48 protein-coding genes and 1 tRNA gene (2 of these 49 running past the window's edge) are annotated in these 55,420 nt (G+C 69.7%); 23 read left to right on the top strand and 26 right to left on the bottom strand.

Annotated features, from left to right (window positions below; translation table 11 throughout):
* From argH to AC1PLR_RS08010, 5 genes are all read left to right on the top strand, one after another.
* Positions 1-918, top strand: partial view of an argininosuccinate lyase gene (gene argH / locus AC1PLR_RS07990; RefSeq protein WP_481103208.1) — the 3' portion only. It extends 381 nt beyond the left edge of the window; 918 of the gene's 1,299 nt are visible here — the last part of the coding sequence; its start codon lies beyond the left edge, outside the window; its stop codon occupies positions 916-918.
* Positions 915-1,274 (top strand): cupin domain-containing protein, encoded by a 360-nt coding sequence (locus tag AC1PLR_RS07995; RefSeq protein ID WP_481103209.1) that lies wholly within the window; start codon positions 915-917, stop codon positions 1,272-1,274. The genes argH and AC1PLR_RS07995 overlap by 4 nt, the downstream gene beginning before the upstream one ends.
* Positions 1,271-1,531 (top strand): YciI family protein, encoded by a 261-nt coding sequence (locus AC1PLR_RS08000; RefSeq protein ID WP_010343570.1) that lies wholly within the window; start codon positions 1,271-1,273, stop codon positions 1,529-1,531. The genes AC1PLR_RS07995 and AC1PLR_RS08000 overlap by 4 nt, the downstream gene beginning before the upstream one ends.
* A 10-nt stretch (positions 1,532-1,541) precedes the next feature.
* On the top strand, positions 1,542-2,732 hold the full coding sequence (proB, locus tag AC1PLR_RS08005; RefSeq protein ID WP_481103210.1) for a glutamate 5-kinase: 1,191 nt from the start codon (positions 1,542-1,544) through the stop codon (positions 2,730-2,732).
* Between the two features lie 152 nt (positions 2,733-2,884).
* A complete protein-coding gene (locus AC1PLR_RS08010; RefSeq protein ID WP_481103211.1) occupies positions 2,885-4,132 on the top strand; it encodes a glutamate-5-semialdehyde dehydrogenase in 1,248 nt (415 codons plus the stop codon).
* Between the two features lie 237 nt (positions 4,133-4,369).
* Here the strand turns inward: AC1PLR_RS08010 and AC1PLR_RS08015 are convergent, their stop codons facing one another.
* Positions 4,370-6,778 (bottom strand): glycosyl hydrolase family 95 catalytic domain-containing protein, encoded by a 2,409-nt coding sequence (locus AC1PLR_RS08015; RefSeq protein WP_481103212.1) that lies wholly within the window; start codon positions 6,776-6,778, stop codon positions 4,370-4,372.
* 305 nt (positions 6,779-7,083) lie between these two features.
* Between AC1PLR_RS08015 and AC1PLR_RS08020 the strand changes: the two genes are divergently transcribed.
* Positions 7,084-9,000 (top strand): CocE/NonD family hydrolase, encoded by a 1,917-nt coding sequence (locus AC1PLR_RS08020; protein WP_481103213.1) that lies wholly within the window; start codon positions 7,084-7,086, stop codon positions 8,998-9,000.
* A gap of 75 nt (positions 9,001-9,075) precedes the next feature.
* Here AC1PLR_RS08020 and AC1PLR_RS08025 read toward each other — a convergent pair whose 3' ends face one another.
* From AC1PLR_RS08025 to AC1PLR_RS08045, 5 genes are all read right to left on the bottom strand, one after another.
* On the bottom strand, positions 9,076-9,609 hold the full coding sequence (locus tag AC1PLR_RS08025) for a hypothetical protein (protein WP_481103214.1): 534 nt from the start codon (positions 9,607-9,609) through the stop codon (positions 9,076-9,078).
* 298 nt (positions 9,610-9,907) lie between these two features.
* A tRNA-Pro gene (locus AC1PLR_RS08030) sits at positions 9,908-9,984 on the bottom strand.
* 60 nt (positions 9,985-10,044) lie between these two features.
* Entirely contained in the window at positions 10,045-10,164 is a 120-nt protein-coding gene (gene cydX / locus AC1PLR_RS08035) for a cytochrome bd-I oxidase subunit CydX (RefSeq protein WP_481103215.1), read from the bottom strand.
* 23 nt (positions 10,165-10,187) lie between these two features.
* Positions 10,188-11,339 carry a cytochrome d ubiquinol oxidase subunit II gene (gene cydB / locus AC1PLR_RS08040; protein ID WP_267096658.1) on the bottom strand — a complete coding sequence of 384 codons (1,152 nt, stop codon included), beginning with the start codon at positions 11,337-11,339 and terminating at the stop codon, positions 10,188-10,190.
* A 19-nt stretch (positions 11,340-11,358) separates the two neighbouring features.
* On the bottom strand, positions 11,359-12,948 hold the full coding sequence (locus AC1PLR_RS08045) for a cytochrome ubiquinol oxidase subunit I (protein WP_209246905.1): 1,590 nt from the start codon (positions 12,946-12,948) through the stop codon (positions 11,359-11,361).
* Between the two features lie 273 nt (positions 12,949-13,221).
* Between AC1PLR_RS08045 and cydD the strand changes: the two genes are divergently transcribed.
* Together cydD and cydC are read left to right on the top strand one after the other, a co-directional pair.
* Positions 13,222-14,952, top strand: coding sequence for a thiol reductant ABC exporter subunit CydD (gene cydD / locus AC1PLR_RS08050; protein ID WP_481103558.1), 1,731 nt, complete (start codon positions 13,222-13,224; stop codon positions 14,950-14,952).
* Positions 14,949-16,625 (top strand): thiol reductant ABC exporter subunit CydC, encoded by a 1,677-nt coding sequence (cydC, locus tag AC1PLR_RS08055; RefSeq protein WP_481103216.1) that lies wholly within the window; start codon positions 14,949-14,951, stop codon positions 16,623-16,625. Before cydD ends, cydC begins: the two co-directional genes overlap by 4 nt.
* A gap of 265 nt (positions 16,626-16,890) precedes the next feature.
* On the opposite strand, the gene metX is transcribed toward cydC, so the two are convergent.
* From metX to ccmA, 10 genes are all read right to left on the bottom strand, one after another.
* Positions 16,891-18,003: a homoserine O-acetyltransferase MetX gene (gene metX, locus AC1PLR_RS08060; protein ID WP_481103217.1), complete on the bottom strand. Its 1,113-nt coding sequence runs from the start codon at positions 18,001-18,003 to the stop codon at positions 16,891-16,893.
* Positions 18,004-18,269: 266 nt separating this feature from the next.
* Complete coding sequence (locus tag AC1PLR_RS08065; protein ID WP_481103218.1) at positions 18,270-19,307, bottom strand: tetratricopeptide repeat protein; 1,038 nt, start codon at positions 19,305-19,307, stop codon at positions 18,270-18,272.
* Between the two features lie 4 nt (positions 19,308-19,311).
* A complete protein-coding gene (locus AC1PLR_RS08070) occupies positions 19,312-19,770 on the bottom strand; it encodes a cytochrome c-type biogenesis protein (RefSeq protein WP_017907310.1) in 459 nt (152 codons plus the stop codon).
* On the bottom strand, positions 19,767-20,372 hold the full coding sequence (locus AC1PLR_RS08075; protein WP_420010107.1) for a DsbE family thiol:disulfide interchange protein: 606 nt from the start codon (positions 20,370-20,372) through the stop codon (positions 19,767-19,769). The genes AC1PLR_RS08070 and AC1PLR_RS08075 overlap by 4 nt, the downstream gene beginning before the upstream one ends.
* Entirely contained in the window at positions 20,372-22,306 is a 1,935-nt protein-coding gene (locus AC1PLR_RS08080) for a heme lyase CcmF/NrfE family subunit (protein WP_481098438.1), read from the bottom strand. Before AC1PLR_RS08080 ends, AC1PLR_RS08075 begins: the two co-directional genes overlap by 1 nt.
* 207 nt (positions 22,307-22,513) lie before the next feature.
* The gene (gene ccmE / locus AC1PLR_RS08085) at positions 22,514-22,963 is read right to left on the bottom strand and encodes a cytochrome c maturation protein CcmE (RefSeq protein ID WP_481103219.1); all 450 of its coding nucleotides are present in this window, start codon (positions 22,961-22,963) and stop codon (positions 22,514-22,516) included.
* A complete protein-coding gene (locus AC1PLR_RS08090; protein ID WP_010343776.1) occupies positions 22,960-23,136 on the bottom strand; it encodes a heme exporter protein CcmD in 177 nt (58 codons plus the stop codon). Before AC1PLR_RS08090 ends, ccmE begins: the two co-directional genes overlap by 4 nt.
* On the bottom strand, positions 23,133-23,882 hold the full coding sequence (gene ccmC, locus AC1PLR_RS08095; RefSeq protein ID WP_010343777.1) for a heme ABC transporter permease CcmC: 750 nt from the start codon (positions 23,880-23,882) through the stop codon (positions 23,133-23,135). The genes AC1PLR_RS08090 and ccmC overlap by 4 nt, the downstream gene beginning before the upstream one ends.
* A 128-nt stretch (positions 23,883-24,010) precedes the next feature.
* Positions 24,011-24,706, bottom strand: a complete 696-nt coding sequence (gene ccmB, locus AC1PLR_RS08100; RefSeq protein ID WP_017907306.1) for a heme exporter protein CcmB — start codon at positions 24,704-24,706, stop codon at positions 24,011-24,013.
* Positions 24,703-25,629, bottom strand: coding sequence for a heme ABC exporter ATP-binding protein CcmA (gene ccmA, locus AC1PLR_RS08105; protein WP_481103220.1), 927 nt, complete (start codon positions 25,627-25,629; stop codon positions 24,703-24,705). Before ccmA ends, ccmB begins: the two co-directional genes overlap by 4 nt.
* Between ccmA and AC1PLR_RS08110 the strand changes: the two genes are divergently transcribed.
* The 4 genes from AC1PLR_RS08110 to AC1PLR_RS08125 all read left to right on the top strand — a co-directional run bounded on the left by AC1PLR_RS08110 (position 25,555) and on the right by AC1PLR_RS08125 (position 28,687).
* Positions 25,555-26,703 (top strand): pyridoxal phosphate-dependent aminotransferase, encoded by a 1,149-nt coding sequence (locus AC1PLR_RS08110; protein ID WP_481103221.1) that lies wholly within the window; start codon positions 25,555-25,557, stop codon positions 26,701-26,703. The genes ccmA and AC1PLR_RS08110 overlap by 75 nt on opposite strands.
* 73 nt (positions 26,704-26,776) lie before the next feature.
* Positions 26,777-27,085 (top strand): hypothetical protein, encoded by a 309-nt coding sequence (locus AC1PLR_RS08115; RefSeq protein ID WP_010343783.1) that lies wholly within the window; start codon positions 26,777-26,779, stop codon positions 27,083-27,085.
* Complete coding sequence (locus tag AC1PLR_RS08120; RefSeq protein ID WP_481103222.1) at positions 27,082-27,909, top strand: amidohydrolase; 828 nt, start codon at positions 27,082-27,084, stop codon at positions 27,907-27,909. Before AC1PLR_RS08115 ends, AC1PLR_RS08120 begins: the two co-directional genes overlap by 4 nt.
* A 340-nt stretch (positions 27,910-28,249) precedes the next feature.
* Positions 28,250-28,687: a hypothetical protein gene (locus AC1PLR_RS08125; protein ID WP_010343786.1), complete on the top strand. Its 438-nt coding sequence runs from the start codon at positions 28,250-28,252 to the stop codon at positions 28,685-28,687.
* Positions 28,688-28,890: 203 nt separating this feature from the next.
* Here AC1PLR_RS08125 and AC1PLR_RS08130 read toward each other — a convergent pair whose 3' ends face one another.
* Positions 28,891-29,598: a hypothetical protein gene (locus AC1PLR_RS08130; protein ID WP_481069290.1), complete on the bottom strand. Its 708-nt coding sequence runs from the start codon at positions 29,596-29,598 to the stop codon at positions 28,891-28,893.
* A gap of 246 nt (positions 29,599-29,844) precedes the next feature.
* Here AC1PLR_RS08130 and AC1PLR_RS08135 point away from each other — a divergent pair, with 246 nt between their 5' ends.
* Entirely contained in the window at positions 29,845-30,291 is a 447-nt protein-coding gene (locus AC1PLR_RS08135; RefSeq protein WP_481103223.1) for a pesticin immunity protein, read from the top strand.
* Between the two features lie 173 nt (positions 30,292-30,464).
* Here AC1PLR_RS08135 and AC1PLR_RS08140 read toward each other — a convergent pair whose 3' ends face one another.
* Genes AC1PLR_RS08140 through AC1PLR_RS08150 form a run of 3 tightly spaced genes read right to left on the bottom strand, consistent with a single transcriptional unit; the run spans position 30,465 to position 33,938 of the window.
* Positions 30,465-32,003 carry a pseudouridine synthase gene (locus AC1PLR_RS08140; protein WP_481103224.1) on the bottom strand — a complete coding sequence of 513 codons (1,539 nt, stop codon included), beginning with the start codon at positions 32,001-32,003 and terminating at the stop codon, positions 30,465-30,467.
* On the bottom strand, positions 31,996-32,973 hold the full coding sequence (gene scpB, locus AC1PLR_RS08145; protein WP_481103225.1) for an SMC-Scp complex subunit ScpB: 978 nt from the start codon (positions 32,971-32,973) through the stop codon (positions 31,996-31,998). The genes AC1PLR_RS08140 and scpB overlap by 8 nt, the downstream gene beginning before the upstream one ends.
* 23 nt (positions 32,974-32,996) lie before the next feature.
* Positions 32,997-33,938, bottom strand: a complete 942-nt coding sequence (locus AC1PLR_RS08150; protein ID WP_010342676.1) for a segregation and condensation protein A — start codon at positions 33,936-33,938, stop codon at positions 32,997-32,999.
* 373 nt (positions 33,939-34,311) lie between these two features.
* On the opposite strand from AC1PLR_RS08150, the gene AC1PLR_RS08155 reads away from it, so the two are divergent.
* From AC1PLR_RS08155 to AC1PLR_RS08195, 9 genes are all read left to right on the top strand, one after another.
* Positions 34,312-34,611 carry a YciI family protein gene (locus AC1PLR_RS08155; protein ID WP_152182035.1) on the top strand — a complete coding sequence of 100 codons (300 nt, stop codon included), beginning with the start codon at positions 34,312-34,314 and terminating at the stop codon, positions 34,609-34,611.
* A complete protein-coding gene (locus tag AC1PLR_RS08160; protein WP_481103226.1) occupies positions 34,608-34,892 on the top strand; it encodes a BolA family protein in 285 nt (94 codons plus the stop codon). Before AC1PLR_RS08155 ends, AC1PLR_RS08160 begins: the two co-directional genes overlap by 4 nt.
* A 234-nt stretch (positions 34,893-35,126) precedes the next feature.
* The gene (locus AC1PLR_RS08165; RefSeq protein ID WP_481103227.1) at positions 35,127-36,140 is read left to right on the top strand and encodes a LacI family DNA-binding transcriptional regulator; all 1,014 of its coding nucleotides are present in this window, start codon (positions 35,127-35,129) and stop codon (positions 36,138-36,140) included.
* 105 nt (positions 36,141-36,245) lie between these two features.
* Complete coding sequence (locus AC1PLR_RS08170; protein WP_481103228.1) at positions 36,246-39,218, top strand: TonB-dependent receptor; 2,973 nt, start codon at positions 36,246-36,248, stop codon at positions 39,216-39,218.
* A 130-nt stretch (positions 39,219-39,348) separates the two neighbouring features.
* Positions 39,349-40,941 (top strand): glucoamylase family protein, encoded by a 1,593-nt coding sequence (locus AC1PLR_RS08175; RefSeq protein WP_481103229.1) that lies wholly within the window; start codon positions 39,349-39,351, stop codon positions 40,939-40,941.
* An 11-nt stretch (positions 40,942-40,952) separates the two neighbouring features.
* Positions 40,953-42,248 carry a sugar ABC transporter substrate-binding protein gene (locus AC1PLR_RS08180; protein ID WP_420010223.1) on the top strand — a complete coding sequence of 432 codons (1,296 nt, stop codon included), beginning with the start codon at positions 40,953-40,955 and terminating at the stop codon, positions 42,246-42,248.
* A complete protein-coding gene (locus AC1PLR_RS08185; RefSeq protein ID WP_010342668.1) occupies positions 42,245-43,126 on the top strand; it encodes a carbohydrate ABC transporter permease in 882 nt (293 codons plus the stop codon). The genes AC1PLR_RS08180 and AC1PLR_RS08185 overlap by 4 nt, the downstream gene beginning before the upstream one ends.
* A complete protein-coding gene (locus tag AC1PLR_RS08190) occupies positions 43,123-43,959 on the top strand; it encodes a carbohydrate ABC transporter permease (protein WP_010342667.1) in 837 nt (278 codons plus the stop codon). The genes AC1PLR_RS08185 and AC1PLR_RS08190 overlap by 4 nt, the downstream gene beginning before the upstream one ends.
* Before the next feature lie 300 nt (positions 43,960-44,259).
* Positions 44,260-47,376 (top strand): discoidin domain-containing protein, encoded by a 3,117-nt coding sequence (locus tag AC1PLR_RS08195; RefSeq protein WP_481103559.1) that lies wholly within the window; start codon positions 44,260-44,262, stop codon positions 47,374-47,376.
* Between the two features lie 157 nt (positions 47,377-47,533).
* Here AC1PLR_RS08195 and AC1PLR_RS08200 read toward each other — a convergent pair whose 3' ends face one another.
* The 5 genes from AC1PLR_RS08200 to zwf all read right to left on the bottom strand — a co-directional run bounded on the left by AC1PLR_RS08200 (position 47,534) and on the right by zwf (position 53,469).
* The gene (locus tag AC1PLR_RS08200) at positions 47,534-48,187 is read right to left on the bottom strand and encodes a bifunctional 4-hydroxy-2-oxoglutarate aldolase/2-dehydro-3-deoxy-phosphogluconate aldolase (RefSeq protein WP_481103230.1); all 654 of its coding nucleotides are present in this window, start codon (positions 48,185-48,187) and stop codon (positions 47,534-47,536) included.
* A gap of 71 nt (positions 48,188-48,258) precedes the next feature.
* A complete protein-coding gene (gene edd, locus AC1PLR_RS08205; RefSeq protein ID WP_481103231.1) occupies positions 48,259-50,175 on the bottom strand; it encodes a phosphogluconate dehydratase in 1,917 nt (638 codons plus the stop codon).
* A gap of 137 nt (positions 50,176-50,312) precedes the next feature.
* Complete coding sequence (pgl, locus tag AC1PLR_RS08210) at positions 50,313-51,032, bottom strand: 6-phosphogluconolactonase (protein WP_010342663.1); 720 nt, start codon at positions 51,030-51,032, stop codon at positions 50,313-50,315.
* Complete coding sequence (glk, locus tag AC1PLR_RS08215; RefSeq protein ID WP_371182593.1) at positions 51,029-52,036, bottom strand: glucokinase; 1,008 nt, start codon at positions 52,034-52,036, stop codon at positions 51,029-51,031. The genes pgl and glk overlap by 4 nt, the downstream gene beginning before the upstream one ends.
* Complete coding sequence (zwf, locus tag AC1PLR_RS08220; protein WP_026144039.1) at positions 52,033-53,469, bottom strand: glucose-6-phosphate dehydrogenase; 1,437 nt, start codon at positions 53,467-53,469, stop codon at positions 52,033-52,035. Before zwf ends, glk begins: the two co-directional genes overlap by 4 nt.
* A 441-nt stretch (positions 53,470-53,910) precedes the next feature.
* On the opposite strand from zwf, the gene AC1PLR_RS08225 reads away from it, so the two are divergent.
* Positions 53,911-55,023, top strand: coding sequence for an ABC transporter ATP-binding protein (locus tag AC1PLR_RS08225; RefSeq protein WP_481103232.1), 1,113 nt, complete (start codon positions 53,911-53,913; stop codon positions 55,021-55,023).
* A gap of 29 nt (positions 55,024-55,052) precedes the next feature.
* On the opposite strand, the gene ygfZ is transcribed toward AC1PLR_RS08225, so the two are convergent.
* Positions 55,053-55,420, bottom strand: partial view of a CAF17-like 4Fe-4S cluster assembly/insertion protein YgfZ gene (gene ygfZ / locus AC1PLR_RS08230; protein WP_481103233.1) — the final stretch only. The gene runs 505 nt beyond the window's last position; the window shows 368 of its 873 coding nt (coding positions 506-873); its start codon lies beyond the right edge, outside the window — the gene reads right to left on this strand; the stop codon is at positions 55,053-55,055.

The following is a 55,420-nucleotide window of genomic DNA, read 5'->3' on the forward strand; positions in this document are numbered from 1 at the left end:
GCGCGGCTGGCGCAGCTCAGCGCGGAGATCGCCAAGGTGGCGCTGGACCGTGCGCAGGCCGAACGCGACCTGCCGGTGCCCGGCTACACCCACATCCAGCGTGCCGTGGTGTCCTCGGCCGGCATGTGGTGGGCCGGCTGGGCCGAGGCCTTCCTCGACGATGCCGTGCGCGCCCGCGACACCCTGCGCCTGGTCGACTGCAATCCGCTGGGCACCGCCGCCGGCTACGGCGTCAACCTGCCGCTGGACCGCGCCCACACCACCGCCGCGCTGGGCTTCGCGCGGCTGCAGGTCAGCCCGATCTACGCGCAGCTCTCGCGCGGCAAGTTCGAGATGGCCGCGCTGGAAGCGCTGGGCAGCGCCACCCTGGACCTGCGCCGCCTGGCCTGGGATCTGTCGCTGTTCACCAGCGGCGAATTCGGCTTCGTCGCGTTGCCGGCGCAGTACACCACCGGCAGCTCGATCATGCCCAACAAGCGCAACCCCGACGTGATCGAGCTGATGCGCGCCACCCACGCCAGCGTGGCCGCGGCGCGCACCGAGATCGAGCAGTTGCTGTCGTTGCCGTCGGGCTATCACCGCGACCTGCAGAGCAGCAAGGGGGCGATCTTCCACGGCTTCGGCCGCGGCCTGGCCGCGCTGGAGCTGCTGCCGGCGCTGCTGGCCAACCTGGAGTGGCGCGAGGACAGGCTGCGCGCGGCGATCGATTCGGGCATGTACGCCACCGACGTGGCGGTGGAAGCCGCAGTGGCCGGTGTGCCGTTCCGCGAGGCCTACCAGGCCGCCGCCGCGTCCGCCGACAGCGCAGGGCAAGGGCGCACGCCGGAAGGCAGCCTGGCCGCGCGGGTCTCGCCGGGCGCCGCCGCCGATCTGCGCCTGGACGAACTGCAGGCGCGCTGGCAGGCGCTGGCCGGATGAGCACGGTCAACATCGCCTCGGCGCGGCATTACGTCTGGGGCGGGAACTGCGATGGCTGGCATCTGCTGGACATGGCGGACCTGAGTGTGATCGAAGAGCGCATGCCGCCCGGCACCGCCGAGGCGCGCCACCGGCACCTGCGTGCGCGCCAGTTCTTCCGGGTGCTGGAAGGCGAGGCGGCGCTGGAGATGGAGGGTGTGGTGCATGTGCTGCATGCCGGCGACGGCCTGCACGTGCCGCCGGGCGCCGCGCACCAACTGCGCAATGCCTCCGACGCCGATGTCCGCTTCCTGGTGATATCGGCCCCGCACAGCCACGGCGACCGCGAACCCGCTGCATTGGAGACCCCGCAATGACGACCGTCTACCTGGTGCTGGCCATGCGCCGGCCCGATTTCGATGCTGCGGCCGTGCAGCCGCATCTTGCCTTCCTCGATGCGCTGCGTGCGCAGGGCCGGCTGCAGCTGACCGGCGGATTCGCCGACGGCAGCGGCGGCGCCTACGTGCTTTGCAATGTCGCGAGCCTGGCCGAGGCCCAGGCCATCGTCGCCACCGATCCGTTGGTGACGATGCAGGCGTCCGAGCTGACCGTGCACGAATGGAACGTGCGCTGAGGCCGTCCGGATGACCTCGCATGTCACCATCCCAGCGTCGCCGTTCCCCGAGCAACCGCTGCCGCCGTGGCGGCGCGCGGTGCTCAAGGTCGGCAGCAGCCTGCTGGCCGCCGACGGCGGTGGCCTCACGCCGCGCTTCGCGCTGGGCCTGGCGCAGTTCGTCTCGGCCAACCTGGCGGCCGGGCGCGAACTGGTGATCGTGTCCTCCGGCGCGGTCGCCGCCGGCCGTGCCATCGTGCCCAAGGCCGCCGAAGCCGGTGCGGCGCTGGCCGCGCGGCAGGCGCTGGCCGCGCTCGGCCAGGCGCAGCTGATCGCGCTGTGGCAGCGCTTCTTCGAGCGGCCGGTGGCGCAGGTGCTGCTGACCCACGACGACCTGCGCAACCGCCGCCGCTACCTCAACGCGCGTGCCACGCTGGGCGAACTGTTGCGGCTGGGTGCATTGCCGGTGGTCAACGAGAACGACACCGTCTCGGTGGACGAACTCAAGCTCGGCGACAACGACAATCTGGCCGCGATCGTCGCCGCCCTGGTCGACGCCGATGCGCTGTTCATCGCCACCGACATCGACGGCCTGTACACCGCCGACCCGCGCCGCGACCCGCAGGCACAACCGCTGCACGAGGTGCAGGAACTGAGCGCGGCGGTGCTGGCCATGGCCGGCGGCAGCGGCAGCGGCGTGGGTACCGGCGGCATGCGCACCAAGCTGGAGGCCGCGGCCAAGGCCGGCGCCGCCGGCATCGAGACCTATCTGTTCAACGGCCGCAATGCCGAGGTGGTGCGCGGCCTGGCCCAGGACAGCCTGCGCGGCACCCGCATCCATGCCGCGCGCACCCGCATCGCCGCGCGCAAGTACTGGCTGCGCCACGTGCCGGTGGAACCGGGAGCGATCCTGGTCGATGCCGGCGCTGCCGCCGCGCTGCTCGACAAGGGCGCCTCGCTGCTGCCGGGCGGCGTCGCCGGCGCCGTGGGCGAGTTCCGCCGCGGCGACATGGTGGAGGTGCGTCTGCGCGACGCGGCCGGCGAGCGCGGCCTGGCGCGCGGGGTCAGCCAGTACGCGGCGGTGGACATCCGCCGCATCGCCGGCCGCCACTCGCGCGACATCGAGGCGATCCTGGGCTACAACTACGGCGAGAACGTGATCCACCGCGACGATCTGGTGGTGGTGCGGGAATCGGGAGTCGGGAATGGGGAATCGGCGTAAGCGCGCCAGCCCCGCGCCGGCCGCGAAGGCGGCGCAAGGCAGGCACCTGCATCGCGCCTCGCGCTCGCCGCTTCTGATTTCCTCGCGCCGCACGTAGCCTTTTCGAATCCCGAATCCCGAATCCCGAATCCCGAATCCACCGGAGCCGCCCAATGACCTCCATCCGCACCCAGGCCCTGCACTGCCGCGATGCCGCGCAAGCGCTGGCGCAGTTGTCGTCGTCGGCCAAACAGGCGCTGCTGGAGGCGATGGCGGCGGCGCTGGAAGCGGATGCCGAAGCGATCCTCGCTGCCAATGCGCGCGATCTGGAGGCGGCGCGGGCCAAGGATGTCGGCAGCGCGATGCTCGATCGGCTGGCGCTGGACCGCAAGCGCCTGGACGGCATCGCCGCGGCGCTGCGCGAGGTGGCGGGCCTGCCCGACCCGGTGGGGCAGGTCACCCGCGACGACGTGCGCCCCAACGGCATCCGCGTGCAGAAGATCCGCGTACCGCTGGGCGTGGTGGCGATGATCTATGAGGCACGTCCGAACGTCACCGCCGACGCCGCGGCGCTGTGCATCAAGGCCGGCAACGGCGTGATCCTGCGTGGCGGTTCCGAAGCGATCCACTCCAACACCGCCATCGCCGCGTCACTGCGCCGGGCGCTGCGCGAAGCCGGCATCGGCGAGGCCGCGTTGACCCTGGTCGAGGATCTGCGCCGCGAGACCATGCTGGAACTGCTGCAGCTCCACGACATCGTCGACCTGGCGATCCCGCGCGGCGGCGAAGGCCTGATCCGTTTCGTCGCCGAACATGCGCGGGTGCCGGTGATCAAGCACTACAAGGGCGTGTGCCATCTGTTCGTGGACGCCTCGGCGGACCTGGACCTGGCGGTGAAGCTGCTCCTCGACGGCAAGACCACGCGGCCGGCCGCCTGCAATTCGCTGGAAACGCTGCTGGTGCACGCCGACGTCGCCGCGCGCTTCCTGCCGCTGGCCGCGCAGGCGTTGCGCGAACGCGGCGTCGCCCTACGCGGCGATGCCGCCACCCGCGCCCTGCTGCCGGACATCGACCCCGCCAGCGACGACGACTACGCCGCCGAGTACCTCGACCTGATCCTGGCGGTCGCGGTAGTGCCCAGCCTGGACGCGGCAATCGCGCACATCCGCCGCTATGGCTCGGATCACACCGAAGTCATCGCCACCGCCGATGCGGCCAACGCGGAGGCGTTCGTGCAGGCGCTGCGCGCGGCGGTGGTGATGGTCAACGCCTCCTCGCGCTTCTCCGACGGCGGCGAACTGGGCCTGGGCGCGGAGATCGGCATCTCCACCACGCGCCTGCACGCCTACGGCCCGATGGGCCTGGAAGCGTTGACCGTGGAGCGCTTCGTGGTGCGCGGCGAGGGTCAGGTGCGGCACTGATCCCGCCAATCCGGCGATGTTCCTCTGGGAGTCAGCTGGCAGGCAGCCGCGACGCAGGAAGTGTCGTATTTCCTGGCCGGGTAATGCATCGGGACTGAAGTCCCTCCCACAGTGCACCCGGCACTCGGCGAGCTCGCCCCTGGTCCATGTAGGAGCGGCTTCAGCCGCGACGCGCCTTGCCGGTAACGCCCGTCGCGGCTGAAGCCGCTCCTACGAGGTCTGTCGTCGTCTCGACGCTCACAGCACCCGCACACGTTCGCCGGGTGCCAGCTCCAGCGTGCGCCGCGTGCCGTTGAAGACGAGTTCGGTACGCGTGCCGCCGACGCTGCGCAGCACGATGCGCGTGGCCTTGCCGTCGCGCCATGCCAGGTCCACCACGAAGCCGCCGCGCGCGCCGATGCCGCTGACCTTGCCGCGTGCGGCCCAGGCCTTGGGCAGGGCCGGCAACAGCGCGATGTGGCCGGGCCGCGAATACAGCAGCATTTCCAGCATCGCGGTGGGCGTGCCGAAGTTGGCGTCGATCTGGAACACGCCGCCCAGCGTGGGGTCGCCGTGCTGGCTGAGGTCGTAGATGTCGAAGAAGTTCGGCGCGGTGCCGTTGCTGTGCACGATCGACGGTTTGAGGTTGGTTGCGATCAGCGCATAGGCGCGCTCGGCCTCGCCCAGCCGCGCCCAGCACAGCGCGCGCCAGGCGCAGGCCCAGCCGAAGCTGTGCATGCCGCGCGCCTCCAGCAGCGTGCGCGCGGCGGCGACCTGCGCGGGCGGGGCCAGGTCGGGATGCAGGCGATGGCCCGGATACAGGCCCATCAGCGGCGACAGGTGGCGGTGGTGCGCCTCGCCCAGGTCGTCGGGCGACATCCATTCCTGCAATTGCCCGCTGCGCGGGCTGATCTGTGGCAGATACAGGCGCTGCCGCAGTCCGGCGATGGTCGCGGCATGCGCCGCATCGACATCGAGCAGCGCGCAGGCCTGGCAATACTGCCCGAACAGAGTCCACACCAGCTCCTGCGCATAGGCGATGCCGCGGGCGTTCTCGGGACCGTGTTCGGGCGACCAGTCGTGGTCGTCGACCAGGCGCGTCTGCCGGGATCCGTCGGCATCCAGAACCTCCAGTTCGATCAGCCGGGCCTCCCAGAACTCGCAGGCGCCCTTGAGCAACGGATGGATCCGTTGCAGGTAGGCGCGGTCCTGGCTGTATTCGTAGTGCTGGAACAGGCTGTCGCACAGCCAGGCATTGCCGGCCGGATGCCAGTACCAGCCGTTGCCGCCGAACGGATTGGTCGAGAACGCCACGGCCCAACCGGCGACCTTGCCGGAGGTGTTGCGGAAGCGGTTGCGCGGGTCGTTGAAGTGCGCCTGGGTGATCTGCGTCCACGCCGGCAGTTGCGCCAGACAGTAGCGGGCGAGGGCGTCGAAGCACGGCCCCAGCCCGGCCGCGTTGGTCAGCCAATAGTTCATCTGCACATTGACGTCGCTGTGGTAATCGCTCATCCACGGCGGATCGTTGTTCTCCAGCCAGAGCCCCTGCAGATTGATCGGCAGCGCGTCGCGCGAGGCGGCGATGGTCAGGTAGCGGCCGAACTGCAGGTACAGCGCTTCCAGTTCCGGGTCGGGGGTGTCCGTCGCGGCGCGCGCCTGCAGCCGCTCGGCGATGGCGAGCCGGCGTTGCGCCGGGCTGGAGCGGCCCAACGCCACCTGCATGGTGTCGAACAGCGTGCGGTGGTCGGCCACGTGCGTGTACAGCAGCGTCTCGGGCGGTAGTTGCGCCGCCGCCGCGCAGCGCTGCCTGGCCAGCGCCTGCGGATCCAGTGCCGGATCGCGGTAGTTCCTGGCCAGGTCGGGCACGTAGTTGCTGCCGCCGCAGATCACGATGCGCAGCGCGCGGCAGTCACGGAAGTGCAGCGTATCGCCCTGCAGTTCCACACTGCCGTCGGAGGCGATCAGCCGCACGTGCGCCCCGTGGCGCAGGCCGTTGGCCAGTGCGCCGGAAAAGCCAAGTCCGCCGTCCGCATCGCCGTGCACGGGCGCACCGTGTGCGCTGACCAGGCGCAGCCGGCCGCTGTGCAGACCGCCACCGCGCTGCTCCAGGTGGATCACGATGGCATCATCGGGGTGGCTGGCGAAGATGGTGCGGGTGAACTGCGCGGCGCCCAGCGCGTAGCGCACGTGCACGCAGCCGTTGCTCAGGTCCAGCTCGCGCGTGTAGTCGCGTAGTTGCGCCGGCGCATGGCCGTCCAGTTCCAGATACAGCCTGGCGAGCATCACGAAGCTGCCGAAGCTGTCCTTCTCGTAGCCGAACTGGCCCTGCGCGTCGAGCGTGTCGTTGCGTCCTCCGGTCCACAGGCTGGCGTCGGAGAGGTACAGGACGTCGCGATCGGGCGCGCCGCCGACCAGGGCGCCGAGCCGGCCGTTGCCGATCGGCAGGCCTTGCCGCAACACGTCGGTCTCGCTCGCCACGTTGGCGTACCGCATCCGCAGCGCCTGGGCCGGCGGCACCAGCGGCGAGCTGGCCGGACGCAGCGGCGCGGCCAGTGCGCGGCCGAACGCCGGCAGGCCGAGCAACGGCAGCATGGCGGCCAGGGCGCCGCCTTGCTTCAGGAATGCGCGGCGGCCGGCATCGCCAGGCGGGTGATCGGAGCTGGTCATCGGGCGGGTCTCGACGGCGCCCCGCGCGTGGCCGCGGCGATGGGCAGAAGCACCGTTGTACCTGCCGTGCGTGTTGCAGGGAAGGCGTTGCGTGCAGTGTCCGGCGCGTTTCCGCAGATGGCGTTCGGCGTGTCCGCAAACCTGCGCAACCTTGGCGGCCGCCTGGCCGTTGCGCGCTCCGATTCCTCCGCGTCCTGTCCTGGATGCAGCCGCACGGCGACGGCGTGCGGACACCGCCGATCGCCGACACTTCCGCCCGGGCCGCGGTTGCGCCTACAGTCGGGGTCTGACTGCCCGGAGGTTTCATGCGCCCCATCGCCACCCGTTTGCTCGCCACCGTCGTCGCCACCGTGCTGGCCACGGCCGCCCACGCGCAGACCGCGCCGATGACCCCGGACATTACCGGCAAGCCGTTCGTCGCGCCGACCGCGGCCAACGACTACGTCAAGCGCGAGGTGATGATCCCGATGCGCGACGGGGTCAAGCTGCACACCGTGATCGTGCTGCCAAAGGGCGCGCACGGCGCGCCGATGCTGCTGACCCGCACGCCGTACGACGCCAGCGGCCGCGCCAGCCGGCTGGCCTCGCCGCACATGCGCGATCTGCTGCCGCAGGGCGACGAGGTATTCGTCGACGGTGGCTATATCCGCGTGTTTCAGGATATCCGCGGCAAATACGGTTCCGAGGGCGACTACGTGGTGACCCGGCCGCTGCGCGGGCCGCTCAACCCGACCAAGGTCGACCACGCCACCGACGCCTGGGACACCATCGACTGGCTGGTCAAGCACGTGCCCGAATCCAACGGCAAGGTCGGCATGATCGGCTCGTCCTACGAGGGTTTCACCGTAGTGATGGCGCTGGCCGATCCGCATCCGGCGCTGAAGGTGGCCGCGCCGGAAAGCCCGATGATCGACGGCTGGATGGGCGACGACTGGCTCAACTACGGCGCCTTCCGCCAGGTCAACCTGGACTACTTCACCGGGCAGATGACCCGGCGCGGCAAGGGCGAGGGCATCCCGCGCCAGGGCTACGACGACTACAGCAACTTCCTGCGCGCCGGCTCGGCCGGCGACTACGCCAAGGCCGCCGGGCTGGAGCAGCTGCCGTGGTGGCGCAAGCTCACCGAGCACCCGGCCTACGATGCGTTCTGGCAGGAGCAGGCGCTGGACAAGGTGATGGCGCGCACCCCGCTGAAGGTGCCGACGATGTGGCTGCAGGGGCTGTGGGACCAGGAAGACATGTGGGGCGCGATCCACAGCTACGAGGCGATGGAGCCGCGCGATACCGGCAACGACAAGAATTACCTGGTGATGGGGCCGTGGCGGCACAGCCAGGTCAACTACGAGGGCGCCTCGCTGGGCGCGCTGCAGTTCGACGGCGACACCGCGCTGCAGTTCCGTCGCGACGTGCTCAAGCCGTTCTTCGACCAGTACCTGGTCGATGGCGCGCCCAAGGCCGACACGCCGCCGGTGCTGATCTACGACACCGGCGCCAACCACTGGGACCGCCTGCAGCGCTGGCCGCTGAGCTGCGCGCAGGGCTGCCCGGCGCAGAGCAAGCCGCTGTACCTGGAGGCCGGCGGCCGCGTCTCGTTCGAGGCGCCCAAGGCCGGGCAGGGCGAGTACACCGAGTACGTGTCCGACCCGGCCAAGCCGGTGCCGTTCGTGCCGCGCCCGGTGGTGTTCGGCGACCGCGACATGTGGACCACCTGGCTGGTGCACGACCAGCGCTTCGTCGACGGCCGCCCGGACGTGCTGACCTTCGTCAGCGAACCGCTGCAGGCGCCGCTGCGCATCGCCGGCGCGCCGGAAGTGCACCTGCAGGCCTCCACCAGCGGCAGCGACAGCGACTGGGTGGTGAAGCTGATCGACGTGTACCCGGACCAGATGGCCTCCGAGCCGAAGCTGGGCGGCTACGAGTTGCCGGTGTCGCTGGCGATCTTCCGCGGCCGCTACCGCGAGAGCTTCGAGCATCCGGCACCGCTGACCCCGAACCAGCCGCTGGCCTACCGCTTCGGCCTGCCGACGGCCAACCACACCTTCGAACGCGGCCACCGGATCATGGTGCAGGTGCAGTCCACGCTGTTCCCGCTGTACGATCGCAACCCGCAGACCTACGTGCCGAACATCTACTTCGCCAAGCCGGGCGATTACCGGAAGGCGACGCAGCGCATCTGGCACACGCCGCAGCAGGCGAGTTACATCAGCCTGCCGGTGGAGTGAGCCAGTTCCCGATCCCGCGCGTCGTGCGCGGGATCGTGGTGGCATCACGCGGTGCGCGAAGTGGCGCCGGGGCGTTTACAGGTTGCGCAAGCCTTGCGTGATTTGCTCGATGCCGTCCTGCGGGTGGAAGTCCTTCCAGAGTCCGCTCGTGCCGGCGGGATTGGAGCGGATCAGCACTTCGCCGAGGGCAAGCGCAAAGGCCGTTCCCTGGCCGACCTCGTCGAAGGTCAGCGCGCGCGTGGTACCGGAGACCCGGATCTTCAGGTCATTGGCGAGTTTCTGGGCCGGCTCCCACAGTTCGTTATCGCCGAGCGTGCCCTGTTGCGTCGCGGTGCCGCTGGCGCAGTTCGCCAGCACCACCCAGGGGCATTGCGAGCCACGCACCAGCGTGCTCAGGCTGCCAAGCACGCCGCTCTTGAGCAGTTCGCTGCGGTGGCCGACCACAATCAGACTCATGTAGCCGTCCAGTGCGCTGCTGGTGAGCTTGCGGCCGTCGATCACGTTCGAATAGGCCGCGAATTTGGCATGGAGGCGTTTTGCCTCGCGCTCTCCATCGTTGGAGGAATCGGGAATCCAGGTAATCAGGGTGTGGATGGTTTTGCCGGGCATGGAAGTGTCCTTCTCACTCGTCGGGAGGGCGGGCGCGGATGCGCTCGGGCCGCTGACGCAATGCCGAGACAGGGGGCAGGATGCGAGCAGCGGTTCCCACGATGGACACTGATGTGCATCACCGGGATCGGTGCGGTGCCGATGTTCGCCGTCGTGCAGACCGATCCGCGTTGCCGCCGCAACGGGCCAGGCACACCGTAGCAATGCGGGGGCGACGCCACACCGTCGCGAGACCGGATTGCAGGCACAAAAAAACCCGGAAAACGATGGTTTTCCAGGCTTCTTGTGACCTTGAAACTGGTCGGGGAGACAGGATTCGAACCTGCGACCTCTACGTCCCGAACGTAGCGCTCTACCAGACTGAGCTACACCCCGAAGGAGCCGCACATGATACGGAGGTCTTCCGCATTCGGCAAGCGCCTTTGCAAAAAAATTTCAGTCCCCCGCGGCGGCGGCATCCGCCGCGTTGCGCTCGCGCGCCTCGAACCACATGCCGTTGAGGATGGCGGCGGTGGAGGCCAGGCCCACACCAAGAATCCAGGCGAAGTACCACATGATCGTTTCTCCTTGCGGGCGCGTCAGTACGCGTTGGGGTTGTCGTCCAGGGAGGCGGCGGTGACCTTGCCCTTGAGCACGCGGTACACCCAGGTGGTGTAGCCGAGGATGATCGGCAGGAACACCACGGTGGCCAGCAGCATGATCCACAGGGTCAGGTGGCTGCTGGAGGCGTCCCACACGGTCAGGCTGGAGCCGGGCTGGCTGGAGGAGGGCAGCAGGAACGGGAAGATCGCAAAGCCCACGGTCAGGATGATGCCGGCGATGGCCGCACCGGAGGCGATGAACGCCAGGCCGCCGCGGCGCTTGCGCAGCAGCACCGCGCTGAGCAGCAGGCCGAGCAGGCCGGCGGCCGGGGCCAGGGCGGTCAGCGGCATGGTCTGGTAGTTGTGCATCCAGCCGCCGACCTCGCCGAGCACGGCGGTCTTCAGCAGCGGGTTGGTGGCGCCGTCGGTGACCACCTGCGAGGTGACCGCGTAGCCGGGCAGGCCGGTGGCCACCCACACCCCGGCGCCGGCGAACAGCGCGCAGGCCACCAGGGCGGCGATGCTGCCGTAGCGCGCCGCGCGCTCGGCCACCGGGCCGTTGGTCTTCAGCACCAGCATCGCCGCGCCGTGCGCCACCAGCATGCTCACACTGAGCAGGCCGGCGAGCAGGGCGAACGGCATCAGCAGGCCGAAGAAGCTGCCGGTGTAGAACACCCGCAGGGTGTCGTCGAAGTGGAACGGCACGCCCAGCAGCACGTTGCCCACCGCCACGCCCATGATCAGCGCCGGGATGAAGCCGCCGAGGAACAGCGCCCAGTCCCAGCCGTTGCGCCAGCGCTGGCCGGGCAGCTTGCCGCGGAACTTGAACCCGACCGGGCGCAGGATCAGCGCGAACAGGATCACGAACATGGCCAGGTAGAAGCCGGAGAAGCTGACTGCGTACAGCGGCGGGAAAGCAGCGAAGATCGCGCCGCCGCCCAGGATCAACCAGACCTGGTTGCCCTCCCAGACGGGGCCGATGGTGTTCACCACCAGCCGGCGTTCGGCGTCGGTTTTGGCCACGAACGGCAGCAGCGCGCCGACGCCCAGGTCGAATCCGTCCATCACCGCGAAGCCGATCAGCAGGATGCCCAGCAGCAGCCACCAGATCACGCGCAGCGTGGTGTAGTCCAATGCAATGAAGTCCATGGTGTGTCTCCTGCCGGAATCAGAGGTGGCCGGCGGCCGCAGGTGCGGCGATCGGGGTGACGGGACGCGGGGCGGGTTGCAGCAGGGCCGGCAGGTCGTCCGGCCCCTTGCGGATCGCCTTGAGCATCAGCTTGATCTCGATGATCAGCAGCGTGGTGTAGATCGCCACGAAGCCGGCGAGGGTGATCAGGATGTCGTGCAGGGCCAGGCCGGAGGCGGCATAGAAGGTCGGCAGCACGCCTTCCACCGCCCACGGCTGGCGGCCGTACTCGGCGACGAACCAGCCGCACTCGATCGCGATCCACGGCGCCGGCAGGGTCCACAGCGCCAGCTTCAGGAACCAGCGCTTGTCCTCGAAGTTGTGCTTGCACGAGAACCACAGCGCCGCGGCGAAGAACGCGATCAGGTAGAAGCCCAGGCCGGCCATCACCCGGAACGTCCAGAACAGCGGCAGTACGCGCGGAACGGTGTCCAGCGCGGCCTTGGCGATCTCCTCCGGGGTAGCGTTGAGGATGTCCTCGCGGTAGCGCTTGAGCAGCAGGCCGTGGCCCAGGTCCTGCCAGTGGCGATCGAACACCGCGCGCGCCTCGGCGTCGTTGCGGTTGGCCTTGAGCCGCTGCAGCGCGCCGTAGGCGATCTGCCCGCCGCGCACGCGATGCTCGGCGCGCTTGACCAGCTCCAGGATGCCCGGCACCGGCGTGTGCAGCGAGCGCGTGGCGATCAGGCCCATCAGGTACGGCACCTTGATCGCGTAGTCGTTCTTGCCGGTGGCCTGGTTGGGGATGCCGAAGGCGGTGAAGTCGGCCGGCGCCTGCTCGGTTTCCCACATCGCCTCGATCGCGGCCAGCTTCATCTTCTGGTGTTCGTTGGCGGCGTAGCCGCTCTCGTCGCCCAGCACCACCACCGACAGCGAGGACGCCAGGCCGAACGCGGCGGCCACCGCGAACGAGCGCCGCGCGATGTCGCGGTGCTTGCCGCGCAGCAGGTACAGCGCGCTGATCGACATCACGAACACGGCGCCGGTCACGTAGCCGGCGCTGACCGTGTGCACGAACTTGGCCTGCGCCACCGGGTTGAACACCACCGCCATGAAGTCGACCACTTCCATGCGCATGGTGTCTGGGTTGAACACCGCGCCCGTCGGGTTCTGCATCCAGCCGTTGGCGATCAGGATCCACACCGCCGACAGGTTGGTGCCCAGCGCCATCAGCCAGGTCACCATCAGGTGCTTGACCGGCGTGAGCTTGCTCCAGCCGAAGAAGAACAGGCCGATGAAGGTCGCTTCCAGGAAGAACGCCATCAGCCCTTCGATCGCCAGCGGCGCGCCGAAGATGTCGCCGACGTAGTGGCTGTAGTAGGACCAGTTCATGCCGAACTGGAACTCCATCACGATGCCGGTGGCCACGCCCATCGCGAAGTTGATGCCGAACAGCACGCCCCAGAACAGGGTCATGCGCCGCCACACGTCCTTGCGGGTCATGACGTACACGCTCTCCATGATCGCGATCATGAAGGACAGGCCCAGGGTGAGCGGGACGAACAGGAAGTGGTACATCGCGGTCATGGCGAACTGCAGCCGCGACAGCTCTACGACAGTGGTGTCGATCATGGCTGTGCTACCTCGTGGAAAATGTGCATCTGGGTGGCCGAGTGGCGGGAGATTGGAGGCGATCTTCCGCCGCTCGAGCGCGTTCGACCTTGATTCAGATCAATGTGCGAAACCGGCGTGCCCGGCATCGTGGCGGCCACGGTGGTTCCGGCCCGGAAGCGCCTTCCCCGCTAAACTGGCGGCTTCGTTCGCCGCGCCGAGTCCGTTTTGACCGATTCCGCCGAGCCGTCCGCCGCACCGCCCGCCGACACGCCGCAGCAGCGGCAGCAGCGCATGCGTTGGCTGGAGGCCCTGGCCGCCGCGGCGCGCGGCCGCCAGCGCCTGGCCGCGGCCGCCATCAGCGTGTCCGGCGCGCTGCTGATCGTGCAGGCTGGCGCCATCGCCTGGCTGGTGCAGGCGCTGCTGGTCGAGCGGCGCGAGCTGGCGCAGGCGTTGCCGGTCTTCGGCCTGCTGGCGCTGATGCTGGTCCTGCGCGCCGGGCTCGGCGCCGCCGCGCAGCGTGCCGCCGGCGATGTCGCGGATGCGGCCAAACTCGCGCTGCGTCGGCGCGTGTACCGGCAACTGCTGCAGCGCGGCCCGCTGTGGCTGCGCGGGCAGCGCAACGGCGAACTGGGCGAACTGCTGCTGGCGCATGGCGATGCGCTGGACGGTTACTACGCCGGCTACCGGCCCGCGCGCTGGGAAGTGAGCGTGGTGCCGCTGCTGATCGTGCTGGCGGTGGTGTGGAGCGACTGGGTGGTCGGGCTGATCCTGTTGTTCACCGCGCCGCTGGTGCCGATCTTCATGATGCTGGTGGGCTGGGGCGCCGAGGCCGCCGGCCGCCGCCAACTGCGTGAACTGGCGCGGATGGGCGGACACTTCGCCGACCGCCTCAAGGGCCTGGGCCTGTTGCGCCTGTACGGGCGCGGCGAGGACGAACTGCGCGGCATTGCCGCCGCCGCCGAGGGCGTGCGCGAGCGCACCCTGAAAGTGCTGCGCATCGCGTTCCTGTCGTCCACCGTGCTGGAGTTCTTCGCCTCGGTCAGCGTCGCCATCGTCGCGCTATACCTTGGCCTGAGCTACCTCGGCATGATCGCCCTGCACGCCAGCGTGCCGACCCTGGGCACCGGCGTGTTCTGCCTGCTGCTGGCGCCGGAGTTCTACGCGCCGCTGCGGCGCCTGGCCGCGCATTACCACGACCGCGCCAATGCGCTGGCCGCGGCGGCGGAGGTGGAGCGCCTGCTGGAAGGCCTGCCGCAGGCCTCGGATGCGCCGGCAGCACGCGCTGAGGGTGCCGCCGTGCCGAACGATGCCGCTACCGCTATCGATGCCAATGCCGCGCCGGTCGCCGCACCGGCCACAAGCGCGTCGCGTACGGTACCGCTGCTGCAGGCGCGCGCGCTGCACCTGCGGCCACTGGGTGCGCGTTGCGATGCCGTGCAGGGCCTGGAGTTCGACCTGCATGCCGGACAGCGCCTGGCCCTGGTCGGCCCCAGCGGCAGCGGCAAGAGCACGCTGCTGGAAGCGCTGGCCGGATGGCTGCCGCCGCGTGCGGGCGCCTTGCAGGTGCGCGCAGGGCTGCGCATCGGCTACGCGGGACAGCGCCCGTATCTGTTCCACGGCAGCATCGCCGACAACCTGCGCCTGGCCGATCCGCAGGCCAGCGATGCGCAGGTGCGCGCGGCGGCCGAGGCGGCGCAGGTGCTGCGTTTCGCAGCACGTCTGCCGCAGGGCCTGGACACGCCGATCGGCGAGCGCGGTTTCGGCCTGTCGGGCGGCGAAGCGCGCCGTATCGGCCTGGCCCGGCTGTTGCTGCGCGATCCGGAACTGCTGTTGCTCGACGAACCGACCGCGTTCCTGGATGCGGATACCGAAGCGGACCTGCTGCGCACGCTGGCGGAGTTCGCCCGCGGCCGCAGCGTGATCGTCGCCACCCACAGCGAAGCGGCGATGCGCTGGGCCGATGCGGTGCTGCGGCTGCCGGCGCGCGACGCATCCACCGCGACGCAGGAGACGCTGCCATGAGCGGCGGCACCCGCGACACCTTGCGCGGCGTGTTCGGCCGCCATCTCGGCCGCCTGCTGCTGACCGCGCTGCTGGTGCTGTGCACGATGCTGGCCGGAGTCGGGCTGCTCGGCCTGTCCGGCGGCTTCCTCACCGCCGCGGCGCTGGCCGGCGCGGTCGGCATGGGCAGCGGGTTCAATTTCTTCTCGCCCTCGGCGGGCATCCGCGCACTGACCTTCGCCCGCATCGCCTCGCGCTATGGCGAAAAGCTGGTCGGGCACGACGCCACCCTGCGCATCGCACGCGACCTGCGCGTGTGGTTCTTCCGCCGCGCGCTGCCGCTGGCGCCGGCGCGGCTCGGCGCCAGCCGCACCGGCGAGTTGCTGGCGCGGCTGATGTCGGACATCGGCGAGGTCGACGGCCTGGTGGTGCGCGCGCTGGCGCCGCTGGCGGCGCTGCTCGGCGTCGGCGCGATCGGCATCGCCGCGGCGGCGGCGATCCACTGGCCGGCGGCGCTGGTGCTGGCCGCGCTGGCGCTGGCGATCGGCGTCGGCGTGCAGTGGGTGGTGGCGCGCGGCGGCGAAGCCCGCGAACGCGCACGCGCGCAGCAGCGCGAAGCCCTGCGCACGCTGGCCTACGAAGGCCTGGAAGGCGCCGCCGACCTGGCCGCGCTCGAGGCGCAGGCCGCCTGGATCGCGCGCGTGGACGCCAGCGCGCAGGCGCTGCGCAGCGAAGATCGGCGCCAGCGGCAGCGGTTGATCGGCGGTAACGCGCTGCACGCGCTGTGCGCGGCGCTGGGCCTGCTGGCGATGCTGTGGGTGGCGCTGGGGGCAGCGCGTGCCGATGCGATCAGCGCCGAACAGGCGGCGGGCCTGGTGTTCCTGACCGTGGCCCTGCTCGAGGTCTGGGCCGGCGCCGGCCTGGCCTGGCAGGCACTGCAGTCCGGTCGCGTCGCCGCGCGGCGCCTGCAGGCGATCGCCGGGCAGGCACCGCCGGTGCTCGACCCGGCGCAGCCGCAGGCGCTGCCGGCCACGGGCGAAGTGCAGTTCGACCACGTCGTCTTCGCCTGGCCGGGCGAGACCCGGCGCGTGCTCGACGGTGTGACCCTGCGCATCGCGCCGGGCGAGCGCATCGCCCTCTCCGGCGATAGCGGCAGCGGCAAGACCACACTGTCGGCCTTGCTGCTGCGGTTGTGGGATCCGCAACAGGGCAGCGTCCGCTACGCCGGCGTGGACCTGCGCGAGGTCGCCGAGGCGCAGTGGCACCGACGCATTGCCTGGCTGCCGCAGGGCGCGCCGGTGTTCGCCGGCAGCGTGCGCGACAACCTGCGTCTGGGCGATCCCGCAGCCGACGATGCGCGCCTGCAGCGCGTGCTCGCCGACGTGCGGCTCGACACCTGGCTGCACGAGGTCGGTGGCCTCGACGCCTGGCTCGGCGAAAACGGCGCCACCATGTCCGCCGGCCAGGCGCGGCGCTTGGCCCTGGCCCGCGCCCTGCTGCGCGAGGCACCGCTGCTGGTGCTGGACGAACCCACCGAAGGCCTGGACGTGGACACCGCGCAGGCGCTGCTGCGCGACCTGGCGCAGGCCCTTGGCCCGCGCAGCCTGCTGCTGATCAGCCACGATGCGCTGCCCGAGGGCGTGGTGCATGTGCGTTATCGCTTGCAGGACGGGCAACTGCAGGTCGAAACCTAGCGCTACTGCGCAGCACTTTGTAGGAGCGGCTTCAGCCGCGACCCGGCCTGACCGGGAACGCCGGTCGCGGCTGAAGCCGCTCCTACAGCGCCATCTGGCGCCTTTCAGGCCGAGGTCTGAGATGGAATCAGGGATGCAGGCCCCTGGCTTTTCGCACCATTGCGCGTGCAGGAGCGGAGCGTGTTCCCTTGCGTGGGATCAGCCACGACGAGCGAAATGCGTCATCACCCGCGCGCCATGGCGGACGTGCAACTGCGCGCAGCTGCTACAGCGCGTCCAGAAACGCCCGCACCGCCGGTCCGAACCGCGCGAAATCCACCAGGAACGCATCGTGCCCCTGCGGCGAATCCAGCCCCAGGAACTGCGCCTGTGCGCCGCCGGCGCGCAGGCCGTCGGCGATCTGTTGCTGCTGCTGCACCGGGAACAGGATGTCGGTGTTGGCGCCGATCGCCAGGGCGCGCTCGACGCGGATCGTGGCGATGCCGGCGAGCACGTCGCCGCCGGCAGGTTCGGCCAAGTCGAACCAGTCCATCGAGCGGCTCAGATACAGATAGCAATTCGGATCGAAGCGGCGCACGAAGCGGCGGGCATGGCCTTCGAGATAGCTTTCGACCTGGAATTCCAGGCCGAACGGATCGTCGTCGGTCTGGTCCGAATCCAGGCGCACGCGGCCGAAGCGGCCGTCCCATTCCAGCGCCGAGCGGTAGGTGATCACGCCGAGCTTGCGCGCCATGCGCATGCCCGACTCGGGATAGGTGGCCTCGTCGTAGTCGCCGCCGTTCCAGTTCGGGTCCAGCCGGATCGCCTCGCGTTGCAGCGAACGGATCGCGATCGAGAACGGCAGCGCCTGCGCGCTGCCGGAGATGTTGATGTGGCTGCGCGCCAGACCGGGATGCCGGTGCAGCAGCGCCAGTGCGGTCATGCCGCCCATCGAGTTGCCGATCACGCAGGCCAGTTGCGCGATGTCCTGCGCCCGCACCACCTGCGCGGCGGCATCGGCGCCGTCCTCGATCGACAGCTCGGGGAAGCGCAGGCGGTACGGCTGGCCGTCGTCCGGATGCGGCGAGGCCGGGCCGGTCGAGCCCTTGCAACTGCCCAGCGAGTTCACGCAGATCACGAACCAGCGCTGCGTGTCGATCGGCTTGCCCGGGCCGAGCATGCCTTCCCACCAGCCGGGCGTGGGATCGTCGGCATTGGCCGCGGCATGCGCATCGGGCGACAGCCCGGTGACGATCAGGATCGCGTTGTCGCGTGCGGCCGACAGCGTGCCCCAGGTTTCGTAGGCGACCCGCGCGCCGTGCAACTGGCCGCCACGCTTCATCGGGAACGGCGAGGGCAGGGCGAGGAAGCGGCTGCCGGGTGGGATGAATTCGGTCATGTCTCGATTCTAGCCGCGCGATTGCGCATCCGGCGTATGCGTGGTGCGAGATGCAGCATGCCGATGGCGATGGCCATCGCTGGCTGCGCAGACGCCGGCTCGGCTTGTACGAACCGTTTTTGCCGCGTAGGAGCGGCTTCAGCCGCGACGCACGTTACCTGCAATGCCGTCGCGGCTGAAGCCGCTCCTACGCGATGCTCCCGCCATTGCGGGAGGCGCCTCTGGCGGCGGTCGACATCCCCCGCGTCTGCACGAGGTCGCAGTGGTCAGGGCTTGCCGATCACCAGCTCCACCGGCGCGGTCGCCGGCAGGGTCACCGTCACCGGTTCCGATTCCAGATCGCCCTCCTGGCGCATCGCGTTGCCGCTGGTCGACAGCCGCGCGACCACCTGCACCTGCTGCAGTTGCGAGAGCTTCTGCGTCGGCATCGGGCTGTCCGCGTCGCTCAGCGTCAGCCGCAACGGCAGCGCTTGCAGCGGATGCTTCTGCACCGCCACCGGCATCGGCGGGCCGCCTGGCACGCGCGCGATCACGAACACGCTGGCGTCGCCGCGCAGGCGCACGCGGGCGGCGAACGCCGGGTCCAGCGACACGGCCACGGTCAGGCCGGTGCTCGCCGGCGCCTTCGCATCCTGCGCCGTGGCGGCGGTGCCGCCAGCGGGCAGCGCCGGCAGGCCGGCCGCGCTGCGCGCCGCATCGATCTGCGGCCGCAGCGCCGCGGCGGTGGCCGCGTCCACGCGCGGCAACAGCGCTTCCCAGGTGGCCGCGGCGGCGGCGTCCTGGCCGCGCTGGCGCTGGGCGATGCCCAGGAACCAGGCGCCGCGTTCGCTGCCCGGCGCCAATTGCAGGGCGTGCTGCAGCCAGGCCAGCGCCTGGTCGTCGAACTGCCGTTGCGGGTTGGCCATCGCACGCGCCTCGGCCGCCTCGATCAGCAACGGTGCCTGCTCCGGCGCCAGGCGCACCGCTCGTGCGAATGCGGCCGCAGCCTCGGCGTGGTGGCCCAGCGACATCTGGCTGCGGCCGAGCAAGGCCCAGCCGTCGGCCCGGTTGGGATCCTTCGCCAGTGCCGCCTGCAATTGCTTCACGCCGTCCTCGAGCGTGCGTGGTGCCTCGCGGTTCTGCGCCTGCAGGGCGCGCGGCGTGCCGACCAGCGCATACAGCGCCGACGTCGCCACGCCCAGTGCCAGGATCGCCACCGCCAGCACCGCGCCCTTGCGGCCGCGGCTGCGCAGCGGCCACAGCACCACCGCGAACACCAGCGCCGCCAGCGCCACCGCCGCGGCCGACATGCCCCAACTCAGCATCGCCTCACCATTCCTGTTCGTCCTGCAGCGGCAGTGCGGTCGCTGCCGGCGCGCGTCGCCGCACCATCCGGATCAGCACCACGGCGCCGCCGGCCAGCAGCAGCAAAGGGCCGAACCACAGCAGCCAGGTGCGCGCTTCCAGCTGCGGCCGGTACAGCACGAACTCGCCGTAGCGATCGACCAGGAACTGCTTGATCTGCGCATCCGACTTGCCCTGGTGCATCAGCTCCAGCACTTCGCGGCGCAGGTCCATGGCGATCTGCGCGTGCGAGTCGGCCAGCGACTGGTTCTGGCATTGCACGCAGCGCAGTTCCGCGGTCAGCGCATGGAAGCGCGCCTCCTCGGCGGCGGAGCGGTAGGCCAGCGGGGTCGGATCGGACACCGGTTCGGCGCCAGCCAGCGTGGACCACGCCAGCAGCGCCAGCAGGCCCAGCCGCAGCGCAGGCCGGCGGTGCTGGCTCATGGCGTGGCCTTGCCCTGGGTGCGCGTCGGCGGGGCGTCGCGCTCGGCCTTCTCCAACGCCGGCAGCAGTTCGTCGCGGATGATCGCATCGGTCAGCGGGCCGGCATGCTTCCAGCGCACCACGCCGCGCGCATCGACCAGGAAGGTCTCCGGCGCCGCGGCCACGCCCCAGTCGATCGCGGTGCGCCCCTCGGGATCGAACAGCACCGCCAGGAACGGATTGCCCAACTGCTCCAGCCAGCGCAGCGCATCCTCGCGGCTGTCCTTCCAGTCGTAGCCGATCACCCGCACGCGCTTGCTCAGCGCGAAGCGGGTCAGCACCGGATGTTCCTCGCGGCAGGCCGGGCACCAGCTGCCCCACACGTTGAGCACGTACGGCGCGCCGAGCAGCTCGCTGCTGCGCACGCGGATCGAGGCATCGTGCAGCAACGGCAGTGCGAACGCCGGCGCCGGCTTGCCGATCAGCGCCGACGGCAGCGCGTCGCGATCGGCGCTGCCGGAGCGTTGCACCGCATACACCATCAACGCCAGCAGGCCGAGGAAGAACAGCGCGCCCAGCAGGATGGCGGGCAGCGGCAGGCGACGTGGAGCGGGAGCGGACATCAGGGGGTCTCCGGAGAACGACGGAAGCGCCGGTCGGCGGCGGTGACGAAACCGCCCAGCGCCATCAGCGCCGCGCCAAGCCAGATCCAGCGCACGAAAGGTTTGACGTGCACGCGCATCGCCCAGGCGTTGCCGCCCAGCGGCTCGCCGAGGGCGACGTACACGTCGCCGAACAGGCCGGGATGGATGCCGGCTTCGGTCATGTTCTGGCCGCCGCTGGCGTACAGGCGCTTTTCCGGGTGCAGCAGCGCCAGCGGGCGATCGTCGCGCAACACCTGCACGTGCGCGCGCTCGGCCACGTAGTTGGGGCCCTTGCGCTGGTCCAGGCCCTGCAGTTCGAAGCGGTAGCGACCCAGGTCCAGGTGCTGCCCCGGCGCCAGCGCCACTTCGCGCTGTTGCTCCAGCGCCTCGACCAGCAGCGCGCCGGCCAGGAACACCGCGATGCCGGCGTGGGCCAGGGTCATGCCCAGCATCTCGGCGGTGAAGCGGCTGCCCTTGAGCTGGCGCCGGCTCCACACGAAGCGCGCGGTGCCCAGCAGCACCCAGGTCGCGGCGGCGACGCCGGCGGCGGTCTTCCACGCACCCTGCGGCGCCAGGAAGAAGCCGATCGCCCCGGCCAGCAGCGCCAGGCCCGCCCACGGCGCCAGCAGCGCCAGCGGCCGCGACGCCTGTTCGCGCTGCCAGCGGGTCAGCGGGCCGAACGGCAGCAGCGCCACCAGCGGCGCCATCAGCACGATGAACAAGGTGCCGAAGTAGGGCGGCCCCACCGACAGCTTGCCCAGGTCCAGCGCATCGGCCAGCAGCGGATACAGCGTGCCCAGCAGCACCATCGCGCAGGCACAGGTCAGCAGCAGGTTGTTGGCCAGCAGCAGGGTCTCGCGCGAGGCCGGGGCGAAGCGTTGCCGCGCCTCGTCGGCCGCCGCCGCCACGCGGCCGCCGCGCAGTGCGTACAGCAGCAGCGCGCCGCCGCACAGCAGGCTCAGGAACACCAGGATGAACAGGCCGCGGGCGGGGTCGGCGGCGAAGGAGTGCACGCTGGTCAGCACGCCCGAGCGCACCAGGAAGGTGCCGAGCAGCGACAGCGAGAACGCGGCGATCGCCAGCAGCAGGGTCCAGGCGCCGAAGCTGCCGCGTTTCTCGGTGACCGCCTGCGAATGCAGCAGCGCCGCGCCGGCCAGCCAGGGCATGAAGCTGGCGTTCTCCACCGGGTCCCAGAACCACCAGCCGCCCCAGCCCAGTTCGTAGTACGCCCACCAACTGCCTAGGGCGATGCCGATGGTCAAAAAGCCCCAGGCCACATTGGTCCACGGCCGCGTCCAGCGCAGCCAGCGCGCATCCACCTGGCCGTCCAGCAGCGCGGCGATGGCGAAGGCGAACGGCACCGCGAAGCCGACATAGCCGGCGTACAGCAGCGGCGGATGGATCACCAGGCCGGGATCCTGCAGCAGCGGATTGAGATCGCGTCCTTCCAGCGGCGCCGGCAGCAGCCGCGCGAACGGGTTGGAGGTGAACAGCAGGAACGCCAGGAAGCCGATGCTGACCAGCGCCAGGGTACCGATCACCCGCGCGACAACGTGCGCCGGCAGGCGCCGCGAGTACAGCGCCACCGCGCCGGTCCACAGCGCCAGGATCAGCGTCCACAGCAGCAGCGAGCCCTCGTGCGCGCCCCACACCGCGGAGTAGCGGTACACCAGCGGCAGCAGCGAGTTGGAGTTCTCGGCGACGTAGGCCACCGAGAAATCCTGGGTCACGAAGGCGTGGGTAAGGATCGCGAAGGCGCCGGCGACCAGCGCCAGTTGCGCGAACGCGGCCGGCCGCGCCACGCCCATCCAGCGCGCATCGCCGCGCTGCGCGCCGGCCAGCGGCAGCGCCGCCTGCAATACGGCGGTGAGCAGGGCAAGGATCAGCAGGAGCTGGCCGATCTCAGGCAGCATGGCGCTCGAGCCGGAACGCGGGAGCGGGCAGGGGGGCACACGACGCCAGATGCTTGCCATCCGCAGACGCGGGATGCGGGATGCACGCCTTGCAATGCGGAGTCCCTATATTCCGTCGACGCTGCTCGGTGCTACCAACGAACGGGCCAGCGCTTTTGCTTGGACCATTCCCCATTCCCCAATCCCGATTCCCGCCCCTCCAGCCCCTCACTGCATCGCCCCCACATCGTGCTTGCGATGCGCGCTGCCCATCTTGTCCGCCAGTTCCTTCGGCATGTAGGTCTCGTCGTGCTTGGCCAGCACGTCCTCGGCGACGAACACGCCGTCGTGCATGCTGCCGGTGGCCACCACCGCCTGGCCCTCGCGGAACAGGTCGGGCAGGATCCGGTCGTAGCGCACGGTCAGTTGCGCATCGCCGTCGGTGACGCGGAAGTGCGACTGCAGCGAACCGGGCGCGCGCTGGAACGAGCCCTTCTCGACCATGCCGCCGAGGCGGAAGCGCGCGTGCGCGCCGGTCTTGCCGGTCAGCACCTCGGCCGGGGTGTACAGGTAGGCGGCATTGCGCTGCAGCGCCATCGCCACCAGGGTGGTGGTCAGGCCGGCGGCCAGCACCAGCAGCATCAGCCACAGCAGGCGGCGCTTGCGCTGCGGGTTCATCGGCTCAGCTCCAGCGGCGGCGCCGGTTCGGCCTTGGCCTGGCGCTTGCGTTGCGCGCGCAGCCGCGCCGCGCGCAGGGCGTTGCGCACCTGCAGCCGCGCCAGCACGAAATCGGCCAGCAGTACCCCGGCGAACACCGCATAGGCGCCGACCACATACGGCAGGTAGTTCATCCGCGCGCCTCCGCCAGCTGCGTCACCCAGTCCTTGCCGGCCTCGCGGCGCAGGTTGTCGGCGCGCGCGCGCGCCAGCAGCGAGCCGGCGAACCAGAACTTGGTCGCGGCCACCATCAGCCACAGCGGCGGCAGCATGCTCGGGTCCATGCTGGACTGGCCGAACAGGCGGATGGTCTGGCCCTGGTGCAGCGAGTTCCACCACACCACCGAATAGCGGATCACCGGCAGCAGCACCACGCCGACGATGGCCAGCAGCCCGGCCGCGCGTGCGGCGGTGCGTCGGTCCTCGATGGCCAGGTACAGGCCCATCACGCCGATGTACAGGAACAGCAGGATCAGTTCGGTGGTCAGGCGCGGGTCCCAGTCCCACCAGGCGCCCCACATCGGCTTGCCCCAGATGCTGCCGGTCAGCAGGGTGATCAGGGTGAAGGCGGCGCCGATCGGCGCGCAGGCCATCGCCAGGATCTCGCACAGCTTGATCCGCCACACCTGGGCGATGGCGGCATACACGGCCATCAGGCCGAACACGAACAGGCTCATCCAGGCGCTGGGCACATGGATGTAGAGGATGCGGAAGGCGTCGCTCTGCAGGCGGTCGGCCGGCACCACGAACAGCGCCTGCCAGATGCCCACGCCGGCCAGCAGCAGCGCCGCCAGGTAGCACCACGGGGTCCAGCGCGCCGCGAAGCGATCGAAGGTCGGCGGCGAACCGAGTTGGTGGAACCAGCGGACGAGAGAGGCCATGCGGACGATTCTAGCTGGCGGAAGGCGGGCTTCGATGCGACAACTTGCGATGCGACAACGACGGAACGGCGAGGGAGCACTGCGCTTGCATGGTACGTCCGCCGCCGCGCCCGCGCTGCGCCAATGGCTCAGCTCAGCGAGATGCGGATCGCCGCGGCCGCCGCCAACGGCGCCAGCACCAGCCCCGCCACCAGGCCCGCGGCCAGCAACAGCAGGCCGCCGGCCGGATCCAGGCCCTGCGCCGCCGCCGCCACGCTGCCGGCGCCGAACACCAGCACCGGCACGTACAGCGGCAAGGCCAGCAGCGCGACCAGGATGCCGGCGCGCTTCATGCCCACCGTCAGCGCCGCGACCACCGCGCCGAGCAGGCTCAGCAGCGGGGTCCCCAGCGCCAACGATGCCAGCAGCACCGGCATGCGGTCATGTGGCAGGTGCAGCAATTCGCCGAGCAGCGGCGCGGCCACGATCAGTGGCAAGGCGGTGGTCACCCAGTGCAGCAGCACGCGCACCAGCACCAGCCAGGCCAGCGGCACCGGTGCCAGCAGCCATTGCTCCAGCGAACCGTCCTCGGCATCGCTGCGGAACAGGCTGTCCAGCGCCAGCAGGCCGGCCAGCAGCACCGCCAGCCACAGCGCGGCACCGGCCACCTCGCCGAGCAGGCGCGGCTGGTTGCCCAGCGCCAGCGCGAACAGGGCCACGATCAGCAGGGCGAACAGCGCCGGCTGCAGCGCGTCGCCGCGGCGCCGCCACAGCAGGCGCAGGTCGCGCAGCAGCAGCGCCCGGGTGGCCTGCCACAGCGAGGGAACGGGCGTGGCCAGGCTCATGCGGCGACTCCGCTCAGGGTCAGCATGCGCGTGCGCACGGGCGGGGCAGCGTAGGCGCCATGGGTGGTGACCAGGGCCGCGCCGCCGCTGCGCAGGTGCGCGGCGATCATGCGGTTGACCAGGGTGATGCCGTCCAGGTCGAGGTTGGCGTAGGGCTCGTCGAGCAGCCACAGCGGCGCCGGCGACAGCCACATCCGCGCCAGTGCCAGGCGCTTCTTCTGCCCGGCCGACAACTGCCGCACCAGGGTGTCCTCGTAGCCGGCCAGGCCGACGATGGCCAGGGCGCTGCCGGGCATCTGCTTGGCGCGGCGCCCCTGCAACCCGCATAGATAGTGCAGGTTCTCCAGGGTGCTGAGGTCGGCCTTCAGCGCGCCGAGGTGGCCCAGGTAGGCCATGAAGCGGGCGCGGTCGCCGCGCCGCACCGGGTGGCCGTCGATCTCGATGCGCCCGGCCTCGGCGCGCAGCAGGCCGACCAGCACCCGCAGCAGGGTGGTCTTGCCGGCGCCGTTGTCGCCCTGCACCAGCAGCGCCTCGCCGGCATCCAGGTGGAAGTCCAGTGGACCGAACACCGCGGCGTCGTCGCGGGCGAACGTGAGCCCGTGCGCGGCCAGCAGCGGCGGCGGGGTGTACAGCGGATCGGTCATCGGCGAAGGCCGCGGCGATGGCGCGGCGGCGGGCGGCAAGGGAAGGCGCGCATTGTATCGGCATGCGGGCGTCCGGCGGATGCCGGCGGCGGCCATGTGCGGCGATGTGCGCGCACCGCGGCAAGGGCGGCGGGCCGTTGCCGCATCGCCGGCAAGCGGCTTTGCGTACACTCGGCGTTTTCCCGCTGCCCGCAGATCCCCCGCATGCATCCGCAGACCAAGCTGCCCAAGGTGGGCACCACCATCTTCACCGTGATGTCGCAACTGGCCGCCGAGCATGGCGCGGTCAACCTGGGCCAGGGCTTTCCGGACTTCCCGGTGCCGCCGCGGCTGATCGAGGCGCTGGACCAGGCCATGCGCGACGGCCACAACCAGTACCCGCCGATGACCGGCGTGCCGGCGCTGCGCCAGGCGATCGCCGAGAAGGCGCTGCGCTGCTACGGCGCCCAGGTCGACGCCGACACCGAGGTCACCGTCACCAGCGGCGCCACCGAGGCCCTGTTCAACGCCATCCACGCGGTGGTACGCCCGGGCGAGGAAGTGATCGTGCTGGATCCGGCCTACGACAGCTACGAGCCGGCGATCGACCTGGCCGGCGCACGCGCGGTGCACGTGCCGCTGGACCCGCACACGTTCGCGGTGGACTGGGAGCGCGTACGTGCGGCGATCACCCCGCGCACCCGGCTGCTGATGCTCAACAGCCCGCACAACCCGTCCGGGGCGATGTTCGGTGCCGACGACCTGCAGGCGGTGACCGAGCTGCTGCGCGGCAGCGACATCTTCCTGATCTCCGACGAGGTCTACGAGCACATCGTGTTCGACGGCCGCCGCCACGAGTCGGTGCTGCGCTGGCCGGAACTGCGCGAGCGCGCCTTCGTCGTCTCCAGCTTCGGCAAGACCTACCACTGCACCGGCTGGAAGATCGGCTACGCGATCGCGCCCCCGGCGCTCAGCGCCGAGTTCCGCAAGGTCCACCAGTACAACACCTTCGCCAGCTTCGGCCCGGCCCAGCACGCCTTCGCCGCGATGATCCGCGAGGAGCCGGAGCACGACGAGCAACTCGGCGCGTTCTACCAGGCCAAGCGCGACCGCTTCCGCGAACAATTGCTGGGCACCCGGCTGAAGCCGCTGCCGGTGCCGGGCGGCTACTTCCAGCTCGTGGACTATTCGGCGGTCAGCGACCTGCCCGACACCGAGTTCGTGAAGTGGCTGACCATCGAGAAGGGCGTGGCGGCGATCCCGCTGTCGCCGTTCTACCAGGACCCGCCGCCCGCCCAGCGCCTTGCCCGGCTGTGCTTCGCCAAGAACGAGGCGACGCTGGATGCGGCGATCGAGCGCTTACGCGCGCTGTAGCGCGCGTAAGCGCCGGGATTGGGGATTCGGGAATGGGGAATCGTAGAAGCGGGTTCCTGGGGCGGGGTCGGGCATGTCGGTGGCAGGCATCTATTTCGGGGTGACGTTTGGGCTGGCGGCGGTCTGCGCGGTGGTCGACGGGGCGCTGTTCTACGGGCATGTGCTGACCGGTCTGGCTGATCGTGGCCAGCGGGTGGGGATGGATTTCAGCGTGGTGCCGTTCCGGCGGCAGGCCTATGTGGACCGCTACCTCGCGCTGTTGACGCCGCAGGAGCGGGGCACGCTGGCCAACCGCCTGGTACGCCATCTGCCATGGGTAACGCCTACACTGGGCCTGCTGTGCCTGGTCGGCACGATCTGCATCGGAGTACGTTGGGGATGACACAGGTGGCACAGGATCTGAGGATCTCGTTGGTCCAGGGCGATACCCGCTGGCACGATCCGGCCGGCAACCGCGCGCATTACGCCGAATTGCTGGCGCCGCTGGCCGGCGTCACCGATCTGGTGGTCCTGCCGGAGACCTTCACCAGCGGCTTCTCCAACGATGCGCTGGCGCAGGCCGAGGACATGGACGGGCCGACCGTGGCGTGGATCCGCGAGCAGGCGGCGCGGCTGGGTGCGGCGGTGACCGGCAGCGTGCAGTTGCGCGTGCCCGACGCCGCTGGCGAGGCCAAGGTGTTCAACCGCCTGCTGTGGGTCACGCCGGACGGCGCGTTGCAGCATTACGACAAGCGGCATCTGTTCCGTTACGGCAACGAGCACCTGCGCTATGCCGCCGGGCGCGCGCGCCTGTGTGTGGAATGGAAGGGCTGGCGGATCAATCCGCAGGTCTGCTACGACCTGCGCTTTCCGGTGTTCTGCCGCAACCGCTACGACGTCGAACGCCCGGGTCAGCTGGATTTCGACCTGCAGCTGTTCGTCGCCAACTGGCCGTCGGCGCGCGCCTACGCCTGGCGCACGCTGCTGCGCGCTCGCGCGATCGAGAACCTGTGCTTCGTGGCCGCGGTCAACCGCGTCGGCGTGGACGGCAACGAGCTTCACTACGCCGGCGACAGCGCGGTGATCGATTTCCTCGGCCAGCCGCAACTGGAAATCCGCGAGCGCGAGCAGGTCGCCACCACCACCATCTCCGCCGCGGCGCTGGCGGCGCATCGCGCGCGCTTCCCGGCCATGCTCGATGCGGACGCCTTCAGCCTGGACGACTAGCCTCCGGCTCCAGTGACGACGAAAACCTCATCTTGCTATTTCCGAGGACGCCTGTCGTAGGAGCGGCTTCAGCCGCGACCGGCCTTCTGGCTACGCCTGTCGCGGCTGAAGCCGCGCCTACAAAAGCGACGGCGCTCAGGCAGAGGTATGGCAAACGGATTTCAGAGACGTTTGGCCCCGGCCTCGCCTCCTGCCTGTGTTCCGGCCAGGCCGGGGCCGGCCGTGCCGCCGCGAGTGGAAATGCCTGCTGAACGCACCCGCGGCGCCCTGACAGCCTTGTCGCGACCACGACACTCCCGTTGCTACGCTCGCGCCTCGTCCTCCCACCGGTAATGCCCACATGATCAAGTCGCTTTCTCTGCTCGCACTGCTGGGCGCGGCCGCCCTGGCGCCGCAGGCCCAGGCCGCGGGCAACATCGATTGCAAGCTGTCCTTCAACCTGTCCGGCTGGTCGGTGTTCTACAAGACCGCCAAGGGCACCGGCACCATCACCTGCAACGACGGCGCGGTGATCCCGGTCAAGATCAGCAGCAAGGGCGGTGGCCTGACGGTCGGCAAGTCGAAGATCGTCGGCGGCCGCGGCACCTTCAGCGGCGCTTACAGCCTCAACGACCTGTTCGGCACCTATGCCGCCGCCGAAGCCCATGCGGGCGTGGTGAAGTCCAGCACCGCGCAGGTTGTTACCAAGGGCGACATCTCGCTGGCCCTGGCCGGCACCGGCGAGGGCGTCGACCTCGGCGTCAACGTCGGCAACTTCGTGATCGAGCGCCGTCGGTAAGCCGCCACGTCCTGCGTGCGCTGCGGCGCAGGCAGAACCGACACAAGGCGAAGAAAGCAAAAAATCCAGGCGCATCGCGCCTGGATTTTTTTTAGGTCAACGGGTTCCACAGCCGCGCGCCGATGCCCGCCGTGTGCCGGAAGTGCGATGCGACCCGCCAACGCGCGCCCTCGACGAGGACGCGCTGCGCGCGCACTGCGCGCTTACTGCTGCGCGAACACCCAGGCCAACTGGCCGCGCACCGGTTCCGGCGTCGCCAGTGCCTGGCGATACAGCGTGCGTGCGGTCCAGCAGGCGTCCTCGTCGTTGGCCGTGGCGATTTGCGGCAATACCCGCATCAGGCGCTGCTGCTGATCGGCAGGCAGTGATTTGACCAGGGTGCCCATCGCCGCCTGGATCTGCTGCGGCGCCACCGGCTGGGCCGGGGTCTTGTTCAACTCCGCATCGGTGGCCTTCAGCGAGACGTCGAACCAGCGATCGATCTGCGCCTGCGGCAGCTTTTCCAGGCCCGACAACATCGCCGCGCTCAACGCCTGCGCGTCGTTGGGATTGCCGCCGCGGGCCAGCACCGCGCACTGCGGCACGTCGACCTTGTCGCTGACCTGCGACAGGATCTCCAGGCGCTGTTCCAGCGTGGCGTGGTCCAGCCGCGCGATGCCGTTCTGCGCCAGTTGGAACCCGGCCTGCTGCGCCTGCGGGCCGCTCTGCTTGAGCAGCGCCACGTAGCGCGGATCGTTGGCCAGCTTGCGCAGCATGCGATCGAACGGCGCGTGCAGCGGCGAGCTGGCGGGGTAGGGGTTTTGCGCCGCGGCGATCTCTTCCTGGGCCTTCTGCTGCGCCTTCTGGCAGGCGGCGAGGCTCAGCACGCCGGCGATCAGCAGCGGCAGGGCGATCTTCATCTTCCGTGTCATCGGGATTCCTGGTCGGTGAGGGGCGGCCACCCGCGGCGGCCGCCGGATGCGTGAGGATATCGGCTTCGTCCGCGCAGGGCGAACGGCGCGATGGCGGTCGCCCTGGTATCGCCACACGCATGTCGTGCCATGGCGGGGACACCATCGGGGGGCGCTTCGGCTGCAGCCGTCACGGCCCGCTCCATTGAGTGCCGGCGTTCCCGGCGCCTATCATCCGATCCTGCCTCTGCACGCGAGATCGTCCGCATGAGCCCCGGAATGCTTGTTGGCCTTGCCGCGCTTGGCCTCGGCGCTTCGTCCCCGAGCGCGCCGCCGCAGGCGGGCATCACGGACGCGGTCATCCAGCATCTGGACCTGACCTCGTTCCCCAACTCGGTCGGCCCGCGCCGCCTGCCGGGGAAGACGACGTTCGCGGACTATGGCTTCGTGGATGTCACGAAAACCGCCGATGGCGCGCGCCTGCTCCAGACCGACAAGGGCTGGATGATGCGCTTCGAGGTGCTGTCGGCCGATGCCACGTCCGTGCGCCTGTGCTTCCATGACACGGGATTGGCCAAGCCCGGCAAGCCACGCGCCCCCAGCTACAACGCAACCTCGGCGTTGCTGGTTTCGACAGCGTCTCAGGGCACGTGGACCGCCAGGCAGGTCCCCGCGGGGTTTGCGAACTGCAAGAACGATCCTGACGACGCGTGAGTGCACGGGCGGCCACGATGTGCGCCGTCGCATGTGCGTGAGATGGATGCTGTGGCCTGGCCGCGCCGCCGGCCCCCGCTGTCGATAACGCTTTCTACGCAACAGGGCGCCGCTTGCGCAGGCGCCCTGTCGGGTGCGGTGCGCGCCGACGCACGATGCGCCGGCGCCGCGACTCAGCCGCCGCGCGGACCGCGGTTGCCGCCGCCACCGGGACGGCCACCGCCACCCGGGCGGCCGCCGGCCGGGCGATTGCCGCCGCCGGGACGTCCGCCCGGACCCGGGCCGCGCTTCTGACCGCCGGCCGGGCGCGCGGCGCGCGGCGCGGCGCCGTAGGGGTTGAAGCCCGGGGTGGCGTGGTCGGAGGGGAAGCTCGGCGCGTTGCCCGGATGCCCGTAGGGATGCGCCTTGCGCTGCTGGCCCTGGCCCGGACCGCGGCCCTGGCCGGCGCCCGCACCGGCGCCGGCACCGGCCGGACGCGGCTTGGCGTAGGGACGTCCCTGACCCTGGCCACGACCGCCTGGACCGGCGTTGCGGTGGCCGGTCGGGCCGGTGCTGACGCCATCGGGCACGTACCAGGTGCGGAACGCGGCCGGGTTGCCGTCCGGCAGCGGCTTGGGGCCCTTCGGCGTGCGCTGCTTGAACGGCTTCTGCGATTGCTTGGCGGCCATTTCGCCGCTCACGGTCAGGCCGCCATGCGGCTTCTTGCCGCCGCGGCCGCGGCCGCGGTCCTCGCGGAAGGTGTCGAAGCGACGCAGCTCGCGGCCTTCGTCGGCGGTGTTGTGGCCGTTGACGTAGGCGTTGCCGCCGCGGCCGACCTGCACGGTGGCCTTGGCCGCCTTGCGCTGGCCGATCACCGGCTGCAGGGTCAGCGCCGACGGGGTGCCTTCCTCCAGCTTCAGCTCGGCGCGCAGCGCCTCGACCTTGTCCTGCGCCAGCTCGACCGAGTGCCCGCGCAGCAGTTCGCGCGGCAGCGCGATCTTGCCGTAGCGGGTGCGCTTGAGCCGGCTGACCTGGCAGCCCTGCGATTCCCACAGGCGCCGCACTTCGCGGTTGCGGCCTTCCTTGACCACCACCCGGAACCAGTCGTGCGAGTCGGTGCCGCCGATGCGTTCGATCTCGTCGAACTTGGCGCCGCCGTCCTCCAGCAGCACGCCGCGCGAGAGCCGCTCGATCATGCTGTCGGGCACGGTCTCTTCGCCTTCCGGGGCGCGCACCCGCACCACGTACTCGCGCTCGATCTCGTAGGAGGGGTGCATCATCGCGTTGGCCAGCTCGCCGTCGGTGGTGAGCAGCAGCAGGCCGGTGGTGTTGATGTCCAGGCGGCCGATCGCGATCCAGCGCGCGCCCTTCAGCGCCGGCAGCGCCTCGAAGATGGTCGGGCGGCCTTCGGGATCTTCGCGCGTGGTCACTTCGCCTTCGGGCTTGTTGTAGATCAGCACGCGCGAGGGCTCGGTCAGCGCGCTGGCGACGAAGCTGCGGCCGTCCAGCTCGATCTTGTCGCCGCTGCGGATCGACATGCCGGTCTGCGCGACCTCGCCGTTGACCTTGACCAGGCCGTCGGCGATGCGCTGTTCCAGCGCCCGGCGCGAGCCCAGCCCGGCCTGGGCCAGGACCTTGTGCAGGCGTTCTTCCAGTTTCGGCTGCTCGGCGGCAGCGGCGTCGCGCTTGAGCGAGAGCTTGTTCAACGACAGCTTGCGGGAGGTGTCACTCATTTACTTGGCTCCGGCCGGCGCGTTGCGCGTCGGCCTGTGGTTCGGAATCGGCATCGTCAACAGCCACGGTCGTCGTCGCGACGGCGTTGTCTTCGGCTTCGTTCGCATCCGCCGCGCGCTCTCCCGGCGCGGCTTCGGGTTCGCCCGTCGGGGCGGTCGTGGGATCCGTGGCCGTCGGCGCGTCGGCGTCGTCGGTCGCGGGGGTGTGCGGTGCTGCGGTGTCGCTTGTGTCTGCTGCGTCGGCATCTGCGTCTGCGGCCGTGTCTGCCTGCGCCGTCGCGCCGGGCGCGGCGGATTCCCCGTCAGCCGCGGCCTGCGTCGTGCTGCCGTCCTGGTCGCCTTGGTCGCCCTGATCGGCGCCGTCGCCCGGCGCGGCGTCGGCCTGGGCCATGTCGCCGACCGGCAGCGCGTCGCGGTCCAGCGGCAGTTGCGGTTCCAGTTCGCCGATGTCCTTGAGTTCGGACAGCGGCGGCAGTTCGTCCAGGCGCTTGAGCCCGAAATAGTCCAGGAAGGTCTTGGTGGTGCCGAACAGCGCCGGCTTGCCCGGCACGTCGCGGTGCCCGACCACGCGGATCCATTCGCGCTCTTCCAGCGCCTGGATGATGTTGCTGCTGACCGCCACGCCGCGCACCTGCTCGATCTCGCCGCGGGTGATCGGCTGCCGGTAGGCGATCAGCGCCAGGGTCTCCAGCGTGGCACGGGTGTAGCGGGTCTTGCGCTCGGTCCACAGCCGCGCCACCCAGGCGTGCACGTCGCTGCGCACCTGATAGCGGAATCCGGAGGCCACTTCCACCAGTTCCACGCCGCGGCCCTCGCAGGCCTCGCGCAGCAGTTCCAGCGCGCGCTCGATGCTGCCCGGCGGCGCGGGTTCCTCCTCCGGGAACAGGCCGTGCAACTGCGCCAGCGGCAACGGCTGGTTGGCGGCGAGCAGGGCGGCCTCGACGATGCGGTTGATCAGCGCTTGATCCATGCGGGGGCGGGTTCTCGGTGGACTCAGGTGGTGGCGTCGGCGGCGTCGCTGTCGTCGAACTCGCTGTTGAACTGCAGCGGCGCGTTGGTGTTGCCCAGCGCCAGCGACTTGACGTAGATCGGTGGCATCGGCGGCCGCTCGGTGGCCTCGGCGGGGACGTGCGCCAGCGGCTCCTGGACGATGTCCAGCAACTGCTCCTTGGCCAGTTCCAGCAGCGCCAGGAAGGTGACCAGCACGCCGAGCTTGCCTTCCTCAGCACTGAACAGCGATTCGAAACGGTGGAACTTGCCGTCGTCCAGACGGCCCAGCACGTCGCCCATGCGCTGGCGCACGCTCAGGGCCTCGCGCTTGATCGCGTGGCCGCTGAACAGTTCGGCGCGCTTGAGCACGTCGTACAGCGCCAGCAGCATTTCCTTGAGCTCCACCGGCGGCGGCAGCTTGACCGCAGCACGGTCCGGCACGTGGGCGTGCACCGGGGTGGTGTCGCGATCCTGCCGCGGCAGCGCGTCGATGTCTTCGGCCGCCTGCTTGAAGCGCTCGTACTCCTGCAAGCGGCGGACCAGTTCCGCGCGCGGGTCCACTTCCTCGCCGTCCTCGGCCGGCGGCCGCGGCAGCAGCATCCGCGACTTGATCTCGGCCAGGATCGCGGCCATCACCAGGTATTCGGCCGCCAGTTCGAAGCGCAGCTCCTGCATCACGTTGATGTAGTCCACGTACTGCCGGGTGATCTCGGCGACTGGGATGTCCAGGATGTCCAGGTTCTGCCGGCGGATCAGGTACAGCAGCAGGTCCAGTGGGCCTTCGAACGCGTCCAGGATCACTTCCAGCGCATCCGGCGGGATGTACAGATCCTGCGGGATCTGCAGCACCGGCTGCCCATGCACGACCGCCAGCGGCATTTCCTGCTGCTGTGGCGGGGTCGTCTGGGTTGGCGGGTTCGCGTCGAGCGCGAGTTCGGAAGTCATCGGTTGGACATCGGTGTTGCGGTGGCGAAGGGCCGGGCAGGCGCGACCCGGCGCGGCTCCTTGCCGACAGTGCTGCGGTTCAAGGGCGCGTCGTCCCCGCAACGCGCTCGGTACTTCAACAAGACACACGACGCACGCCACGCGTGTCGCGGCGGCGGGACCTACGGAGGAGGACGTCTGCGCGGGCGGTGTCAGGCAGCGAATCGGTCGTCGGAAGGGGCTTGGGGTCGCCGATCACCGACGGGCCGCTGCATCCGGCCGCGTGCAATGGGACCAAGGGTAATGCGCCGGCGGGGTCGGTGTCCAGCGCCGCCGCGCCGGGCCAGGTCCTACAATGCCATGTCCATAGAGAAGGTATGAGGGCGGAGACGCGATGTGGTACGTGATCGAGGGGTACGACGTGGCCGATGCGCTGCCGCGGCGGGCGGCGGCGCGGCCGGCGCACCTGCAGCGGCTGACCCAGTTGCAGGAGGCCGGGCGGCTGTTGCTGGCCGGGCCGTGCCCGGCGATCGACGCCGAGGATCCGGGTCCAGCCGGCTTCAGCGGCAGCCTGGTGGTGGCCGCGTTCGACTCGCTGGCCGAGGCGCGGGCCTGGGCCGAGGCCGACCCGTATGTCGACGCCGGCGTCTATGCGCGGGTCGAGGTGCGGCCGTTCCGCAAGGTGCTGCCATGAGCCAGCTCGGCGCCGAGCGGGTGGCGCGGATCCGCGCCGCGCTGGAGGCGGCGTTCGCGCCGCAGGCGCTGGAGGTGGAGGACGACAGCCACCGTCATGCCGGCCACGCCGGCGCGCGCGATGGCCGGGGGCATTTCAATGTCCGCGTGGTCAGTGCGGCCTTTGCCGGAATGGGGCCGTTGGCCCGGCACCGCGCCGTCTACGCGGCGCTGGGCGAGATGATGCAGACCGATATCCATGCGCTGTCGATCCGCGCCGAGGTGCCGGGCACGGGCGGCTGACGCGCGCGGCGGGTGGGGTGCCGCTGGCCGAAACGGGGTGGGCACCCCGTGCAGAACCGGAATCTGCACCTGGATTATGTTGCACTGCGGTACGATTCGGGCCGGTTTCGCATTATCCAAGTGTCTGAAACACAATGATTTTATTGGGAAAATAACAAAAGGCTTCTGCCTCGCGCTGAAAACGATTACAGTCCGCGCCAGTTTCTCAAGGTCTCTGCCGCGGAGGGCGGCACGATGGCGAAGAGCGCGGTCACCATCAAAGATGTCGCACGCGAGGCCCGGGTCTCCGTGGCCACCGTGTCGCGTGCGCTCAACGGCCACGAGAACGTGGCCGCGCCGGTTCGGACCCTGGTGCTGGAAGTGGCCGAGCGCCTGCGCTACAGCCCGCATGCGGCCGCGCGCAGCCTCAGCAGCCGCCGCACCCAGACCCTGGGGGTGGTGCTGCCCGACCTGTACGGCGAATTCTTCTCCGAACTGATCCGCGGCATCGATGGCGCCGCCCGCGCGCGCCGCCAGCACCTGCTGGTGTCCAGCTACCACGGCGACCCGGAAGAGCAGGGGCGGGCGCTGCGGGCGATGCGCGGCCGCGTCGACGGCCTGCTGGTGCTGTCGCCGTACGCCGAGCGCCCGGGCTTCCTCACCGACAACCTGCCGCAGGCGTTGCCGACGGTGTTGATCAACACCCACCTGCCGGGCACCGAGTACCCGGTGCTGAGCATCGACGACCATGCCGGCGCGGTGGCGATGACCGAACACCTGCTGGCGATGGGGCATCGCCGCATCGCCTTCATCGGCGGCCCGGAACTGAACTTCGACGCGCGCGAACGCCTGCGCGGCTTCCGCGACGCCATCGCGCGTCATTCCGGCGAGGCGCACGGCCAGGAGTTTCCGGGCGACTTCGACGAGGCTTCCGGATACCGCGCGGGGCAGGCGATGCTGCAGGCCGGCACGCTGCCCGATGCGGTGTTCGCCGCCAACGACATGACCGCGCTCGGCTGCCTCTACGCCTTCACCCAGAGCGGCGTGCGCGTGCCCAACGACATCGCGCTGGCCGGCTTCGACGACATTCCGCTGGCGCGTTTCGTTCACCCGTCTCTCACCACCATGCGCGTCAGCATCGCCGGGCTTGGTGAGCAGGCGATGCATCGCCTGCTGCAACTGATCGATCGGCCCGACGCCGACGAACGGCAGCGGCAGACCCTGGTTCCTACGTTGGTCGTGCGCGATTCCAGCACGGCCCGTTCCTGATGCGACGCGGTGTTCCGCGCCGCATCGCTTGTTCCACTTCGTTCCATCGAAGCACCACGCACCACCCATAACGAGCATCACGTCTTCCTGGAGGGAAAACCCCACATGCAACACACCCCGCACTCCGCCCGGCCCACGCGCAAGCTGTTGAGCTGCGCCCTCGCCAGTTGCCTGCTGCTGGGCGCCGCGCCGGCGTTCGCGCAAAGCACCGGCGCCACCATCCGCGGCCAGGTCAAGGTCGATTCGGCGCCGGCCGCGTCCGCGCAGGTCACCGCCACCAACCTGGCCACCGGTCTGAGCCGCAGCGTGCAGGCCAACAACGGCGTGTACTCGGTCGGCGGCCTGCCGCCGGGCTCCTATCGCATCGACGTCACCGCCGACGGCAAGACCACCTCGCAGAACGTCACCGTGCAGGTCGGCCAGACCGCCACCCTGGATCTGGGCGTGGGCGGCGAAGCGGCCACCGCCAACGGGCAGGGCGCGACCACGCTGGACGCGGTGCAGGTGCAGGCGCCGCCGGTGCTGGTGGAAACCCGCACCTCGGAGAACGCCACCTACATTTCCAACGTGCAGATCGAGAAGCTGCCGCAGGCCACGCGCAACTTCCTGGAGTTGGCCGACAGCGTGCCGAGCGTGCAGTTCCAGCGCGACGCCAAGGGCAACACCACGGTGCGCTCCGGCGCGACCTCGGCCAACGGCACCAACGTCTACATCGACGGCATCAGTCAGAAGAACTACGTGCTGACCGGTGGCGTCAGCGGCCAGGATTCCAGCCGTGGCAACCCGTTCCCGCAGTCGGCGATCGGCGAGTACAAGGTCATCACCTCCAACTACAAGGCCGAGTTCGACCAGGTCAGCAGCGCGGCGATCGTGGCCTCGACCAAGTCCGGCACCAACGATTTCCACGGCAGCTTCTTCTGGGATACGACCAACGACGACTGGCGCGCCGAAAGCCCGCTGGAGCGCAAGGCCGGCCAGCGCGACGACTTCTCCGAGACCCAGTACGGCGCCACCTTCAGCGGCCCGATCCTCAAGGACCGCGCGCATTTCTTCGTGGCCTACGAGGCCAAGGAATACACCACGCCGAACACGGTGATCCCGGGCGGCATCTACGCCGACCGCGTCGACCAGTTGCCGGCGCAGCTGCAGCCGCTGGTCGCCACCTACAGCACCCCGTTCAAGGAAGACCTGTACTTCGGCAAGATCGACTGGACCCTGGGCGACAACAACCTGTTCGAACTGACCGGCAAGTACCGCAAGGAAGACGAGCTGTCTGACATCGGTGAAACCACCACCTACCAGCACGGCAGCAGCAACGGGCAGAAGGAAAAGCGCGCCAACCTGCGCTGGCAGTACAGCGGCGAGGCCTTCCTCAACGACCTGAACCTGAGCTACGAGAGCGCGTTCTGGACCCAGACCCCGCTCAACGACGGCAACGGCTACGTGTTGTCCTACGTGCCGCAGGCCGGCAACGAGACCACCATCCTCAGCGCCGGCGCCGGCAGCAGCTTCCAGAACAAGGGCCAGAAGGGCTGGACCCTGCAGGACGACCTGACCCTCAACAGCCTCGAGTGGCACGGCAGCCACACCATCAAGATGGGTGTGAAGTACAAGGACATCCAGCTCGATTCCACCCAGATCAATCCGGCCAATCCGCAGTACTACTACAACATCCTCAGCGATGTCGACACGCCGTACCGGGTGCGCTTCGGCGACACCGGCGACGGCGGTTCGGTGCAGTCGCAGAACAAGCAGTACGGCATCTACCTGCAGGACGACTGGGAGGTCAACGAGCACCTGACCCTGAACCTGGGCGTGCGCTACGACTACGAGAAGACCCCGTCTTTCCTCGACTTCGTCACCCCGGCCGACGTCGCCAGCGCGCTGCTGAACTGGCGCAACCTGGACAACGCCAACTACGACATCGCCAACTACATCAGCACCGGCAACAACCGCAAGGCGTTCAAGGACGCCTGGCAGCCGCGCCTGGGCTTCTCCTACGACCTGTTCGGCGACCAGGCGCACGTGATCTACGGCGGTGCCGGCCGCGCCTACGACCGCAACCTGTTCGACTACCTGGCGCTGGAGCAGCTCAACAACAACTTCCGCTCCTACAGCTACTACTTCAGCAGCGCCAACACGCCGTGCCTCGGCCAGCCGTGCGTGGCCTGGGACCCGAGCTATGCGACCCAGGCCGGCCTGAACGGGCTGGCCGCCTCCACCAGCGCCGGCACCGGCGGCGGCCGCGAGGTGTACCTGATCGACAACAACATCAAGGTGCCGTACTCCGACCAGTTCAGCCTGGGCATGCGCAACATGCTGCATTTCTGGGGCAACGACTGGTACACGGACGTGACCCTGAGCCGCATCGTCAGCGAGGACGGCTTCGTGTTCCTGCGCGGCAATCGCCGTGCCGACGGTTCGTTCTTCCTGCCCGGCACCACCTCCGGCGTGCCCACCGACTCGCCCAACGGCTACAGCGCGATCGTGCTCGGCACCAACGGCCTGAAGACGCGCAACAACCAGCTGGCGCTGAAGCTGGACAAGCCCTACGACAAGGAATCGGGCTGGGGCCTGACCGTGGCCTATACCTTCTCCGACGCGAAGGAGAACCGTCAGTACGGCGAGCATTACGCGCTGGACCAGCCGTCGATGGCCGGCTACGGCTGGCGTGAGGCCGGCGGCATTCCGAAGAACCGCCTGGTGGTCACCGGCATCTACGACCTGCCGTACGACATCACCCTGTCGGCCAAGCTGTCGCTGGCCAGCCAGACCCCGCGCTACGGCACCAACTGCCTGGCGGGCAACGACCAGTGCTATATCATCCAGTACAAGCCGGACGCCACGCTGGGCTACAAGGAATTCAGCCTGGCGGCGAACAAGGAATGGGACACCGGGTCGGGCATCAAGTTCAATGTGCGTGCCGATGTCATCAATCTGTTCAACTGGACCAACTACGCGGACTACAACACCGACACCGGCACCTATGCCGACCTGAATACGGCGTTTGGTTCGCCGAGCGGCGTGCTTGCCTCGCCGATGCGGACGTTCAAGCTGTCGTTCGGTTTGAACTGGTAAGCAAGGTCGCCGCGGCTCCCCTCCGACGGGGGCCGCGGCGATGCGAAAGTGGGTTATTTTTTGCGGGCGTGTAAACGATTTCACGGGGGGCGGGATGAAGAAGCAGCGCAGTTTCATCAGGTTTTCGCTGATGCTGATGGCAGCAGGGGTGCTGCTGACGGCGTGCAAGAAGACCGACGAGGAGCCGAAGGCGGTGGAAAAGAAGCCGGTCAAGGTCATCCTGGTCGAGGCCGAGTTGCCGCCGAAGCTGCTGAAGCCGGAACTGCCCCCACTGTTCGAGGACATCGAACGCCGCACCTTCCAGTTCTTCTGGGACACCACCAACGAGCAGAACGGCATGGCGGTGGACCGCTACCCGTCGCGCCCGTTCGCCTCCATCGCCTCGATCGGTTTCGCCCTGACCGTGTATCCGATCGGTTATGAAAATGGCTGGATCAGCCGCGAGCAGGCGGTGCAGCGCACCCTCACCACGCTGCGCTTCCTGCGCGACGTGCCGGTCGGCCCGCAGCGTACCGGCCGTGCCGGCTACAAGGGCTTCTACTACCACTTCCTGGACATGCAGAAAGGGCTGCGCTACGACCAGTGGGTGGAATTGTCGACCATCGATACCGCGCTGCTGATGATGGGCGTGCTGTTCGCCCAGTCCTACTATGACGGCGACACGGCCGACGAGAAGGAGATCCGCCAGATCGCCGATACCCTGTACCGGCGCGTGGACTGGCCCTGGATGCAGCAGCGCAAGCCGCTGATCACGATGGGCTGGTATCCCGAGCGCGGCTTCATCCAGCACGACTGGATGGGCTACAACGAAGGCATGATGGTGTATCTGCTGGCGTTGGGTTCGCCCACCCATCCGATCGAGCCGGACGCGTGGCAGGAATGGACCCGCACCTACAACAAGGACTGGGGCGTGTACTACGGCCAGGAGTACCTGGCGTTCGGTCCGTTGTTCGCGCACCAGTACAACCACGTCTGGATCGACTTCCGCGACATCCAGGACCAGTACATGCGCGAGCATGGCATCGACTACTTCCTCAACAGCCGCCGCGCCACGCTGGCGCAGCGCGAGTACGCCATCGACAATCCGATGAAGTGGAAGGAGTACGGCGAGAACGTGTGGGGCCTGACCGCCAGCGACGGTCCGCAGAACACCACCCAGGAGTACCGCGGCGAGCAGCGCCAGTTCTTCCACTACCGCACCCGCGGCGCCGGCCTGTTCGAGGCCTTCGACGACGGCACCATCGCGCCGACCGCGGCGGTGTCCTCGATCGTGTTCGCGCCGGAGGTGGTGATTCCGGCGACCCAGGAAATGCACAAGCGCTTCGGCGACTTCCTGTATTCGAGCTACGGCTTCCTGGATTCGTTCAACCCCAGCTTCAACTACGATATTCCGCTCAAGACCGGCCGCATGATTCCCAACCGCGGCTGGGTGGCCGGCGACTACATCGGCATCGACCAGGGTGCGATCGTCACCATGATCGCCAACTACCGCAACGAGTTCGTCTGGAACGTGATGAAGAAGAACAAGTACCTGCGCACCGGGCTGGAACGCGCCGGCTTCACCGGCGGCTGGCTGACCCCGGAGGGCGAGGCCCAACCGCTGCCCAAGAAGGACGAGCAGGCGGCCAATGCACGTGCGCTGGGCATCGCCGAGTCGCGTGCCGCCGCCGCCGCCGAGGCGCAGTCCAACCCCGCCCAGCGCCAGCCGCAGCAGCCGGAATGAGCACAGCACGCATGATCGGTCGTTGGGTTTCGCTGGGTTTGGTTGTATTGGCGGTGTGCGGCTGCGCACGCGCGCCGCAGGGCGAGGTGGTGCGGTTCTGGGCGATGGGCCGCGAGGCCGAGGTGGTGGCCGAGCTGATTCCGGAGTTCGAGAAGGAGAATCCCGGCATCCACGTGGACATCCAGAACATCCCGTGGACCGCCGCGCACGAGAAGCTGCTTACCGCCTTCGCCGCCGACGGTCTGCCGGACGTGTGCCAGTTGGGCAACACCTGGATCCCGGAATTCGCCGAACTGGGCACGCTGCAGCCGCTGCAGCCCTACGTCGACCGCTCCAAGGTGGTCGATCCGAAGGACTACTTCCCGGGCATCTGGGACACCAGCGTCATCGATGGTCACCTCTACGGCATCCCCTGGTACGTGGACACGCGCCTGCTGTTCTATCGCAAGGACATGCTGCGCGACGCCGGGGTGACCAAGCTGCCGCAGACCTGGGCCGAGTGGGAGCAGGCGATGGCGGCGGTGAAGAAGCACGTCGGGCCGAAGCGCTACGCCATCCTGATGCCGCTCAACGAGTTCGAGCAGCAGTTGTCGCTGGGCCTGCAGATGCCCGATCCGCTGCTGCGCGACCACGACAACTACGGCAACTTCAACAGCCCCGGCTTCCGCAAGGCGCTGGCGTTCTACGCCAACATGTTCGACCAGGGCTGGGCGCCGAAGATGTCGGAGACGCAGATCTCCAACGTCTGGGACGAGTTCTTCAACGGGTTCTACGCGTTCTACATCTCCGGCCCGTGGAACATCCGCGAGTTCCGCAAGGTGCAGCCGGCCGCGCTCAAGGACCAGTGGGGCACCATGCCGCTGCCCGGCCCGGATGGCCCCGGCGCCGGCATCGCCGGCGGCACCAGCCTGGTGATCTTCCGCAAGTCCGAGCACAAGGACGCGGCGTGGAAGCTGATCGAATTCCTGTCGCGGCCGCAGATCCAGGCGCGCTTCCACGCGCTGATCGGCGACATGCCGCCGCGGCGCAGCACCTGGGCGTATCCGTCGCTGGCCGAGGATCCGCTGGCGCATGCGTTCCGCGATCAGCTGGAGCGGGTCAAGCCGGCACCGAAGGTGCTGGAGTGGGAGCGCATCGTGCAGGAGATGCGGCTGGCCACCGAGCGCGTGGTGCGCGGCGGTGAGCCGCAGGAGAAGGCGATGCGGGAACTGGACAAGCGGGTCGACGAGATCCTGGAGAAACGCCGCTGGATCCACCAGCAGCACCGCGAAGGCACGGCGGCGCCGGCCGCGGGAGCGGCGCCATGAAGCGCGGTTCCCTGATCGGCTGGCTGTTCGCCGGCCCGGCGCTGATCGTGATCGGCGTGTTCTTCGGCCTGCCGGTACTGTCGGCGCTGGCGCTGAGCGTCACCGACTTCGACCTGTATTCGCTGGCCGACCGCCACAACCTGCGCTTCGTCGGCTTCGGCAACTACATCGAGTTGCTGCAGACGCCGATGTTCTGGAAGTCGCTGTGGAACACCACATACTTCGTGATCGTCGGCGTGCCGCTGTCCATCGGCGCCTCGCTGGGCGCGGCGCTGCTGCTGAACGCGCCGGTGGCGCGCTTCAAGGCGCTGTTCCGCACCGCGCTGTTCGCGCCGGTGGTGACCACGCTGGTGGCGGTGGCGGTGATCTGGCGCTACCTGTTCCACACCAGCTACGGCCTGGTCAACTACGGCCTGGCGCACCTGGGCATCGGCCCGATCGACTGGCTCGGCGACCCGCACTGGGCGATGCCGACCATCATGCTGTTCGCGGTGTGGAAGAACTTCGGCTACAACATGGTGATCTTCCTTGCCGGCCTGCAGGCGATCCCGCAGGACCTGTACGAGGCCGCGCGCATCGACGGCGCCTCCAAGTGGCGGCAGTTCCTGCACATCACCCTGCCGATGCTGGGACCGGTGCTGCTGGTGGTCGGGGTGATCACCGTGTCCGGCTACTTCCAGCTGTTCGCCGAACCCTACGTGATGACCCGTGGCGATCCCCTGCAGAGCACGGTCAGCGTGCTGTATTACATGTTCGAGGAAGGCTTCAAGTGGTGGAACCTCGGCCGCGCCTCGGCGGTGGCGTTCCTGCTGTTCCTGATCATCCTGGGAGTGACGACGGTGATGCTGCGCTTCGGCCGCAAGAGGGACCTGGTATGAGCCGGGAGATCGGCGCCTCGCGCTGGAACACGCTGCTGGTCAACGGCGGGCTGCTGCTGCTCGCCGTGATCAGCCTGGCGCCGCTGTTGTGGATGGTGTCGGTGTCGTTCATGCCGGCGGGGCAGGCCAGCCGCTTCCCGCCGCCGATGCTGCCCACCGGCGCCACCCTGGCCAACTACGGCGAGCTGTTCTCGCGCACCGGCATGGCCCGCAACTTCGCCAACAGCCTGCTGGTGTCGTGTGCGATCACCTTCGGCTCGCTGCTGATCAACACCATGGCCGGCTACGCCTTCGCCAAGCTGCGCTTCGTCGGCAAGGAGCGGATCTTCCAGATCCTGCTGGCGGCGCTGGTGATCCCGGCGCAGGTGGCGATGCTGCCGCTGTTCCTGCTGATGAAGCAGCTGCACCTGGTCAACAACTTCGGCGGCGTGGTCGTGCCGGCGCTGGCGACGGTGTTCGGCATCTTCCTGGTGCGCCAGTACGCGCGTTCGATCCCGGACGAGCTGCTGGAGGCCGCCCGCATCGACGGTGCCGGCGAGCTGCGGATCTTCTTCCAGATCGTGCTGCCGATGCTCAAGCCGGTGCTGGTGACGCTGACCATCTTCACCTTCATGGCGGCGTGGAACGACTTCATGTGGCCGCTGATCGTGCTGACCGACCAGGAGCACTACACCTTGCCGGTGGCGCTGGCGGCACTGTCGCGCGAGCACATCATGGACGTGGAGATGATGATGGCCGGCGCGGTGGTCACGGTGATCCCGGTGCTGGCGCTGTTCCTGGCGCTGCAGCGCTACTACATCCAGGGTCTGCTGCTCGGCAGCGTGAAGGGGTGAGGCGCAACGCTTGCGCGCCACTGGCGCGCGTTGCGCCGAACGCCCGGCCATGGATGGCCGGGCCGGACGTTCCGGTGTCGGAGAGGCACGCCATGGATGGGTATCATCGAGCGTCGTAGGCGCAAACCGTACCGAACGAGTGGCCTTGGGCGCACGCCTGTAGGAGCGGCTTCAGCCGCGACAGTGGCACGGGATACTCCATCGGGGCCGACGCCCCTTGACAGAAGCAGATACGACGAACGAACGGGGAACACGATGAGGGACGGGATGGCGACGACGTGCGCACGCGCGATGCTGGCGATGCTGGGACTGGCGGCCGCCCAGGCCGTCGCCGCGCCGCCGACCTCCACGGTGACGCTGGACAGCTTCAACGATCTGGACAAGTGGCAGATCGTCGTCTCCAATCAGGTCACCGCCTCGACCCGGCTGGTACAGGCGCCCAGCGGCGGCCGCGCAAAGGCGCTGTGCCTGGACTACGACTTCAACGGCGTGTCCGGCTACGCCGGGATCCGCCGCAGCGTGCCGATCGACTACCCGGACAACTACCAGTTCGCGTTCCAGTTGCGCGGCGAGTCGCCGAGCAACGACCTGCAGTTCAAGCTGGTCGACGCCAGCGGCGACAACGTGTGGTGGGTCAACCGCCCGCGCTACGACTTCCCCACGCAGTGGAGCACCGTCACCTACAAGAAGCGGCAGATCGACAAGGCCTGGGGGCCGAGCCCGGAGAAGGAGCTGACCCGCAGCGCGCAGATCGAGTTCACCATCTACAACCAGGTCGGCGGCGCCGGCACGGTGTGCTTCGACCAACTGACCCTGACCCCGTTGCCGCCGCAGGACACCTCGCCGCTGACGGTCAAGGTCAGCGCCGATACCGCGCCGGCGCTGGAGCAGCGCATCGCCGACGGCAAGCCGGACACGGTCTGGTACAGCGGCAACGCCAAGAACCAGACGATCATGCTGGACCTGGGCAAGGTACGCGAGTTCGGCGGCGCCAAGGTGCAGTGGGCGCCGGGCGTGTACGCCTCGCGCTACACCGTGCAGGGCTCGGCCGACGGGCGTAGCTGGCGCGAATTGCGCACCGTGACCGCCGGCAACGGCGGCACCGACTGGCTGGCGCTGCCGGAGACCGAGGCGCGCTACGTGCGCTTCGACCTGCAGGACGGCCCCAGCTTCCGCTACGGCATCGCCGACATCGCGTTGCAGCCGCTGGCCTTCGCCGCGACCCAGAACGACTTCATCAAGTCGGTGGCGGCGCAGTCCACCCGTGGCTGGTTCCCGCGCGGCTTCAGCGGCGAGCAGCCGTACTGGACCATCATCGGCCTGGACGGCGGCCGCGAGCAGGGTCTGGTCGGCGAGGATGGCGCGATCGAGGTGGGCAAGGGCGGCTTCAGCATCGAGCCGTTCCTGCTGCTGGACGGCAAGCGCCTGAGCTGGGCCGACGTCAAGACCTCGCAGAGTCTGCAGGACGACTACCTGCCGATTCCCAGCGTGGACTGGAGCCACGAAAACGCCGCGCTGCGCGTGACCGCGTTCGTGCAGGGCGAGCCGGAGCAGGCGCAACTGGTGGCGCGCTACCGGCTCAGCAATCCGAGCAAGCAGCCGCACGACTACACCCTGGCGCTGGCGGTGCGTCCGTTCCAGGTCAACCCGCCCAGCCAGTTCCTCAACACCGTCGGCGGGGTCAGCCCGATCCGCTCGTTGGCCTTCGCCGGGACGCAGGTACAGGTCAACGGCCAGCCGCGGGTGTTCGCGGTGCAGAAGCCCGATGCCGCCTACGCCACCGCGTTCGATGCCGGCATCGATGTCGAACGGCTGAGTACCGGCGCCAGCGGCCTGCCGCAGCAGGCGCAGGATCCGGACGGACTGGCCTCCGGCGCCTTGCTGTACCGCGGGCGGCTGGCCCCGGGCGAGGTGCGCGAGGTGGCGCTGGTGATCCCGCAGACCGGCAACGCCGCGCTGCCGGCGGGCTTCGATGCGGCACGCGCGCAGCAGCAGGTCGCCGCGCAGTGGCACGAGAAGCTGGACCGCGTGCAGTTGCACGTGCCGGCGCAGGGCAAGGCGGTGACCGACACGCTGCGCACCGCGCTGGCGCACATGCTGATCTCGCGGATCGGGCCGCGCCTGCAGCCGGGCACGCGCTCGTACTCGCGCAGCTGGATCCGCGACGGGGCGATGATCTCCGAAGGCCTGCTGCGGCTGGGCCGCGCCGACGTGGTCCGCGAGTACGTGGAATGGTACGCGCCGTACCAGTTCGCCAACGGCATGGTGCCGTGCTGCGTGGACGACCGCGGTAGCGACCCGGTGCCGGAGAACGACAGCCATGGCGAACTGATCTACAGCGTCGCCGATTACTACCGCTACAGTGGCGACCGCGCCTTCCTGGAACAGATGTGGCCGCACGTGCTCGGCGCCTACACCTACATGGAGCAGTTGCGGCTGAGCGAGCGCACCGACGAGAACCGCGCGCGCAATGCGGCCTTCTACGGGATGATGCCGGTGTCGATCAGCCACGAGGGCTATTCGGCCAAGCCGATGCACTCGTACTGGGACAACTTCTGGGCGCTGCGCGGCTACAAGGATGCGGTGAGCATCGCCGCCGAACTCGGTCGCATCGACGATGCCGCGCGCTTCGCCGCCTCGCGCGACCAGTTCCGCCAGGACCTGTACGCCTCGCTGGACGCGGCCACCCAGCAGCACCACATCAATTTCCTGCCGGGCTCGGCGGAGCTGGGCGATTTCGATCCGACCTCGACCACCATCGCACTGGCGCCGGGCGGCGAGCAGGGCCGGTTGCCGCAGGCGCTGCTCGACAACACCTTCGAGCGCTACTGGAGCGAATTCGTCGGCCGTCGCGACGGCACCCGCGAGTGGAAGGACTACACCCCCTACGAGTGGCGCAACGTGTCCGCGTTCGTGCGCCTGGGCTGGCGCGAGCGCGCCTGGGAGGCGACGCAGTTCTTCTTCAAGGACCGCACGCCGCAGGCGTGGAACCAGTGGGCCGAGGTGGTCTCGCGCACGCCGCGCAAACCGTTCTTCCTGGGCGACCTGCCGCATGCCTGGGTCGCCTCGGACTTCGTGCGCTCGGTGCTGGACATGTTCGCCTACGCCCGCGACGTCGACGACAGCCTGGTGCTGGCCGCCGGCATCCCCGCCGACTGGCTCGACGGCAAGGGCGTGGCGATCGAGCAATTGCGCACCCCGCAGGGCCCGCTGAGCTACCAGCTGCGCCGGCAGAAGAACCGGCTGCTGCTGAACATCCCCGACGGTCTGCGTATGCCCAGCGGCGGCCTGGTGCTGCCGTGGCCATACCCGGGCGAACCGGGCCGCACCCTGGTCAACGGCGACGCGGCGCAGTGGGAGCACGGCGAACTGCGCATCCATGCGTTGCCGGCGGATGTGCAGATTGAGGTGCGTTGAGGCCGGGAATCGGGAGTGGGGAATCGGGAATCGCGACAGCAAAAGAAAAGCGCCGGCATGCCGGCGCTTTTTTTCTTTCTGGAGTATCGAGTTGTGAGAGCCGAGGTTATGGTTTTTAACGATTCCCTATTCCCCACTCCCGATTCCCGGCTAGGCCCTACCGCGCCGCCGACACGATCGCGGCCGCCTTGGCCGAACTCTCGCGCACCTTGTCCCAGGCGCCGTCGGCCAGCCAGTCCTTGGGCACCATCCACGAGCCGCCGATGCAGACGACGTTGGGCTGGGCCAGGTACTCGGCGGCGGTGCTTTCGCCGATGCCGCCGGTGGGGCACAGCTTGAGCTCGGCCAGGGGGCCGGCCAGGCCCTTGAGCATCGCCAGGCCGCCGACGGCGGAGGCGGGGAACAGCTTGCACACGCGGAAGCCGCGCTCCATCAGCGCCAGCAGTTCGCTCGGGGTGGCCGCGCCCGGCACCACCGGCAGCGGCGCCTGCGCCAGCGCGTCGGCCAGGGTCGGGGTGGTGCCCGGGGTGACGATGAAGTCGGCGCCGGCGTCGATCGACTGCTGCAGCTGGGTGGCGTTGAGCACGGTGCCGGCGCCGATCACGATGTCCGGCAGCTCGCGCTTGAGCATCGCCAGCGCTTCCATCGCCACCGGCGTGCGCAGGGTCAGTTCGATCGCCGGCAGGCCGCCTTCGAGCAGCGCGGCCGACACGCGGCGCGCTTCTTCCAGGCTGTGGACGGTGACGACGGGCAGGATGCCGGCCGCGCGCAGCAGCTGCTCGGCCTTGGTCTGGTGTTCGGCGATGGTCATGGGCGTCTCGGTTGCGAGGGGGGCGAGGCCCCGGCCGCGCACGGCCGGGGCAGGGTGAGGCAGGCGGCGGCTCAGGCGTCCTTGGATTCGTGCGGCGCGGCGGCGGCCTCGGCATCGCGGCCCAGGTCGTACTCGGCGTCGTAGTTCCACAGGTCGCCGTCGGCGGCCGGCGGGCCGCAGGAGATCGATAGCGCGCCCTGGTCGGCCGGGCCGACCATGCGGCGGTTGAGCCCGAACAGATTGCGGCCCAGGTCGTGCGCGGCCGGCGCGGTGTTCGGTGCCAGCGGGCGCGCGGCCCACTCGGCGGCGTCCACCAGCACTTCCAGGGTGCCGGCTTCGCCGTCCAGGCGCACGATGTCGCCTTCGCGCACGCGGGCGATGGGGCCGCCGCGGGCCGCTTCCGGAGTCACGTGGATGGCCGCGGGGAACTTGCCGGACGCACCGGACAGGCGCCCGTCGGTGACCAGCGCCACGCGCCGGCCCTGGTTCTGCAGCAGGCCCAGCAACGGCGCCAGCGAATGCAGTTCCGGCATGCCGTTGGCCTGCGGGCCCTGGTAGCGCAGCACCACCACGAAGTCGTGCGGCAGCGCGCCGGCGGCGTGCAGCTTGTTCAGCGCCTGCGGCGCGTCGATCACCACGGCCGGCGCTTCGATGGTACGGAACTGCGGCTTCACCGCCGACAGCTTGATCAGCGAACGGCCGAGGTTGCCGCGCAGCAGGCGCAGGCCGCCCTGCGCCTCGAACGGGTTGGACGCCGGGCGCACCACGGCCTCGTCGGCGCTCCTGGCCGGGCTCGGCACGTAGCTCAGCTTGCCGTCCTGCAGGCACGGCTCGTCGCCGTAGGCGCGCATGCCGCCGGGCACGATGGTGGCCAGGTCGTCGTGCATCAGCCCGGCGTCCATCAACTCGCGGAACACGAAGCCGATGCCGCCGGCGGCCGCGAAGTGGTTCACGTCGGCCTCGCCGTTCGGATACACCCGCGCCAGTAGCGGCACCAGTTGCGACAGCGCATCCAGGTCGTCCCAGGTCAGCACGATGCCGGCCGCGCGCGCGACCGCCAGCCAGTGGATGGTGTGGTTGGTGGAGCCGCCGGTGGCCATCAGCGCGACCACCGCGTTGACGATGGCGCGCTCGTCGATCAAGCGGCCCAGCGGGCGGAAGTCGTTGCCCAGGGCGGTGATGCGCAGCGCGCGCTCGGTCGCCTGCTGGGTCAGCGCCTCGCGCAGCGGGGTGCCGGGGTTGACGAAGGAGGCGCCGGGCAACTGCACGCCCATCGCTTCCAGCAGCACCTGGTTGGAGTTGGCGGTGCCGTAGAAGGTGCAGGTGCCGGGGGCGTGGTAGGACGCCGATTCGGCGGCCAGCAGTTCCTCGCGGGTGGCCTGGCCGGCGGCGTAGCGCTCGCGCACCTCGGCCTTCTGCTTGTTGGGGATGCCCGGGGTCATCGGCCCGGCCGGCACGAATACCGCCGGCAGGTGGCCGAAGGCCAGCGCGCCGATCAGCAGGCCCGGCACGATCTTGTCGCACACGCCCAGGTACAGGCTGGTGTCGAACATGTCGTGGCTGAGGCCGATCGCGGTGGCCTGGGCGATCACGTCGCGCGAGAACAGCGACAGCTCCATGCCCGGCCGGCCCTGGGTCACGCCGTCGCACATCGCCGGCACGCCGCCGGCCACCTGCGCGGTGGCGCCGAGCGCGCGCGCGGTGCTGCGGATGATCTCCGGGTAGTGCTCGAACGGCTGGTGCGCCGAGAGCATGTCGTTGTAGGCGGTGATGATGCCGAGGTTGGGGGTGATCCCGCCTTCCAGCCGGCTCTTGTCGGTGGGGCCGCAGGCGGCGAAGCCGTGGGCGAGGTTGCCGCAGCTCAGGCGGCTGCGGAACGGGCCATCGCGCAGCGCGGCGTCGATGCCGGCCAGGTAGGCGCGCCGCGACGGCGCACTGCGCTGGCGGATGCGTTCGGTGATCGCGTGGAGGGTCGGATGCAGGCTCATTGGCGGAAATGGCTATGAAGGGGGAATCGGGAAACGGGAATCGGAAGAGCGGGAATAGGCAAGGGAAATCGGAAGAGCGGAAAAGCGTCGGCGCGCAGCCGTTGCCAATCCCTAATCACCAATCCCCAATCCCGGCCTCACTCGCACCAATGCACGCGCAGGCGCGCACCCGGCGTATCGAAGGCGACGCGGATCGGATACTCGTGCGGGTCGGTGCCGGCCAGCGCGCGCTCCAGCACCTCCAGCTTCTGCTTGCCGCGCAACAGCAGCATGCGCTGGCCGATCGGCGCCAGGCCGGCCGGGGTCAGGGTGATGCGCAGCGGCCAGGTGTTGGCGCCGGGGCAGCCGGTGGCGTCGAGCGCGGCGTAGGGCAGCGGGTTGGTCAGCGCCTTGTTCAAGTCGGTGGCGCCAGGGAACAGCGAGGCGGTGTGGCCGTCGCCGCCCATGCCCAGCACCGCCATGCACGCGGCCGGGGCGTGCTGCGCGTGCAGGTTGGCGGCGTGCACGCTCTCCTGCAGCGGCTTGCCGACCCGCACCAGCGGTTCGAAACGCGCCTCCTCGGCGCGGTCCAGCAGGCTGTGCCGGACCAGGTAGGCGTTGCTGTCGCTGTCCTGCGGCGACAGCCAGCGCTCGTCGACCAGGCCGACTTCCAGCTTCGACCAGTCCAGCGGCAGCTCGGCCAGCGCCTGGTACACCGGCGCCGGGGTGGTGCCGCCGGACAGCAGCAGGCGCGCGCCGCCGCGGCGCTGGATCTCCTCGCGCAGCGCGGTGCCGATCTCGGCCGCCGCCGCGTCGATCCATTCGTCCGGATCGTCGTAGCGGATCAGCGTGATGCGGTCGGACAGCGTGGGGCTCATGCGATGGCTCCTGGGGATTGCCGCGCGGCGTCCACCGCGTAGGCGGCGGCGCCGAGCAGGCCGGGACGGGGGTGGATCACCGCCAGCGACGGCACCCGCGCCATGATCGACGAAAACCGGCCCTTGTGCTCGAAGCGCTGGCGGAACCCGGAATGCTGGATCGCATCGAGCATCTTCGGCACCAGCCCGCCGGTCAGGAACACGCCGTCCCAGGCGCCCTGCATCAGCACCAGATCGCCGGCGATGGCGCCGAACACGGCGCAGAACACGTCCACCGTGCGCATCGCCCGGTAGTCGCCCTGCGCGGCGCGCGCGGTGATGTCCTCCGGCTGCAGCGGGCCCGGATCGTCGCCGGCCATCTCGCTGAGCGCGCGGTGGATGTTGACCAGGCCGGGGCCGCAGATCAGGCGCTCGTTGGAGACGCGGCCGAACTGCTGCGACAGCAGCTCCAGGATGCGGATCTCTTCCGGCGTGCCCGGCGGGAAGCTGACATGCCCGCCCTCGGTCTCCAGCGGAAAGCAGCGCCCGCCGCGCATCAGCAGGCCGCCCACGCCCAGGCCGGTGCCGGGGCCGATCACCCCGTAGTTGCGCGGCACCTCGATCGACGACGGCGTCCAGCTGGCGCCGCCGACCTGGACCACGTCCTGCGGCCGCAGCAGGCTGATCGCCATCGCCTGCGCGGCGAAATCGTTGATCAGGTGCAGTTCGTCGAAGCCGAGCATGGCGCGGGTGCGCGCCCGCGAGATCACCCACGGATGGTTGGTGATGCGCGCCTCGTCGCCGTCGACGCGGCCGGCGACCGCGAAGGTGCCGCTGCGCGCGTCCACCCCGGTCTGTTCCAGGTAGTGGCGGGCGGCGTCGCCCAGCGACGGGAATTCCACCACCGAGTAGGTCTGGGTGCTGTCGTCGAGCAGCGGCACCGAGGCGTCGAGATCGGCGAGGGCGAAACGGGCATTGGTGCCGCCGATGTCGGCGACCAGCACCGGGCGCTGCGGCGCGCTCATTGCGCGACCTTCGGCGCGGCGCCGGACTGGTCGCAGGAGACGTAGGCCTGCGCTTCCTCCGGCCCCCAGCTGCCGGCCGGGTAGGGCAGCAGCGGCAGGTGCGCCTGCGCCCAGGCGGCGCTGACGCTGTCGATCCAGGCCCAGGCGGCGCGGACTTCGTCGTCGCGCACGAACAGCGCATGGTTGCCGTTGAGCGCGTCGAGCATCAGCCGCTCGTAGGCGATGCGCCGGTGCAGGCCGGTGGGCACCGAAAGTTCCAGTTCCAGCGGCTGCAGTTCCAGCGCGCCCCATTCCGGGCCGGCCAGGCTGCTCATCAGCCCCAGTTCGATGTTTTCCTGCGGCTGCAGTTGGAAGGTCAGCCGGTTCGGCGCCACCTGCTGCGCGGCCGGGCGCTCGAACAGCCAGTGGGTGACCGGCTTGAGCGTGACCACCACGCGGGTGGAGCGCTCGGCCAGGCGCTTGCCGGTGCACAGCCGGAACGGCACCCCGGCCCAGCGCCAGTTGTCGATGTAGGCGGTGACCGCGGCGAAGGTCTCCACGTCGCTGCCTTCCGGCGGCTGGTAGGCCTGCGCCGGCTGGCCGTTGATGGTGCCGGCGGTGTAGCGCCCGCGCACGCTGTCGCGGGCGGCATGCTCTGCGCTGAGCGGACGCAGCGCGCGCAGCACCTTGACCTTCTCGTCGCGGATGCGGTCGGCTTCCAGCGACGCCGGCGGCTCCATCGCCACCAGGCACAGCAGCTGCAGGATATGGCTCTGCACCATGTCGCGCAGCGCGCCGGAGCGCGCGTAGTAGGCGTCGCGGCCGTCCACGCCCTCGCTCTCGGCGACCAGGATGTCCACCGACTCGATGTAGTTGCGGTTCCACACCGCTTCCAGCAGCGTGTTGCCGAAGCGCAGCGCGATCAGGTTCTGCACCGCGGCCTTGCCCAGGTAGTGGTCCAGGCGGAACACGCGGTCCTCGTCGATCAGCGCGCCGATCGCCTGCACGATCTCGCGGGCGCTGTCCGAATCGTGGCCGATCGGCTTCTCCAGCATCAGCCGGTGCGGTGCGGCCAGGGCGCCGCCCAGGGCCAGGCCCTGGCAGGTGCTGATGTACAGCCCCGGCGGGATCGCCAGGTAGCTCACGCAGCGGCGCGCGGTCAGATCGCGCACCGCGGCGGCCACCGATTCGGCATCGCGCAGGTCCACCGAGCGGTAGTCGATGCGCGCCAGCAGCGCCTGCACGATCGATTCGCCGATCTGCGGCATTGCCGCCTGCAGGCGCGGCTTGAGGATCTCGTGGAACTTGGCGGTGTCGTGCGGCGACAGCGCCAGTGCGCGGATGCGGAAGTCTTCCGGCAGGAAGCCGTCGTCGAGCATGCGCAGCAGCGAGGGGAACAGATAGCGCTGGGCCAGATCGCCGGTGGCGCCGAACAACAGGAAGGTATCGTGCATCGACCGGGTTTCGGTTTCGGGTGACATGGTGTCGATCACCTGGGGGCTAGGAGTGACGTGGCGTGGGAAAGCGAACGGCGGCGACGGCCTGTATCCGGCCGGTTCGGGCGAAAGCGTGACGCGGGAGGGCCGCCAGGCGGGAACGCACGATCCAGGAGATGAATACGACTGCCAGACCTCTGAGCATACCTCTCCAATGCCTCATGCTGCAGGTCGGCTGTCATCCGGCAGGATGACGGGCGCGCGCCGGATCGGCGGCTGGCGGATCGCATTGCATGCCCTCCCAGGCTCGATGTTGCCCCGTGAAAACGGTTACATGGCAGAATACCGCATCGCGATCCATTGTTGCCTGCGCGCGGGCATGATGCGACCCGAATTCGTATGCACTGCCCTCGGGAGGGACCGGCGGCAGCCCGTTCCTCACTGCCGGAAACCGGATACATGGCGAAAGTACAACTGGACAACATCCGCAAGGTCTACGACAACGGCCAGGTCGCCGTGCACGGGGCCAGCTTCGAAGTGGCCGACGGCGAACTGATGGTGCTGGTCGGGCCCTCGGGCTGCGGCAAGTCCACGCTGCTGCGGATGATCGCCGGCCTGGAAGAGATCAGCGGCGGCGAGCTGCGCATCGGCGAGCGCGTGGTCAACGAGGTGGCGCCGAAGGACCGCGACATCGCCATGGTGTTCCAGAGCTATGCGCTGTATCCGCACATGACCGTGGCCGAGAACCTAGCGTTCGGGCTCAAGCTGCGCGGGGAGAGCAAGGAGGTCATCCGTCAGCGCGTGGCCGCCGCCGCCGACACCCTGGGCCTGACCCCGATGCTGGACAAGCTGCCGCGCGCCATGTCCGGCGGCCAGCGCCAGCGCGTGGCGCTGGGCCGCGCGCTGGTGCGCGAGCCGGCGGTGTTCCTGCTCGACGAGCCGCTGTCCAACCTGGACGCCAAGCTGCGCCACTCAGTGCGCACCGAGATCGCGCAACTGCACCGCAAGCTCGGCACCACCATGATCTACGTCACCCACGACCAGGTCGAGGCGATGACCCTGGGCCAGCGCATCGTCGTGCTCAAGGACGGGCTGATCCAGCAGATCGACACGCCGATGGCGCTGTACGACCGCCCGGCCAACCTGTTCGTGGCCGGCTTCCTCGGCAGCCCGGCGATGAACGTGCTGCGCGGGCGGCTGGTGGAGGAGGGCGGCCTGCAGCTGCAGTTGCAGGACGGCGGCCGGGTGCCGCTGCCGGGTGCGCAGGTCGCGCCGCAATGGCTGGGGCGGGAACTGGCGATCGGCGTGCGGCCGGAGCACCTGCAGCCCAGCGACGACGCCCAGGGCGGCTTCGAGGCCACCATCGAGGTGATCGAGCCGGTCGGCAACGAGATCTTCGTCAATCTCAGCCACGGCGCGCAGCCGCTGGTGATGCGGGTGGCGCCGCGCGCGCTGCCGGGCCTGGGCGAGCGCCTGCGGGTGGCGGTACGCGGCGACGCGCTGCATTTCTTCGATGCCGAGAGTGGGGGGCGCCTGGAGAGCGGGGAATCGGGAATCGGGAATCGGGAATAGCAAAAGCAACAGCGAAAGCGCCGGCGCGCTCAGCGCGCCAGGCCGTCGATCAGGGGCTGCCAACGTGCGGGGTGGCCGTCGACGTCCAGTCCCGCCGGCGGCGTCTCCTCCAGTGGCAGCACCGCCAATGCCAGGGTGCCGGCGACGCTGACCACGCTGCCGAACGGCTGGCCGTCGCGCAGCACCGGTGCGTCGATCGCCACGGGCGCATCCACTTCCAGCAACTGCGCGGCGCGCTTGGCCTTGCCCAGGAAATGGGTGCGGGCGACGATTTCCTGACCGGGGTAGCAGCCCTTCTTGACGCTGAAGGCGTGCAGCCGGTCCAGGCCCAACTGCTGCGGCGTCCATTGTTCGCGCTGGCTCGGCGCAAGCCGGGCCAGGCCCAGGCGCAGGTCGG

The sequence above is a fragment of the Xanthomonas sp. NCPPB 3570 genome (genome assembly GCF_056725115.1).

What these genes read in the sequence shown, in the direction of transcription:
- AC1PLR_RS07995 (WP_481103209.1), top strand. Translation starts at nt 915, where the DNA reads ATGAGCACGGTCAACATCGCCTCGGCGCGGCATTACGTCTGGGGCGGG.
- AC1PLR_RS08000 (WP_010343570.1), top strand. Translation starts at nt 1,271, where the DNA reads ATGACGACCGTCTACCTGGTGCTGGCCATGCGCCGGCCCGATTTCGAT.
- proB (WP_481103210.1), top strand. Translation starts at nt 1,542, where the DNA reads ATGACCTCGCATGTCACCATCCCAGCGTCGCCGTTCCCCGAGCAACCG.
- AC1PLR_RS08010 (WP_481103211.1), top strand. Translation starts at nt 2,885, where the DNA reads ATGACCTCCATCCGCACCCAGGCCCTGCACTGCCGCGATGCCGCGCAA.
- AC1PLR_RS08015 (WP_481103212.1), bottom strand. Translation starts at nt 6,778, where the DNA reads ATGACCAGCTCCGATCACCCGCCTGGCGATGCCGGCCGCCGCGCATTC.
- AC1PLR_RS08020 (WP_481103213.1), top strand. Translation starts at nt 7,084, where the DNA reads ATGCGCCCCATCGCCACCCGTTTGCTCGCCACCGTCGTCGCCACCGTG.
- AC1PLR_RS08025 (WP_481103214.1), bottom strand. Translation starts at nt 9,609, where the DNA reads ATGCCCGGCAAAACCATCCACACCCTGATTACCTGGATTCCCGATTCC.
- cydX (WP_481103215.1), bottom strand. Translation starts at nt 10,164, where the DNA reads ATGTGGTACTTCGCCTGGATTCTTGGTGTGGGCCTGGCCTCCACCGCC.
- cydB (WP_267096658.1), bottom strand. Translation starts at nt 11,339, where the DNA reads ATGGACTTCATTGCATTGGACTACACCACGCTGCGCGTGATCTGGTGG.
- AC1PLR_RS08045 (WP_209246905.1), bottom strand. Translation starts at nt 12,948, where the DNA reads ATGATCGACACCACTGTCGTAGAGCTGTCGCGGCTGCAGTTCGCCATG.
- cydD (WP_481103558.1), top strand. Translation starts at nt 13,222, where the DNA reads ATGCGTTGGCTGGAGGCCCTGGCCGCCGCGGCGCGCGGCCGCCAGCGC.
- cydC (WP_481103216.1), top strand. Translation starts at nt 14,949, where the DNA reads ATGAGCGGCGGCACCCGCGACACCTTGCGCGGCGTGTTCGGCCGCCAT.
- metX (WP_481103217.1), bottom strand. Translation starts at nt 18,003, where the DNA reads ATGACCGAATTCATCCCACCCGGCAGCCGCTTCCTCGCCCTGCCCTCG.
- AC1PLR_RS08065 (WP_481103218.1), bottom strand. Translation starts at nt 19,307, where the DNA reads ATGCTGAGTTGGGGCATGTCGGCCGCGGCGGTGGCGCTGGCGGCGCTG.
- AC1PLR_RS08070 (WP_017907310.1), bottom strand. Translation starts at nt 19,770, where the DNA reads ATGAGCCAGCACCGCCGGCCTGCGCTGCGGCTGGGCCTGCTGGCGCTG.
- AC1PLR_RS08075 (WP_420010107.1), bottom strand. Translation starts at nt 20,372, where the DNA reads ATGTCCGCTCCCGCTCCACGTCGCCTGCCGCTGCCCGCCATCCTGCTG.
- AC1PLR_RS08080 (WP_481098438.1), bottom strand. Translation starts at nt 22,306, where the DNA reads ATGCTGCCTGAGATCGGCCAGCTCCTGCTGATCCTTGCCCTGCTCACC.
- ccmE (WP_481103219.1), bottom strand. Translation starts at nt 22,963, where the DNA reads ATGAACCCGCAGCGCAAGCGCCGCCTGCTGTGGCTGATGCTGCTGGTG.
- AC1PLR_RS08090 (WP_010343776.1), bottom strand. Translation starts at nt 23,136, where the DNA reads ATGAACTACCTGCCGTATGTGGTCGGCGCCTATGCGGTGTTCGCCGGG.
- ccmC (WP_010343777.1), bottom strand. Translation starts at nt 23,882, where the DNA reads ATGGCCTCTCTCGTCCGCTGGTTCCACCAACTCGGTTCGCCGCCGACC.
- ccmB (WP_017907306.1), bottom strand. Translation starts at nt 24,706, where the DNA reads ATGAGCCTGGCCACGCCCGTTCCCTCGCTGTGGCAGGCCACCCGGGCG.
- AC1PLR_RS08110 (WP_481103221.1), top strand. Translation starts at nt 25,555, where the DNA reads ATGCATCCGCAGACCAAGCTGCCCAAGGTGGGCACCACCATCTTCACC.
- ccmA (WP_481103220.1), bottom strand. Translation starts at nt 25,629, where the DNA reads ATGCTCGGCGGCCAGTTGCGACATCACGGTGAAGATGGTGGTGCCCAC.
- AC1PLR_RS08115 (WP_010343783.1), top strand. Translation starts at nt 26,777, where the DNA reads ATGTCGGTGGCAGGCATCTATTTCGGGGTGACGTTTGGGCTGGCGGCG.
- AC1PLR_RS08120 (WP_481103222.1), top strand. Translation starts at nt 27,082, where the DNA reads ATGACACAGGTGGCACAGGATCTGAGGATCTCGTTGGTCCAGGGCGAT.
- AC1PLR_RS08125 (WP_010343786.1), top strand. Translation starts at nt 28,250, where the DNA reads ATGATCAAGTCGCTTTCTCTGCTCGCACTGCTGGGCGCGGCCGCCCTG.
- AC1PLR_RS08130 (WP_481069290.1), bottom strand. Translation starts at nt 29,598, where the DNA reads ATGACACGGAAGATGAAGATCGCCCTGCCGCTGCTGATCGCCGGCGTG.
- AC1PLR_RS08135 (WP_481103223.1), top strand. Translation starts at nt 29,845, where the DNA reads ATGAGCCCCGGAATGCTTGTTGGCCTTGCCGCGCTTGGCCTCGGCGCT.
- AC1PLR_RS08140 (WP_481103224.1), bottom strand. Translation starts at nt 32,003, where the DNA reads ATGAGTGACACCTCCCGCAAGCTGTCGTTGAACAAGCTCTCGCTCAAG.
- scpB (WP_481103225.1), bottom strand. Translation starts at nt 32,973, where the DNA reads ATGGATCAAGCGCTGATCAACCGCATCGTCGAGGCCGCCCTGCTCGCC.
- AC1PLR_RS08150 (WP_010342676.1), bottom strand. Translation starts at nt 33,938, where the DNA reads ATGACTTCCGAACTCGCGCTCGACGCGAACCCGCCAACCCAGACGACC.
- AC1PLR_RS08155 (WP_152182035.1), top strand. Translation starts at nt 34,312, where the DNA reads ATGTGGTACGTGATCGAGGGGTACGACGTGGCCGATGCGCTGCCGCGG.
- AC1PLR_RS08160 (WP_481103226.1), top strand. Translation starts at nt 34,608, where the DNA reads ATGAGCCAGCTCGGCGCCGAGCGGGTGGCGCGGATCCGCGCCGCGCTG.
- AC1PLR_RS08165 (WP_481103227.1), top strand. Translation starts at nt 35,127, where the DNA reads ATGGCGAAGAGCGCGGTCACCATCAAAGATGTCGCACGCGAGGCCCGG.
- AC1PLR_RS08170 (WP_481103228.1), top strand. Translation starts at nt 36,246, where the DNA reads ATGCAACACACCCCGCACTCCGCCCGGCCCACGCGCAAGCTGTTGAGC.
- AC1PLR_RS08175 (WP_481103229.1), top strand. Translation starts at nt 39,349, where the DNA reads ATGCTGATGGCAGCAGGGGTGCTGCTGACGGCGTGCAAGAAGACCGAC.
- AC1PLR_RS08180 (WP_420010223.1), top strand. Translation starts at nt 40,953, where the DNA reads ATGATCGGTCGTTGGGTTTCGCTGGGTTTGGTTGTATTGGCGGTGTGC.
- AC1PLR_RS08185 (WP_010342668.1), top strand. Translation starts at nt 42,245, where the DNA reads ATGAAGCGCGGTTCCCTGATCGGCTGGCTGTTCGCCGGCCCGGCGCTG.
- AC1PLR_RS08190 (WP_010342667.1), top strand. Translation starts at nt 43,123, where the DNA reads ATGAGCCGGGAGATCGGCGCCTCGCGCTGGAACACGCTGCTGGTCAAC.
- AC1PLR_RS08195 (WP_481103559.1), top strand. Translation starts at nt 44,260, where the DNA reads ATGCTGGGACTGGCGGCCGCCCAGGCCGTCGCCGCGCCGCCGACCTCC.
- AC1PLR_RS08200 (WP_481103230.1), bottom strand. Translation starts at nt 48,187, where the DNA reads ATGACCATCGCCGAACACCAGACCAAGGCCGAGCAGCTGCTGCGCGCG.
- edd (WP_481103231.1), bottom strand. Translation starts at nt 50,175, where the DNA reads ATGAGCCTGCATCCGACCCTCCACGCGATCACCGAACGCATCCGCCAG.
- pgl (WP_010342663.1), bottom strand. Translation starts at nt 51,032, where the DNA reads ATGAGCCCCACGCTGTCCGACCGCATCACGCTGATCCGCTACGACGAT.
- glk (WP_371182593.1), bottom strand. Translation starts at nt 52,036, where the DNA reads ATGAGCGCGCCGCAGCGCCCGGTGCTGGTCGCCGACATCGGCGGCACC.
- zwf (WP_026144039.1), bottom strand. Translation starts at nt 53,469, where the DNA reads ATGCACGATACCTTCCTGTTGTTCGGCGCCACCGGCGATCTGGCCCAG.
- AC1PLR_RS08225 (WP_481103232.1), top strand. Translation starts at nt 53,911, where the DNA reads ATGGCGAAAGTACAACTGGACAACATCCGCAAGGTCTACGACAACGGC.